The following is a 51309-nucleotide window of genomic DNA, read 5'->3' on the forward strand; positions in this document are numbered from 1 at the left end:
GATACTCCTGCACAGCCCGACCGGCATCTGCATCAGCTCGCCACTCTTCTCCCGGCACTGAGCGCTGCTTGTTGGCGTCAGCGGCGATCAGGCTGGCATCGACCGCAAAGCCCTCGCCGCCGACCAGCCCCTCGCGCAGGCAGCGCTCGACCACAGTCTCGAACAGGTGACGCAGGATATCGCTCTGCCGGAAACGGCCGTGCCGGTTGCGCGAGAAGGTCGAATGGTCCGGCACCTTGCCGTCGAGGCCAAGCCGGCAGAACCAACGATAGGCGAGGTTGAGGTGCACCTCCTCGCACAGCCGCCGTTCGGACCGGACGCCCATGCAATAGCCCACGATCAGCATCCGCATCATCAGTTCCGGATCGATCGAGGGCCGGCCGATGGTGCTGTAGAAGGGCCTCAGCTCAGACCTAACGCTCCCGAGGTCGAGGAAGCGATCGATACGCCGCAGCAGGTGATCGCCAGGGACGTGATCGTCGAGCCGGAACTCGTAGAACAGCTGCGCCGGCTGAACCTGCATCCCCATCATCGTCGCGTCCTCCTGCATCTCTGCAGAACGGAATCACGACCACGGCGCTCGATCAACCGCCGACTAAATCAACGATATCCGCCAAAAGCGGACGTCCACTGAACGGACTTTACCAGGCACTCTGGAACGCATGGTTTGCCTCGCCGACACCGCTGCGACTTCTGGGCTGTGCCCGTCAAATTGCTGCCAGGGCGGCCGGGCCGCCCCAAGGGAGCGGGCGCCCACTTCAGGAACATGGTCGGCGTCGCACTGAACGTCACCGCGGGTAGCGGCGCACGTTGCCTCCTCTGCGAGCGCGGTACACAGCTTTCTAGTGCGTGACAAACTTCTCTATCGCGCACAGAATGACGTGCGCATCTATTGGGGGATATGTGCAATGCCGGCTGAGGACGCTGAGTCGGACAAGCAACAGCTAAAGGATGCTGTTCGCTCAATCATTCTTGTGCAAGGCAATGAGTTTATCAAAGAGCTATTGCGCAAGCACAAGCTACAGATCGGCACAAAAAAGGCCGACTTCTCTAAGAACATCCTTGCGGCCATCGACGCCGGAACATTGACGAGGCCGATGATCGAGGACTGGCTATCCGAGGTAGAGGGGTGGGGCAACCAACACATCTATCTGTTCAAGCCACCCATGGTGCCTAAGGCGGAAATCCGGAGGAAGTTCGAGAAATCTGATTTCGCCAAGCTCATCGACACGGCCGTCAGCTACGAGTTCCCCGAAGACCTCGAGCTTAGCGCGGTTTCGCTAACAGCCGACCACCTTTTCATCTCCTGGCACAGGGGCGCGGGCGGGTGGGAACGAACGCCGTCGAAGGACTTCGAACGGATAGAGGATGAGGAGCGCTACAAGTATCAGGCCTATCGAGAGCGGTTCGACCGTTCCGTGGTTCGCTTCGCCTGGCGCTTCACGGACCCGTTCTGCGCGGTGATGATCCAGCTGGCCGTCGAGGGTGACGCCCATACACCCATACATCTGCACGTACGCGACGATCTTAAGCACATCGGGCTCTTCGATGCGAACCCGGAGCGGATCCCGCTCAGTCAAGCGTTCAAGAACATGACCCTACAAAACGATACGCTGGTCCAATCAACCCGAATGATGACGGACGGCGGTCACGTCGACGCCGTTTCCACATTGAGCGAGGGTGGTATCGGTGATGTGGAAGCCCTCCTTGAGGCCCGGCGAGGCGTCAATGATAACAGCTTTGCGGGCGCCGACGGGCAGTTCCACTTCCTCCAAACCAAGCACGGCAAGCTCAGCCGAAACGTAAAGGTACAGGGTTACGGGGTTGAGAGCCGCGTGCGGGTTTGGGTTCAGTGCAAGCGTGAGGACGTCTACATCGTTCTCGGCGTGATCTGGGCCAACCAATGAGCGAGTCAGTGGTACGGAGACAGTTCGGCAACCGGGCGGTGGATGCCCTGCTGGCGCGTATATCGAGTGGATCGTCGCCGGAGATTGACCCGAAGCTATCGGCTCAGCACTTCGGTCTTCAGCCGGAAACAGCGGCGGAGTTCCTGGATGCCGCTTCGGTGGCCGGCTTGGTCGAGCGACGTGATGGTCAAGTCTGTCCGGCTTGCAAAGAAGACTTGGGTGCGCTGGATCCGGACACGGTTCTATGCCCGCTTTGTCAGGAGGCTTTCTCGGACCACGGCGGTATCGTGACCAAGGTCATTTACCGGGTAGGCGGACATCCTCCCCGCGCAATTCCGTGGATGATCGTGATCCATGGATTCAACACTTATGGGGAGTGGCAGCAGGATCTCAGCTGGCGCCTGGGGAACAAGCTCAAGTACAGCGCCCCTGTCCTGATCTACAAGTACGGGCTCATTCGCTTCAGCGTCCTCGTGCGCTGGCGTCATCGGCAGCTGGCAAGGCAATTGGGGGAAGCCATTCGCGCCGCAGTTGCGCACGCGAAGGCCAATCGAATACCCGAGGCACCGGACGTAATTCTCCATAGTTTCGGGAGCCAGTTGTTTGTCCAGCTGCTCGCATTGCCGGAGTTCGACGACCTATCGTTTGGACGCGTGATAGCGGCCGGAACTGTGATCCGGCCCAACTACAATTGGTCCGAACGGATCTCCCAAGGTCGCCTCGAGGGAGTGCTCTGTCACTGCGGCGGCAAGGACCGGGCAGTTCCGTTCGCACAATATTTCATACCAGGAGCAGGGCCCGGCGCACGTTGGGGATTCAGCGACGTCGCTGCAATCAATGTGATGGACGCCGGCTACGAACATGGCGGCTGCTTTGAACTCAAGGAGTTGGAAGCCAATCTTGGGCCTGGAGGATTGTGGGATCGTTTCTTGCGGCGTCACTTCAGTGCACTAAACGGCGATCCCAAACTGTTTCAACCGAAAGTATGGCGTCCCATGTGGGCGCCCATTCGGGGCCTCGTCCGCGTGACCGGCGTGCTCTTGATGGCCGGACTCGCGGCGGTAGCATTGACGTTGGCTTCCTGGGCATGGCTCGCCGTTATCGAGAGGTTCGTATGATTTCGATGCGTTATCACTATCCTTGGTGGCCTTGGGACCTTCACAAGCACATCGCCGACCATGTCGGCGGGAGCGAGTACTACGTGTTCGTCGAGGAGGCAGGGCCGGCAAATCCGGAAGGTCTGATGGGCCCAGACGAAAAGCCGATCGACAAGAATGTCTTTATCGAGGAGCTCAGCCATCGCTCTTGGCGCATTCGCGCAAGCGGTATCGACGCAGCTAAATTCCGTCAGAGCGCGGACACGTTCGAAGAGCTGGACCACGACAACGTCACCGACGGTGAGCGAAGGCGGCGAAGGGATCAGCTGAACGAGGTGTTCGGTGAACAACCACTCCCCATTTTCGACCTCTATTTGGGACCGAAGGATGCGGACTATCAATATCTCAGAGACATCCTTGTCCCCGGGGCATGGTATTGGGTGGTGGTGAGGCAGCGGTCTCCTGGCGAGTTTGCGCTGCCCATCTTTGTCGGTGCTCCAGAGTTGCCGGGCGGCCTGTATATGCCCGGCGCCCTCGAACTAGTGGATGCAGTTCCGCTCCCGATAGAGTACCGGCTCAGGGACATATTCTCGCTGGTACACATCTCTGACGCCGAGTTTGGAGAAGAGACTGGCGGTGAAGGGGAGCCGCTCCCCCCTGAACCCGATGGGCCCGAACTAGGCCGCTGGGAGCAGCCCGCTCGGCAGCTCTACTTGGCGCCGCAAGCACTCAAGAGCGCAGGAAACTGAAATGGCTGTCCGCACAAGAAAGGCGATTGCAAGTCCGGACCTGGCCAGTGTTTCGGGAATTACGCCGTTGTCTGCTGCATCGGGAATCCTCGGCGTCCGCGTTTTCGATGTCGGACAAGGAGACGCGATAGCTATCTTGGCGAAGGTTGGCGACACCGAGCAAGTGGCGCTTCAACTGGACTATGGCGGCCGTGAGCGTAACCCGTTCACTACCAGCGCGGACGTCGATACTCGTATGCCGGTATCGCAGAACAGATTGCTGATGCTCACGCATTGGGATGAGGATCACTGGTCATCGGCACCGAAAGGAAGCCAGGCAAAGGGCGCCAAGTGGGTGGTCCCGCGCCAGGTGACTTCGCCGCGAGCGGTGCGGTTCTCTGCGTCACTCAACGACATCCATTGCATCCCCGAAAAGCATGTCGGTCAAACAATCCGGTTTACCGCGGGAAACGGCGACTACATCGTTGCGGAGAAGATTGGTTCGTTCCCCGGAGCATTTGCCAAGAACGAGGATTGCAACAAAAGCGGCGTCGCACTCGCCATCGTTCACCGTTCGAGCGATGGCGATGAAGCCATTTTGCTTCCTGGCGACGCTCCCTTCGACAAGGTCGCCCCCTTTGTCAGTTTGGAAAAGCAGGGAGTGAAGCTCAGGGCCATTATCGCGTTTCATCATGGCGCTGGCACGCACTGGACAGCGTCCACGGACACGCTCCTGCAGAACTGGTCGAGGGCGCCGATCCTGGATGTGGTCTTCTCCTGCTCGCGGCCCAACAGTTACAGCCATCCAGACGACGGGCGATACAAGGCCCTCTTGCCGGGTGCGAACTTCCACATGACTGCCGATCTGCGAACAAACGCAGCGGTCTCTAGGGACATCCTGTTCTAATCCGCGGGCAGCGCTAGGTACCCACCATGAACTTGTCGCCTTCCACCAAGCTTGCCGTCGCGGTGAAGCCTCTTCTATGGAGCTTGAACGGATACGACGGCCCGAGCAGCCCGCGGGTAGCTGGGGGCTTCGTGAGAAGGCACGGGTTTGGTGGCGAAGAATGGAACGGACGCGGCAACCGCATCTGGAAAGGGCAACGGGTCTTTCACACCGAGACGAAAGACAAGCTTGATCTCTACGCCAGCTACGGACACCTCGGCCTGGTGATGATCGCCATGCGCGACGACGTACAATACATCGTCGGTGTGGCATGCGGCGTGCGTGCCAACAATGACGGTGATCTCGCCTCTATCTTCCGACACGCAGCTTTCAAGAACACAATCGATGAGCTTTGGAACGCGAGCGCGGTTCGAGCTCGCTACGCCTCAATCTCTGCACTGAAAAAGGACTTTCCGGCCGGCTTCGACGCACCTAGGTGGCGCTGCCCGTCGGAGTGTTTTCACTGGTTCGAAGAGCCGATTCCGCTGCCAAAGGACCCACTCGGCTTCGGAAAAAAGGTTCTGGCCAAGATGCACAACAACTATCAGGCCATCCGACCCGAGCATGCGCTCAAGCTGCTGGATGCCCATTTGGCAGCCGACAGCCTAATACGGCAGTGGTTCATTGACGGTGAGTTCGACGAGGCATTTCTGCCGCGTTACGTCAGAAGCAAGCCAGGTCAGTCGTCCTCAGAACGTGCGGACAACTTCGGTTCACCAGCGGCTACGGATCCCTACACGCGCTACCTACAGAAAAAGGAGATCAGGGTAACTCCCGAACACCATTTGCTTGAGAAGGCCTTCCTCGTCTTTTTGGGGACGCTTGGCGCAACGGCCATAGTGCAGAACAAGAACGCGATCGATGTTCGTTTCGACCTTGCAACTCGCGGCAACGTCATCGCCGAACTCAAGCCTGCGGTCGCGGGGCAAACGAAGTACCCCATTCGCTTTGCCGTGGGCCAAGTGCTCGAGTATCGACATTTCCAGAATCCGAACGCACACCCTCTAATCGTCTTGGGAGCTAAACCGAAACCCGATGAGGTCAAGTTCTGCCATTCGCTTGGGATTAGCTTGGCTTGGAAGACAGCTGAGACGTTTGTCGTTCATTGGACAGAGTGATTCATCCGAGCCGCCGCTTCGGTCTATTGGCGGACATCCGGCGCCCCAACCGGCATAATTTGTGCGTGCAGGCACTCATGATCCGCGCTCGTGAGGCCCCTGGAATTGCTCATATCGCACCGTTCTAGTGGGCTGCGGTTACCTGCTAACGAAGACCAGCCAACTCCGACAACTCTACAGGGGGCGCAGTCATAACCGGCTCACTTTGGACGTACTTGACGTTAGGTGGAGACCAACCCCCGACGATTGGCGTAGTCACTACCATGATGATGGCGAGATGCTATGGGCGTCCGCTTCCTGGCTGGATAAGACCCTCGTGCGGCACAGAAAGCGTCTGGTGTATGAGATCAGATTCTCGAAGTACGGCTCGACGCGAAGCTACGATGAGACCACGGGGGTGAAAGCCGTCTACGTGGGGCTGCGAACAGACAACCCAAACCTCAGAGTTTGGCACGCGAAGCGTGCATCAAAGCTCGACTAGGCGCTTGCTGAAGCTCGGCGTCGGCTTGATCATCGAGAGGGGAACCGAAGCCGTTCCCCGCTGCGCGACATCGAGAGGGTCAACAGTGTCGGATGCGTTCATGATGATCTGCAAGACGGAGATGGACCTTCTTGCGCCGCCGACTATCGACACTCCGGCAAACTCACCCCGACGGGTCTTTCAAAGCCGGCTTCTCATCTCAAACGTAGTGGTGACGCGCACTTCGCCGCAGGCCGACAGACGGCCTGGGGGTCGCGAATGGCATGCGTGGCCAACGTCGGCGCAGCGGGCTAGACTCTATCGAAATGGAGCCGATATGAGCGACTGGAAATTCGGCAGCGACTGGATGGCGAAGATGGGAAACATCGGCGAGAAGACGCTGGGGCCCGTGACCATCTATGGCGGCATGGTCATGGAGCAGCTCAAGAAAAACCGCGAGAAGTTCAAGGCCGAGAAGCTCTTCCCCGATATAAGTCAGGCGCATGCGTCGGCGATCAGCGCGCTGGTGAACTTCTTGTCCCGCATTGCCGGTAAGCCCATCCCCGAGAACCGGGACGACATTCAGGGCCAGATGACGTTAATCGCCCACTTCGTACAGGGCATCCAATTCGTCGAGACCGCCATCGTCGAGGGCCTCTATCCGCAGGCAGCGACCTTGCTACGGCAGGAGCATGAGATCGTTGCCGCCGTAGAGGAGTACTCAGCTGGGCGCCGCAAGGAAGCCAAGACACCATTCGCGACGATCGGCGTCCTCAAGAACATGGGGCAGGTCTACGGCGACCTGAGCGGGGCGGCCCACGTATCGCAGGCACAGCTCCTGAAGGACATCGTAGTCATGGAGATCGGCGAAAAACGAGGGCCATCGCTGCTACCCATCTACCACAAGGAGCTTTCGCTGAATCTTTACGCGCTGCACGTCAGCTACATCATCATGATCGCACAGCTGGCCAACGAGGTCCATCGTGGCCTCACAGGCGAGGAGCTTCACGAGGACGAGCTGAAGCTGTTAGTGATTGCGAAGAAGATCCTGATCGACAGCGGGCTGATGAAACTGGAGACGCCCGAAAAGGCCTAAGCCAAGGCGGATGATTGACCTGACCAGATATCGATAACTCGCGGCCCTTAATTTGCCGTCCGCTTCTGGTCCACCATGTCAGATTAAAGGTTCGCCTTCGCAAAAGACCGTTTCAAAAACAAACAGTCGGCTACCCATCCCTATCTCAGACAACCGCACGCTTATCCTGCAATGTCCGCTTCGGGCCAGTAGCGGCCCCTGCCCCGTATCCGTTCCAAGAAGAAGTTTGCGTTGATGCAATGCCAACGGCCGGCAGGTGGCCGCTAGCGAAATGCCGGCTTGTCTGATGACTGATCTGAGTCGTTGAGGCCGCGCCGACGGTAAGACCCTAGTGGACAGTCTACTGCGCTACCGAGCGGGCTGGATGATCAAATGCTGAGGCAAACCTGGACCACGAGATCGCGAACGACACCTCCTGCGCGCTGCCACTAAAGTGCCCAGACCAGAAGCGTGGTATCACACGGAGTTTTCGCGAAGGCGTTGCGTCGAGCGGAATCGACCAGAAAGCGAGGTCCCAGCCGGGACAACAGCAAGCTGGACTAGACCCCAGGTTTGGCCGGCATGAATACTGAGCTATGACTGCGATGTTATGGTGTAACCCATCACGCGTAGCGTAGATTTTCGGCTTGTTGCTAATTTCTAGATGATCTTTCCTGATGGTCAGCAAGAGGCCCGGATTTCCGGGCTTTTTCGCATCTCCGCTCTCGGTTGGGAATTTCCTGATCGTCACGTTGGCAACCGTTGCCAGCGGACCTATTGACTTGCGAGCCCGCTGAGCCCTCGGGCCAGCAACGGAAAATGTGCCCCAAACTCTGAACGGATCCAACTTTCGTCAACGCCACTGGTGACGTCTGATCGTTAATCGGCGCCGGTCCGCGTCGACTGATGACCTGCCGCGTAGGCAGCTTGTAGATTCGGGCACCTTCACCCACGCTGTAGAGTCGGGCATGCACCCGCCGATACCCATAGCGGATGCGGGTCTTGCAGATCTGCTTGATCCTCAACTTCAGGTCGGCCTGCTCGCCGCGCTTGCCCTTGTAGTGGTACGGCGACCTGTCGTCCCGCAGCGCATCGCACGCCTTGCGGATCGCCACATTCCAGGCCTGCCGCACCTCATCAACGAGGGACCGCCTGCGCGCAGGCCTCAGAGCTTGAGAGCACATCCTGCAGCATGGCCTTGTCTAGGCGGAGGTCCGCGACGATGCGCTTGAGCTTGGAGTTCTCCTCCTCGAACTGGCGCCGCCGCTTCACCTCAGACGGCATCAGACCGGCTTAGCGCTTGCGCCAATTGTATAAGGTGGCGTCGGCAATACCGGCCTTGCGGCACACCTCCGCAACCGGCGTGCCATCCTCAGTTTGCTTGAGCACAAAGGCGATCTGACCCTCAGTGAACTCTTCGACCACCTCTGCCGTCGAGGAGCACGACTTTCTCACCGACAGGGAGTGTCAGGATGTCCTTCGCTATCAGGTGATGCCTGCGGGACGTTCTCTGGATCCGTTCGGTGCTCTTTGCTACAAATCCTCACGAGTCGGAGCTAGGTCGCAGACCTAAACTCACTTTGCGTGAAGACCACTAGGCGCCCTGAGCAACTTCGAGACGAAATCGGGGCAAGACCTCTAGGTGGTTTGGCCTAGCACTGTGCGCGAGAGGACTGCTCAATAAGTCGGCCACAAGCATGTTCGCGCAGCCTGGTTGCGTCGAAAACGAGGGCGCAATAAGCATCTATGGCAAAGGGCTTCAGTGCATCGACTATAAAGTCTTGGTTCCAGTACCGCTGCGAGCGAAAAGTACGGTTTGAACTTTCAAGCAACGAAGAACTGAGAGCAGCCGCAGTCGTGAAGGATATCCGTCAAGCGAGTTGGGCTGCGCTCGGTACCGCCTACGAGGCCCGAGTAGTCCGACGTCTTGGCCACGAGCAGGGTGTGCGAACCCCAGTCACGCCGCGCGAGCCCCTGGACGAGAAAGTGACTGCCGCCTTTCTGCGGGGCCTGATTCAAGTACCGTATGTCGCGCAGGCAAACTTGACCCCGCGAAGCGTGCCCCGCTTTTTGGCCGGTACCGGCCTTACCCTGAACCGAAATCTGCCTGACCTTATACGGCGCGCAAAAGACGACGGAGGTGACAGCCACCTCTTCACCGTGATCGACGTCAAGGCCACGCGGCGCGCCACCGCGTTCCACAAGACCCAGGTCGCCTTCTATGTTCGGGTGCTGGAGGAATTGCTGCGGGAACTCGACGCTTCCGCCCCGACCGGGGCAATGCTCGACCCCTTCGGGGAGATTTGGCGAATTCCAGACGACGGCACCGCGGAAGGCGATGCATGGCAGGTAGAGCGGTTCGCCCTCGGGCCATACCTTCGCCTGGTGGACGAGTTCTGCAATGACATTCTCCCCGGCATCGGCGCCAAGAAGCTCGGCCCCGGAATTGATCAGACGTTCTTCCATCTCTATTTCAAATGCGAGCAGTGCGAATACCTGGGACACTGCTCCAAGAGCATTGACCCGTCGCTTCCGCCAGAGCGGCGCGACGTGTCTGCTGTTCCAGGCCTCACTCACGAGGGCAAGCGGTCGCTGCAGCGGCTGAAGATCAGGTCGTTGCGCGATCTTAGCAAGGCATCTGGTCTTTCGGGAGCGCCTGGCCTCGGATGGTCGCTCAGCAGGCGCGCGGCGCTCCTTGCTGCGCGCGCGCAGGCATTGGCGACCGGCTCAGTATTGCGGACCGAGGAGGAACACACGTTCCTGATGCCACCGCGAGCCGATTCAATTCTCATGCTTACGGTTGATCACGATCCGGTTGATGACCGCTTGGCCGCTATCGGGTATCGCCGAGTTCATAACGGAACTGTTCAAACGGAGCGGGTAGAGGTTCCCGCGAGCGGCTCGCTCGCCGATGAGGCCGCTGCCATGATCAGCGTGCTCGGTGCGCTCATCCTCGACCTCACCGAGATCGACCAGGCCAACGCGGCGCTCCCGCCTGGCTCGGCGGACGGAGTGTACGCACACATATTCTTCTACGAGCCAGCCGAAGCCACCAACTTGCAGCACGCGATCGGCCGACATCTAGACAATGAGATCATACGAACGGGCCTGCTCCACCTGGTTCGCCTGTTTCCCCCCGACGACATCGTTCCCGAGCCGGAGTTTCGCGGCGTCCACCACTTGCCGGCCACGACCGTTCGGAGCGTGCTTGAGCAGCTCTATGCACTTCCGGTCGCGGTGGCCTACGACCTCCGCCAAACAAGCCAGGCTTTGGCTCTCGCCGGCGCGCGCGAACCCTACCGGCCGGCGGAAGCCTTTGCCCGTCCGTTCTCTTCCCTTCTATCGATCGATGTCATCCGGCCAATCCGAGAGAAAAGCGAAACGGCTGTCGCCCCGGGGAAGATAGTAGACGATGTGCGGTCCCGCCTCGCAGCGCTGCAGGGGATCGTAGATTGGCTTTTCGAGCAGAACGCAACCGCGACAACAGTGGGAAGCCCGCTTCTTCGCTTGGCGAAGAAGCCCTTCCGATTTCAGGACACATTCAACCCGCTCAATGCGGCCGACTTGGACGTGCTGCTCGCGTGCGAACTTTTGGAAAGTCGCGCGGGCCTTCTCGATGCTCTCATCGGCCTAGCGCAACCGAGCGCCCGCAGGAGGGATAGCGGTAGAAGCCTTACCGGCCTCACTTTCCTGAAAGAATGGAAGTTTGGCGGCTCCCACGTTCTCCTGTTTACGGTTCCAGAGGCGAGCCGCGACAGCGAACTCGGCCCCGGCGACCTTGATCTCATCCTTCATGACGACTCGCCGGACCTGCGCCTCAATCCCGGGTTGTGGTCCCAGATAGAATGCCGCATTAGGCCAAAGAGCGCGGGATTTGAGGATCGCCGCGATCAACTGCAGGTCGAAGTGTCGGATGCGGTCTTCCGGACTGCCATCTTCCAGGACCTCATGCGCACCACGTCTCCCGGCGGATGGTGCGTGGATAGCGCATTTAAGGATATCAACGCCCCGAGAGCGGTAGCCTTCCTGGCCAACCTCGCGCAGGGGACTGCGCCATGACCGTTCGCGCTGACCTCCTGAACTTTCTCCGCGACCCCGCAGCCTTCGCAGCGAGGGCGTCTGATCCTGACGTTTGGCGTGCCGGCCTGGACGGTTTCGCCAAACCGGAGCTCGCGCGAGCTGGCGATCAGCCGCTCGTCGAGGCGCAGGTACTCGCGTGGGAAGGACTTGCGGACGCCCGCGTCGGGCTTCTGCTCGGCCCGCCCGGCACCGGGAAGACGCATCTGCTTTCTTGGCTCATCCTCGGGTACGTCCACGCTCGGCACTCCAAGGGGCTGCCGGCCCGCGTCTTCGTCAGCGGATTCACACGCAACGCCATCGGCAACGTCCTAGACGGCGTCGCGAAGCGCGCAGCCAAGTACTCGCCTGGAGCGTTCGCCACGCATTTCGTCGGCACCGGCCCGGCGGCAGGATTGTCATCTCTCGTCCGGCATCGCCAGTCGGTCTCCGGAACGCAGGCGGCCGCGGCGCTCGCCGACCTCCAACCAAGTTCGGTGGTGATGGGCGGCTCTATCTGGTCGCTGTATCGCATGATGCAGCGCCCGGAAGCACGAGGCGATGGATACACATCGGAACTCTTCGATCTCGTCTGCATCGATGAAGCGTCGCAGATGGTCCTCGGCCAGGGCTTGATGGCGATGGCGGGTATCAAGCAGACCGGGCGGATAGTCGTCGCCGGCGATGATCAGCAGCTTCCCCCCATTCGGGCTGGTCGCGAGATCAAGCTAGGCGACCGGGAACTGGGCGGATCACTGTACTCGTTCCTGAAATCGAGCAGGGTCCCGGAATTTGCGCTGGACACGACATTCCGCCTCAACGGTCCACTCGCCGCGTTCCCCGAGCGGAAATTCTATGCCGGCAAGTACGTGTCGGCGGTACCAAGCGAGCAGCTCAAGCTAATAGAAGGCTGGCGCGACGGGCTCGACAGCTGGGAGCAGGCCGTCCTCGATCCGAACTGGCCCATCGCCATCCTTCTGCATGACGGTCCCCCCGCCGCCACTCGAAATCCGTTTGAAGCAACCTTGGCCGCACGAGTGGCTACGCTTCTCGCCGACCGTTTGATCGGGGCGAAAGCGGGCGGATCATATCAGGCGCAGCTTTGGCAGGAGCACCTCGCGGTAGTGAGCCCGCATCGCGCGCAGAACGCCGCAATCCGCTCGGCGCTGCCCGATCCGCTCGCGGCAGGCTCGTTTGTCGAAACGGTTGACCGGATACAGGGGAAAGAACGCGATACGGTGATCCTCTCCTACTGCGTGGCAGACGCCGAGTTTGCGGTGGCCGAGGCGGACTTCATATTCGCGCCCGAGCGCCTGAACGTGGCGGTCACGCGCGCGAAGACCAAACTCGTCGTTATCGTGAGCCGCCGCCTGCTGGACGCCGTGCCTGGCGACCAGGAAGCAATGGATAAAGCGGAAATACTTCGGGAGTTCATTTTCAGCGCAGCCCCGAGCGGCGACGTCCCGCTACTCGATCCGTCGGGCGTGCCCGTTACGGTCCAGGTGCGACTGCTCGGCTTTGATGGTCCGCCCCAACTCCAGGATTTCGCCACGGCGCAGCGCGACCGACTCGAGCCGCAACCGCTTGTCCTGACTCGGGAACTCCAAGACCTGCTTGATGCGGTAGTGCAGTCGGCAAGCACTTCGCCGTATCGCAAAGCCACACTCAATGCTCTAGCGCAGCGCCTCGCGACCAGGGCGACGCTCCTCCCCGGCCTGGCGCTGCTGCATGCGATGGGCCACGTGGCCCTCACCCAGCCAAAGCCGGATGCTCCGGACTTCTGGCTGGCCCAGCCGCTCGATCCGCAGAGGATCATCTTCGCCGCAAACCTTGATACCGTGCGTGCCCGGCTCGAAGAGGCCATAAACCAGGTGCGGCAGGGACGGCTTCCTCCCTTCTACTGGAAGGTTCGCGACCGCTTTGCCTGGATGGATGCGACCGGCCGCGACGTCTTCCGCCCTGTCATTGAGTCCCTCAGAAACGAAGGCTTGGTGGCAATCAACTCGACCGGGCAGCACCTTACCGTCGAGTGGCTGGCCTCGGACCTCCCCAAGCAAGATCCCGCACCGATCGCGGAGGAACCGGAACTTTCGGACGACGACTTCCGAGTGCTCAATCTGCTCGAGGACATCGAAGCCGCCCGTATAAATTTCGGCGTATTCGAAGGCTGGACGTCGATCGCGACACTCGCCGATCGGAACTCGCTGCGCCGCCAGTCGACCCTTGAGGCCATCACGCGCCTGAGCGCCAACGGCTGGGTGTTCCAGGAGGAAGACGGTCGCGTTCGCAGCCGCATGGCAGAGCTCGCGCGCGAGCTACGCCAAGTCAAACAGCGGTTCCAGCGCGACGACGCGGCCACGCGTCCATACCTTGTTCGCAGCCTGAAGGTTGAGATACGAGATCGAGACAAGCCTGCACGGGACGATGCGATCGAGACTGCTTTCGGCCGCGCAGCGGAAGGCGTAAATGCCGACTATCGTCGCGCCCTAGGCGGCCTGGCTGGCGCGCTCGCGGATCTCTGGGGCTCGGGCGCCAAGCTGGCGTTGTTCCAAAGCCGCAGCTTGGTGGCGCTCACGGAAGCTTGGTCGGCCGGCACCCATGACGCGTATGCCATCGCCGCCGACACCGGCTCCGGCAAGACCGAGGCAGCAGCATTGCCGCTTATTGCCGGGGCGGCGGCCGATGTACTCGCGGGAATTCAAGGCGTCCGGGCTATTCTGACCTATCCGAGAATTCGTCTGGCAGCCAATCAGGCTCAGCGTCTGGCGGGGTATCTCGCCGCGCTGAGCCGGCAAGGCGGGATGCCTACGGTGACGCTGGGCCTGCAGGTCGGCCAGGTTCCCGAGCGCCTCGATCGTTTGGGCGAGCGGGAGACCGAAGCTGGCTGGGCGGCGCTCGGATCGGACAGCTTCGCGTTCCCGCTGTTTGGTTGCCCGGCCTGCGGGTCGAGCCTCTTACTGCGCCAAGGAGCCGGCGTCCGCGGCGCCGACGAACTCGCGTGCACGTCGTGCACGTGGACGTTCACCGGATGGATCGGCTCCAAAGAGCGGATGCGCGAGCAGCCCCCCGCTCTCTTTTTACCGACCACGGATTCGCTTCACCAGTGGCTGCATGATCCGCGCTATGGCCGCCTCTTCGGGGACGACGCTGCGTTCGCCGCACCGCGCGCACTGTTGGCGGACGAGATACATCTCTACTCCCACGTTCACGGCGCGCAGGTGGGATATGCCATGCGCCGAATGTCCGCGCGAGTTGCGCTGAACAATCCCTCCGGACACACGCTCCTGACTGTCGGGATGAGCGCGACGCTCGGCGACCCGGCTGATGCGTGGGGCAGATTGGTCGATCGGGAGAACGTCGTCCTACTCACGCCGCTCCCGGCCGAAAAGGTGCCCAATCCACGGGGGCGCGAGTATTTCTATTTTGTTCAGCCTGAGGTGGAGTCCCGAGGCAAGGACGTGGCCGGCAACTCGACCACCATCCAATCGGTCATGGCGCTCACGCACGGCATGCGCCGACGAACCGGAAGAAGTGGCGGCTTTCGCAGCCTGGTCTTTCTCGACTCGGTAGATAAGCTCCGCCGCCTCCACGCGGCATACGATGACGCCGAAACCGCCAAGAATTTATCGGCCTATCGCACTCGGCTCTATTCGGATGACCCGGTAACGGGCGCACCTCGCGAAGGCTGCTGCGGCAACCCCGTCGGGTGCGACCTATTCAGCGACGGCGAGTGCTGGCTGTTCGCCGCCACCGATCGACGGCAAACTGGCAGCCGGGGTCGTACTGAGATCGGCAGGCCACTGCGCGTGGCGCCTCAGCCGATCTTCTCTGGCACCGCGGGCCGGGTCGAGAGCCTGCTGAAAGACTCGGACGTGATCTTCGCTACGTCGTCGCTTGAGGTCGGATACGACGACCCCGACATTTCTCTGGTGTACCAGCACTACGCGCCCCGCAACTTGGCGAGCTTCATCCAGCGGAAGGGGCGCGGCGGGCGGGGCGCGGACGATCGGCCCATCACCGGCGTTACACTGTCTATATACAACAGCCGCGACAGCTGGTGGTTTCGGCGGCCGGAGGAGATGATCTCGCCGAGTAGCTTCGAGAGCCCGCTCAATCCCGACAATCACTTCGTGCGCCGTGGGCAGCTCGTTGCGACCATTCTCGATGGGCTGTCTCGCCGCCTCGGGCGGGGAGGCGCAGTCGACCTGGAGCGGCCGTCCGCTCCGGCGCTCGCCGACGCAGAGCAGCTCGCCATCGAGATATTCGGCCCTGAGCCCTGGCGGGAGTTCGGTTTTGACAGCCTATCAGAGTTTTTCGCAGCCGCTCTTGGAAGCGGTGGCGGTTCCTCGCCCAAATACTTGTCGGACCTTCGCAAGAGGATCGATTGGGCTCCTGACGTCCTGTTTGAGACAGTGAACCTGCCCACCATTCAGGTGGCGACCGGCACCGAGTCAGCCCGAGCAGAGGACGTGGCCCTTTCCCTTTCCCTCGCCGCCCCGGGTAACGCGAGTCGCAGGTATGATCCGATAGCGGTCTATTGGCGCCCGCCGATTCAGGGAAACGGCCCTTGGCTTTCGAGCGATGACTATCGGCACGGAACCAAGCGGCGGCCGTTCGGCGATGACGCACAAGGCTGGCTTCGCCAGCTTCCCGATCACGTGGCGCTCGCCCTCGCCAACCTATCGCCCGACTACTTTCGTCCAAGCCAAATCACTCTGGAGACCCTGGGACGCAAGCACGGCACGGGCTGGCAATCCGACTGGGCCGTGCCCGCGCCAACGTTTGTGTCCCCGATCCGCGTCCAAGGGAATGATAACGAGCGGGAGCGCGTTCGAGACGACGCTCGTGGCTTCTTGCGCGGGTTTCCCGTGGTAAAAGCAACCCCCGAGCGCGCCCGTCAGGTCGCGTCGCGCGCCACTCCAGCATGGCTCGAGCGCGTCGAGGCATATTTGGGCGACGGCGTCGGCGGCCGGGAGACTGGTCTGGCTCTGGCGCGCGTGTACTGGGGCGCGGACGCCGAACTCAACCTGGAAGGGCCGCCGGCTCAGTCCGTGGCATTCTCGCAGATATTCACGTCCCCCGACGACGACCGCCCGATGCTGCACGGATACCACGTGCAGTCCGAAGGGGTGCGCTTTGTACTGAACGCCGAGCTGATCGGCATGTTCGTCGATGAAGAGGTGCGCCGGCTGACAAGCGATCCAAGCGACCGCCAATGGCACCTGTCGCAGATGATGCGCTTTCTGGTCGTGCAGGGCGCTGAAGCGGTCGGGATAAATACGTTTGACGCTCACCGGGCGGCCGAATTGCTGCTGAGTGCATATGCAGATCCGGAACTGAGTGGCCGAATGGCACACTTGTCGCGCTTCTGGAGCAAGGCCGCTCTGGCGGCTCTGTTTGAGGACACCAGGGCGCGGCTCTTGTCCCGCCATCCGCTCCTCTCACCGTCGAGAGTATCGCGGGTCGCCGACAATCTATCCGGTCAGGCATTTCAGCAGGTCTTTCAAAAGACCATGGCGGCGGTGCGGGCAGCCGACAGCCTCCCACGCTACCTGCAGAGCGTCGTCGTCCACTCGCTAGCCAGCCGCTTGAAGGACCTGTTCGTGCGGTGGGGGCAAGGCGACGAGCGGCAGGTCATCATGCACGTTGAGCTGCCCATCATGTTCTCGCGCGCCGCAGATATGTCTGTCACCATATGCGAAGTTGGTGCGTTCGGGGATGGCACGACGAGGGCCTTTGTCGACAAGTTCGAACGGGCGGAGCCGGACGTGTTCAAAGGATACTTCGGCGATTGCCCGAACGCACGCGAAGACGCCGTAGTCGATCGGCTGCTCGGGCGGGCCGAGCGTCACGATGCCTGGCGTGCTATCGATGCAACTGACGTCAGTGCGCTGAGATCGCTGGCGGGCGATTTGGGCCTGGCACCGGGAGAGAGTATCCCGAGCGCCGCTCTTCGACTGCTATTCGGGCAGGAGACCGTGGGGATCGAGCAGTTCCCGCTGTACGATCTCGCCATATCGCTTCGAGGGTTGAACCAGGGCCTTGCCGGTCGCTTTGGCCGCGATCCTACTGCATGGGAGTTGACCAGCGCCGCGGTGGCGGAAGCTATCGAGCAGCCCGATACCATCGCAGGCCGCCTGTTGCATGCGTACGCGGACATTGAAGCTTCAGTGCAAGAGGAATCGCTCAGCGCGGACGGGAGGCTCGCTGAGCAGGTCTTCCGCTTGCACCCCCGGCTATGCGTCGACGGCTGCGCCGCGTGCGTCCATCAGGAGAGCGACATGATGTCGGACGGCATGCTGACCGCGTCTACGAGCCGTCGGTTACTTGATCGCTTCCTAGGAGCGGTCAGTGTCACGAAATGACCCTGAAGCTCTCAAGAGCGCCGTTCTCATCCAGCCATTCGAGCACCGCTGGCGTGAGCAGCGCCAGGGTTGCCGTATTGTTCCCGACCGCGATCAAGAACTCGCCTACCGCCGGTATGGCGCCGACTCTCTCGGTCCTCTCACGCTGAAGCCGGGACAACTGCTCCTCCAGGCGCATAACCTCGTCGCGGAGCTCGGGCCACTTCACGATCTGCGTGTTGGTGGCGGCTTCCCCACACTCCCGCATCTCCCGTCCCAGGGAAGCGAGATTTTCGACCTTCTCGAGTAACTCCCCAAACGAGATGAGGGGCCTGTAGTTTTTTGCGACGACGTCGTTCTTCCAATGCCGCGCGACCTGCATACCGACGCTGGGAAGCGTCTTCAAGAAATCCTGGTATGCATCGCTCCCACTACGCAGCTCATCAGAGGTCGTAGCCGAAGAAAGTGCGTGGCCGGCGGCCAAGGCGTCTTCGAGCAGGTCTGACAGATCCTGGCGCGGAAACCCGATCAACCCCGCCAGATCGAGGACCGCCTTCAATCTCTCGATTTCAGCATCGGCATTCCTCACCACAGCGGCGATCTGAGACAGGGACTCCCCCAATCGTCGGCGCTCAAGCGCCGGCGCGAGCGAAGGCAGCATGGCGCGAAGCTCGAGCAGCGTATCAGCCATTGTCCGACTCCGGCGACCTCGGCCGCTGTTGAGCCGCTTCGATCAAGGATGCACCAACCCTGCGTATCCCCTCGAGTGAGGCCGTCCCGCCGCTCCTGACAAGATCTCCCACGCTTAGGAGAAGCACGCCCAACACTTGGTCGCCTTGCGAAGCGAGACTCAACAATTCGTCGAGCTCGCGGGCGGGCGCTCGTGCAAGCCACGTTAACAGAGCCGCTCGTTCGAGCGACGAGACTGCCGGATCATCCATACTCATGAGAAATGCCTCTGCACGGCCGGCTGCATCGACTAGCTGCTTACCCAGCGCCTTGGTGTGAGCTCGCTTCCAATCGCTCACTTTCTCGGGGGCGACCTCGGGAAGGTGCGCGGAGACTTCGGAGATGATGCCATCGACTTGGGTCAGATGCTCAACGATTCCCCTCCCGCCAAGGAACGCAAGCAGCCGACTCCCGCGGCCGATAAGCTGTTCCCTCTCAATCCGGCAGATTCGCGTCAACTCGTAGGCGGCGCCCGGTAACTCGCGAACTATGTCGTACTCATGCACTGATGTCGCAGCGGCGCCCTTCGGCGCCAACTCGAATCTGAAGTCGTCCCGCAATCCGATCATCGCCCTCGAGACGAGGGATAGATCGGCAATTCCTTGGCCGTCCCCTAGGGACAGGTCTAGGGCGCGCCGAAGCTCGGAGCGAAGTCTTGCCTGGTAAGCATCCGTTCCCTTGACCCACTCCTGCCACGGCGCCGACCTAGATGAGCGGTCCCCTTCACCCACGCTCTCGTCTTCGAGAATTGACCGCAGTTGTTCGGACCACGGCGCAGTTGGCGCAACCGCTCCCCGCAGCCAACTTCGCGCCAGCAACACTTGCGCGAGGAGTGGCACCGGCGACCAAAGGCTGCCGTCATCAGTCCGCCCAAGCCGTTGTCCGACATAGTCGGCAACGAGCACACCAAGGCGCCGCATCATCGCAGCAAGCTTCATGCGATAGAAGGCCTGGTCGCCGCTCGTGCGCGCGTCACCTTGCTTGAGATTGATGTACGCCTCGAGGCCCGATCGGATCCACTCTTCCGGGGCGATGGTCAGGTAGTTCAGCTGGCGTCCGGTCGTACCCTCAAGCTTCACCATCTCCTGCGTGACTATTCGCTCGAGGACAGACCGAGGGAACCCCAGTGTAGGAGCGTCCAAGGATTGTATGAGAGAATAGATCGTCTTGTTCCATTCCGCTGCGCTGGTGATCGCATTGCCAGCGCTCCAACTTCGTAGCTCGTCCCGAAGGCGCTCCAACTCGCTCTTCGTCGGAACCTTCTTCGGCGGCGAAGCAGTCTTCTGCTGGCCAGTGGGGGCTGGTACCGGCGGGCGCGCCGGGCGCGCCGCTTCCTCTTGACCGGCGCTCGTGCCAGCCTGCTGTGGCGCTGCAGCTGGCGCAGCCCCCTCGGCGGCCGGCGGCACTTCTGTGTTCTCGGGAGCAGCGATGTGCTCCCCGTCTGCGCGATCGCGGCCGATCCAGGGAAGGTTGAAGGCGCGAAGGAGGCTTTCGCTTACGCCCGCGAGCGCGAGTTCTCCCTTGTTGTCCAGGGTGTCGGCGCGGTCAGGATCGCCCCAGTACGCGAATGTTCTGCGCATTCGGCTTCGCTCTTGCTCCGAACTGGCGGCAAGTTGCGTATTGATGATCGCACCAAGTCGGTTCCCAGAGAGCACTCGGTCTGCCCGTCTGTGCTCTTCGATGGGCAGCGGCTCAATCCCGACGCCTGGATACGATCCGTCGTCCAGTCGATGTGGTTCCGACAGCGACGGAAGCAGAACTGCCTGGAGCATCCCCCTGGGAGTCTTCCAGGTGAGGCCCTTGTCGCTTTCTTTCAGGCCGTCGTAGAGGCGATCGAGCGCGGTACCCGTGAACGGAAACAGGGAAACACCTGCGACTTCGCCGAACGTGCTAACGCATTCGTCGCGCTTGTTGCAGCCCAGGCACAGGTTCGGCCTCGGAATGTCGGGGTCGGCAGCCACTTCCGACGCCCATGCCGCGAGCCGCTCGGGACCGGCCCGCACGGCCGCCAGATAGCGTGCTGCGAAGCCGTGTCGCGCGGAGCGGTCGCGCAGCGTCGCCACGTCCTGCAGTTCTCGGGTTACGCGGCCCAACCGAATTTCATGAGTGATCCTGCCCCGGTAATTTCCCTGCAGCTTGTCGTAGTACGTAGGGGTCAAGCCGACGACCGAAATGAGGGGGCAGACCTCGACCGTTCCTTCGTCGCCTCTGGCGCCCGCATTGAAGACCAACACGTCTATGAGGCTGTCATCTAGCCCTTCCCAACTGGTAATGTCCTCAAGAAGTAGCACCAGGCGCTGCCCGCGCGTCGCCAGCCTCTCGCGGACCTTTCTGAAGAGCGCTTTGAGGCCCACGGCGGAGACACCGAGCAAGTTCTGTATGGCGTGATTGCGCCGCTTGTTGAGTGCTTTGATCAGTTCGAGGCTAGTTCTCAGCTGTGCCGACGCTTGCTGCGCAATCTCCTCGGCCGTGTACTCCTCAGCAGCCCACTGCTCGATGGTTTCGGCCTCTTTGATCAGCCGCTCGACGAGCAGTTCGGTCGCGGGCCGCACGCCACTTCCGTGGATGCCGTAGCAATGCTTCGCTAGATCTAGGATGTCGAAGAGGTCGAAATCGGCGCTGGCCGAGTTCCGGTTTCCCCCCGCCCCTTCGAGCAGTCTCAGGATGCGCAGCGGTGCGGTCCATTTCTGACGCACGTCGCCATGCCGAAAGAGCGCTGCCGGTAGATGCTTTTCGCACCAAGCCTCGTCATCGAGGGGCGGGTCGAAGTGATGGGGTTCAAGGCTCTCTGCGAGCGTGCCGAGAAAAACGTTTGCCCGCCCGAGCTCGGACGCCCGCTGCGCCTGTCCGAGGTTTGCGAAAAGTGCCTCAAATTCGGCGGGGAGTCGCTGCTTCAACTGACGCAGCGCTCCTTCAAGGCTGCCATCGGAACGGCGCAATAGAATCTTAACGTCGTTGCTGTGCGGCCACTTTATCGAGAGCCAGCGTATGAGGTGGGACTTGCCCGAGCCGGGCTCGCCCTGCACCACACAGAAGGCGTGCGTGCGGTCTGGCGAGGACATCGCATCAAGCACAGTCTGCTCGTCCGGCGACGATATTTCGGCCCGGCCCGTCCCGGCCACTTCAAACCCCGTCATTGCCGTGTGAGTGGCGAGAAAAACCGCGTCGTCGCCCTCGAGCGCCTCGGTGGCTATGACGTAAGATGCATTGGCGGCCGTCCAACATGCATATGCGTGTGTCACGAACGACGCTCCCCGGAGATCACTACCCGGTCGAATCCGGCCACAGGATGAGTGGGATCGGAAGCGAGGCTTACGACGTCGCGCGAGTCCCCCAACTGCTGAAGCTCGATTCTGCCTTCGTCGTGCAATTCCCGCAGCGCAGCGCTGAGTAGGGGCGACAAGAGCCGGTCCGTTGGCGGCCACTCAAGTCGGCGACAGGCCTGGAGAAAGAGGGTCCCGCGATCGAGATACGGCATTCGCTGGGCAAGGTTCTCGAGGAACGCGTCGGCCGCTAGCGTAGTGCCGCGGACATCCGCCCGCGCCAACTCGCGGGCCAACCGTCCGGTCGGTGACATCTGGGCAAACCATGGCGACGGCATCGGGACCGCCAAGCCTAGAAATACCAGCCATCGACGCCAGGCCACCACCTTCGAGCTGTTCATCTTTTTTCCGCCATCGTCATCGTCGCCCACGAGCCCGGCAGCCGCCGCGTCCGCGAAGCCGTCGGCGGTAAGTTCGTAAATCCAGTTTGCGGAGCCCGCTTGGGCGCTTCTGCCGATCAGCCACGCATACGCTTCGAGAACGACAGCGTCCTTGCTGTCGGAGGGCAGCGAGACCAGTTTGTCGTGCATCCAGTCGGCGACCGAAGCGGCATTCGCAAGCGTTGCGGGGTCGACCTCGGTGTGCGTTGCTAATCGATCACCGCTAACCGCACCCAGGCTCGAGGCAGCACCAATCACCTGTCGGACGTTCTCAATCTTAACGAGGCCCGCATCGGGCTTGAGCGATCCAGGGTTTAGTAGCGCCTCAAGCTCCTCGCGTGATTGCTCGCCGAGGAAGGCGAGGCCGGCCAGCGCGGACCAGACCCTCTCTGGCGATCCCTGGGTATTTGACAACAGGCTCACGGAAGGTCCTCCATGGCAATTTCGTCGAGCATCTCTTCGGCGAGGGGGGCGCGGGGAGAGACCGTCTGGTCGAGCCGCCTGCCGTTGACCTCGCGATCCGGTTCGGCAATCACCAGGACCGAGAGCTCCGGCCAGGCTCGTGACAACTCCTCGACGCGCGCCAGCAGTAGGCGAGCCGACCCGTCCTCTGCGGGTAGCAACACCGCGGTGGCGATGCGCGCAAGACCGGTGACGCTCCCCGACCACTCGGGGTACGACAGGACAAACCCGAACTTGGCATCAGTCGCGGCAAGTAGCCGCGCAACTCGTGTCGTGTGCCGCTCTGCGACGATCATCTGCTCCACGCCAACATTGGCGAGCCGAACGGCCAGGATTGGGAGGCCCGCCTCGAAGTATGGATCAGCAGGCGCAACCAGCGTTACGCCCGGCGGAAGCGACGTCCGCCGCTCGGAAGCCAACGCCGGCGTGGCCCCAAGCAGTCTCAAGCCCCTCGCATGAGAGCACGGCCGGAGCGCTCAGCAAGCGGCTGCGACACGAGGGGCATCGACCGCAAGGCTCAGACGACGCCCCGGCACCCTCGATCATCTCGAACGCTGCCCTCATCAGGCAGCTTTTCTCCGGGTGGCGCATGAGCCCCACGAACTTGTCGAGCTCGGCTTGCGCCTCGGCTTGCTCCGCGTTGCGTATTGAGAAGATGTGATCCCACACATTAGTCGAAGCGCCGTCGAATAGGCGGGCGTCGGTCACGTCAACGATCCAGTCCTCGCCCGGATCATCCGCTATCGGGCCAGTGGAAACGACTTCCAGAACGCCGGCACGCTGAAGGAGCGTGAGTAGAGCGCGGTTCCACGACCGGTTGTAGTCGCTCGATCTGTTCGGAAGTCCTTCACGAACGGCGTCGAGGTCGAGCGTCAGCCAGCGCCGATCTCCATGCCAGGTATCGCTCGTCTTTTTCCTGAGTAGGGCCGCCCAGCGCAATTCGGCTAGATCCCTGCCGATCCAGCCACTGGTCGCTAGCCCGTACGCCGTCGTTACGTCGCCCGGCCTGGTGTCTCGATATGGGGGATCGGTGAACAGGCACGCCGCCAGTGCCTGATGACCGTCGCGCCCGCCGCGGCCAATCTCCTGGTACCACCGCGCAGGGCTTTCCGGCAGGCAGGCGTGAACGACCGCGCGGACGTCAGATTTGTCGATGCCCATGCCGAATGCACTCGTCGCAACGACGAGGTCCAGTTTGTTTTCGGCCCATTCCCCGACAATCGACTTGCGAACTCGCGGGTCGGAGATCGCCCCGGTAAACAGGGCGATGCGCCTGTATCCGCGCTCCGACCTCAGGCGGTCGTACAACTCGGAAGCCTCTTCTACCAGCGTCGTGTAAATGACCGCCGGTCGGGGCGCCCGGTCTATGAGGAGATCGAGCGCGCGCTGACGATTCGCTCCTTCTTCGAAGGACTTTACGACCACGTCGAACTCACAGCGGGGCACGTGGGCGTCTATTTCGAGCCACTTGCCCGGGTCTGTTCGATACGATCGGCGCAGTTCTTGTCTGGAAGCCGCAGGCAGGGTGGCCGACAGCAGCAGCGCTCGGATGTCGGGTTTGCGGTCGCGGAGCGCAGTTAGCACGGACGACAGGCGCTGAAAGTCCGGCCTGAAGTTGCGCCCCCATTGCTCCACAATGTGAGCCTCGTCGATTACGAACGCTGCAAGGCTCGCCGCAAGCTGCCCCGCCTTGTCCGATGGAGGGGCAGCCGCCTCGAAGAGCGCGCTGGCAACAGCGGTCGAGAATGCCTGCTCGGGCGACAGAAGCAGTACCGGCACTTCCCCGCGCCTGAAGGAGAAGAGCGCGTCCTCCCGCGCCCTGCCGGTCACATCGCCTGTCAACGCAATGCTGCCCTCTAGGCCAGGAATTCCGGCGAGCGTCCGCTGGTGATCAAGCGCCAGCGCAATGGTCGGAGTTACAACGATAACGCACGCGCCGGGGTTTTCTCGACGAGCCTCGAGGGCTGCGACCTGGAACAGAAGGCTCTTTCCCGATCCGGTGGGCATGCTGACCAAGAGGCTTCCTCCCGCAGGCATGGTGAGCAGCGCCCGCATGGCGGACTTCTGCGCCGCGCTTTTGTAGCGCGCGTGACTGGTCAGGCGGAAAAGAGCAGCATCGGGCGATCCGGGCCGAAAAAGTTGGCGCTGGGCACTGTCCAATCGCAGCGCTGTCCGCAACTCAGGGAGGTGGCGGTAATCAAGGTCAATCTCCTGCAGCCGGAGGGCATCGCCGTCGCGGGCTAGGCCGAATCGGCCGAGGAGTCCCTCCTCTTCGGCGGAAAGCGCAATGTGGGCCGCGGAAAGGGAAAGTCGCCCGTCGGCAAAGGTCACAAGAGACCGGATCAGCACCAGCCGATCAGCGGCGGAGTCGGCCTGTCCCAGCGCTCGCAGGCTTCTCTCTTGGCCAAGCGATCGCCATCGCGCCGCAACCTCCGCTGGGTCGAGGCTGTCGTCCTGTGCCAGCATGATTTCCCGCGCTTCGGCCATCCGTTTTACCGGTCGAGTCTGGCGTCTCGAATGGAATGGGCGAAAACACGAGCACAGCCGTGCGGCTCAGGCCGACGCGTGCTTTTCGCGCCTGCCGGCGCGCAACGCACCGCATGATCGCAGCAATCAGAATCCAATGAACAAATCAAAATCATGCTCACCCCCTGCGTGAGGTGATACGATCAAGCATCCTTTGGCAACAGGATTGTCTTGTTCCCTATCTGGCGGGGCCTTTTCGCGCCAGCCTACAGCTCCCATCAGCAAGCATAGGCGCTTCCCACTTCCCGCGCCGGACTATCATTCGGAGTGGGGCCGTTGCACATGCACGCGATCCACCCCCGGCTAGGCCGGCATCATGCCCATCCTTCGATCACGCGATCTGATCCAGGTCAGCACCGGCAAAGCGATAAGAACCATCCAAAGCTTGCCCAGCACCTGTCCAGCGAGAAGATCCAGACTGCCAAATGCCAGCGTGAGAAAGACGATGCTATCGATGATCAGCCCAACGACGCTGCTCGCAGTCGCGGCCAGCACAAGTCCACGCCGCTGAAGCGGGGTGTAAACCACCAGGTCCGCCGTTTCTGACAAGGCGAAGGCGACCGTCGAAGCAAGCACCAAAGCAGGGGCCGCGAGAAATGCTGAGAGAAAAGCGCCGACAGCTATGGCCGCAAACGACCAGATAAGACCAAGCCTCCGCTGTACGAGATCGCGCAGAACCAACGCGGCGCCGATGGCGAGAACGCCGCTGGGCGCGAGAATGCCGGGCGCTACGGGGATGAGGCAAGGTCCATCGGGAACACAAACCGTGCCGACGTTTCCGATAAGCCAGTTGGCCAGCGGAATCGTGCAAGCGAACGCGACAAGGAATATTGCGCCCTCGATCTTTCTCCGCGTATTCAAGTCAGTCATCGGTCGTCTCCTGAACCACTAGGCGGTATTGTTCATATCCACGGGACCGCAACTCACACGCGGGACATGAGCCGCAACCGTAACCCCATTCATGGTTGTGTTCGATGTCACCGTTGTAGCAAGTCAGCGTCTCGTTCCGAATTAGGTCGACCAGCGCTCCGCCACCCAGTTCCTCCGCGAGAAGCCAGGTCTGTGCTTTGTTCATCCACATAAGCGGTGTCTCTAGGACGAAGCGGGTCTGCATGCCGAGATTTAGGGCAACCTGAAGCGCCTTGATGGTGTCGTCCCGACAGTCGGGATATCCGGAGAAGTCCGTTTCACAAACGCCGGTCACCACATGCTTCAGCCCTCGCCGGTAGGCGACAGCGGCGGCGAACGTAAGGAAGACGATATTTCGACCGGGCACGAACGTATTCGGCAGACCAGACGCCGAAGTCGCTATTTCGACTTCCCGCGTAAGTGCCGTATCGCTGATTTCCCCCAGGACCGAGAGATCGAGCACGCGATCCTCACCAAGCTTCTCAGCCCATGCGGGGAATGCGGTCGTCAGCCCCGCGCGAAACCGATCGCGCGCATCCAGTTCCTCACGGTGCCGCTGACCGTAGTTGAACCCGATGGTCTCCACTCGCGAGAAGCGATCGAGCGCCCAAGCGAGGCATGTGGCCGAGTCCTGACCGCCGGAGAGAAGCACAAGTGCGCTGTCAGACATTGCGGCCTCGATTTTGTGCGACTGCGTTGCTCACGATCATGCCGCCCGTTCTGTCTCTGAGAGACGCCGCTTCAAGACTTGCATGAGGTGGAAAGACAACTGGCGGATGTCTGCTGGCACGTTCTGCAGTCCATTCCACCGCCGCCTCTCGTCCCCGAAGTCCCACTCCCCAGCGGTCCATGCCGTCCGACCCTTGAGCAGTCGAAGCCCACCTGCAAATTCATCTCGCGTTGCCGCGCCCGTCACGCTGTTGAGGTAGTCCATTACGAACCCAAGCGCGACAATTCCGGTACCATGCATTAGGCGAGATGACTTCGGCGTGTGGCCCGCCCAATCGTCCGAGAACGTATGTTGAACTGCGTGGAAGAACTCGCTGATGGTGGTGACGCCGCGATCAAGGAGTAGCGCGTCGTCGCCCTCATAAAGCCGGAGCGCTCCGTCGCTGAGCGAATTCATGATAACCCGCTGCAGCACCGTGTCCCGAATGACTCCCTTGGGATTGGTCTGCTGCTTTATCAGTCCCTTGAGGGCGGAACCCGTCTTGTAGTTGAGGGCTTCGGTGATTAGCGCGGCTTGCGATCGGCTTGACATCCGGGGCGGCAGATCGGCGACCTTTGGAAGTAGCTCGTAGACGAGTGCCTTCGGGAGTGGCCGCGTGTTGTTAACCAGGATGAACTGTTTCTGCAGTTCCTCCTCCGTCTCGCAAATGAACCCAGATACCAGCACTTCAAATTCGCGACCGCGAAGTTCCGAAAGTGCGGTGAACCGTTGTTGGCCATCAACGATCCACCCTGGAGGGCCATCAGAGATGTCCACTACGAGTTGCTGGACGCGGCTCCCCTGCGTTTCGTTGCGTTCGAGTTGCGCATTCCCCAAGAACGCGACCACAATCGCGTTCGGGAGTATCGAATTTGGCTTCTCGAGGTAGTCGCGGATTTCGCGAATGTGGCCCGCTATCTGCGGGCGCTGGAAGCCTTGCAGCATCCCGGCATTGTCGCGTCCCGCCCGTTCGATGCGGGCAATCCGCCCCACATCGGCAGCGCTCGCGATGAAGCTGAACACCGCGACATCCTTGCTTTGTGCCGGCACCAGCGCATCGAACCGGAGCGTGTTTTTCTTCGTCATGGGGGATCCTGCCGGAATTCGCTAAGATGGGTGTGAAACACATGGAGATTGTGGATGCCGCGACGCTTGTTGCGGTTCGACGTCCTGAAGATCACCGCCTCGACGCCGCCCTCCCGGCACACCCGGCAATCACATCGCTCCCAAGGGCGATCTCCGAGAGTCTGGGCATAAATGCGGCGCTGCCTCGCGACGGCATCCGCGCGGCGGCTTTGTGAAGGCTCTTCGTCCCAATTCAGCGCCGCCCAGTAATCCATGACCGCATCGAGCGCGGGATCAAGCTTTCCCTGTCCGGACGCATAAGACCGCACGCCTTCGAGCGCCGCGTCTTCTAGGCGCCGCGCATGCTCCTGGTTGAGGCTGCCTTCAAGTGCTTTGTGCTTAAGCTTGTTGTTCTGCGTCGCTTGCGGGATGCGAATGGCGGTGTAGTACGACAACTCACCGCTCGCGTTCCTCGCCCAGTAATTCTTCCGGGCGTCCTTGAAGGCCCGCAACAGGGGCGAGGTCGTGTCGAAGCTGGTGACATTGAATTCGCGCAGCGATGCCAACTCCTCGATCTTTCCGAAGCCCAAAAGGTGCAGCCGCACCTCGCGCGGGATAGCGTCGCGCAGCGCAGACAGCACGCGCCGAATTTGTGCTATCCTTAGAGGTACGGTGCCTCCAATCGCCAAGTAGTCATACCCCATGGAGACGAGGTTGCGAGCGGCCTGCGCCATGCTCAGATCTGACCAGCCCTGGATCACACCGAGGGGCGTAAACTCGCGCCCGAGGCGCTTCGCGGCGGTAAAAAACTCGGTCGCGTTCTGGAGCGTCACCTCGTAGCGGCCCCGGATATCGTCAGAGACATCGGCGATCGTTCGAAGGACGCCCATGTCGTCAAAGTCGAAGATCAGGTGGTCAGGCGAGCATCCGTGGGTAAAGCCGCCGTCCCCGTAGAACTCGACCGTGTCGTCGGCGCGGTATGGCGGCTCAGGAAGATTGCGGTACGAGAAGGCGCCGCAGTCTCCCATCATCATGCTGCCAGGAAACTTGTCCAGCGGATATCGCAGAAACCGGCGCGCGCCCTCGCGGCGAAAGCGCATGAGTTGGGCCTCTGAGTACTTGCCAGGATGCCGCACGTCGCCGACAATGCCTCTAGACACGAGGATCCCGTCATACGGCGCCGCCTCCAGGAACTCGTGCGGGTACTCGTCGTCTCGATGGACAGTGCGACCAAGCCGATGTCGGTCGCCCAGAAAGTCGTATTCAGGGTCGATCGTGTCGACACTGTCGGAGAACAAGAACCGCATCAGGCGACTCTCACGAAGGCATGCGTATGGTCTAGCCGCGCGAGGTGGCTAGACAGCATCTTAATGTCCCGGCCCGTGTTCTGAACCTCATTCCAATCGCGCTGCAACTCCGCCCAGCGTCCGCCGGTCCACCGGCAGAAGGGTGCGATGCGTGAAAGCGCTTCCACGCAATGGTGCTTCACGTCCGTGCCCGGGGCAGCCCGGGACATGATGCGATCCATCAGAACACTCATGGCCTCGATCCCGGCCGAATGCATGAGTCGGCTCTCAGTTGAAGGCTTACCCCAGGCGTCTGGAAAGACCTCCCGGACCGCGCCCCAATATGCAACGAGAAGGCGATACATCGCGTCCACGTCAGCCGGGGTCTGCGGCGTTGCTTTGTGGGGGGCCAGTGACCCGAGAGGCCCGTTGATGCTGTTACGGATGCCCTTCACAAGCGCGGAATCTGTAACGACGGCTGCAGCAAACTCTCCGGACGGCCGCTTTATCAGGCGGTAGAATGGGGACTCTGCAGAGTTCTGGAGGCGGTTGACGAGTTCGCTTGGTATCTTTCGGGCGGACAGGTCGCGCGGGAAACTGGCGTCGACCTCCGGCAGCAACTCATCAATCAGGCGAGGGTCAAGAGGCTTTGCCTTGTTGACCAAAATGAACTGCTCGCGATGAACGGCAAGTTCTTCCGAGACGAAAGCGACCACCGGGACGGGGAATTCCTTGTTCTGCGCCTGCGCAAGGGCGATGGATCGTTGTTGCCCGTCGACGATCCAAGCGGCTTTCGGCCCCTCAGTTGGAACTGGAATCCTGAGGGTCCCCGCTTCGCCCGATCGCGCGTCGCCGCTAGGCCTTTCGCCGCGTGTCTGGGTGAAGCGCGCTCGGGAAGAAATGGCGAGGATTATCGCGTTCGGAAACAGCACGGGTCCGCCGTCGAGGAACTCAGTGATCGCCTGCACGTGGCTCTTGATCCCTTTGCGCTGAAATCCCTGGAGCGCGCCGCCCTCGGGATCGCGATGCACTCGGCTGATCTCAGCGAACTTCAAGAGGTCGGCCCCGGCGACGAAGAAGGCGAAGACTGCCTTCCCTGCCTGACGCGTCCTGACTGCGCGGACTGCCAGCGTTGGCTCAGTTGTCTTACGCGGACGCGTCATGTCAAAGCCCCCTCGCCGACTGCGGCACCGTAGAGACGCTTAAAGCGGGACTGCTCGCAGGCGACACCATCCTGATCGCGAAGCCTCCGAAGAACACTGCCGATGCCGGATTGAAATCTCAGGTGCTCCCGAATGAGCCGGATTATTTCCTCGTCCGTCTGCCTCACCCTTTGAGCCCGTTGCGGGGCAGTGACTGCTACAAGAGCATGGCGAACGGCCTCGGCATCAGCTTCGCTGTTCTGGCTACCTACACTCGGGGCGACGGCCCGCACGAAGTGATAAAGGGCGCGTTGCGAAAAGTCGGCGCGCGTGCCGGGAGTGATCGCGTCGAGGCGCGCATCATATGGCATCAGCGCGCAGTGGACCTCGGTCGGAAGGAGCGCCGAAAGCGAGGCACCAAAAATACGCAGCCGCGCGAGAAAGCTGGGATCAAGATCCCGCAAGCTGCTGCCAATCATATCCGCATATGGTCGCGTGAGCGCGATCAGCACACGCCCTCTGCCTCTTGCGAACGTGTCGCTCCACTGAACTGAGTGCGGCCCCTTCAGCAGCGCCGAGAACCAAAGGGCAGCATCAAAGTCGCCTTGCACACGTGCCCCAACAGATTCAGCGTGACCAGGAGAAACCGTGAGCCCGTAGACCGGCACCCGATGATCGGCGGCGACCAAACCCAGTCCGGCCGACAGAACGTAGAGTCTAGCGCCCGCGCTTGTAGCGGCACTTCTAGCCAGCCCAAACCCGCGCCCGGCGTAAAGTTGGCTGACAGGCAGTCGCGAGGGCAACTTCGAAAGCTTTTCAAGCCACGCTGCTTCAACGGCCGCCTGCGGCGCTCTCGAAAGCGAAAGCGGAGTTGAGGATCTTGCGGGCTGCGTAGACTTGCGACTGGTGCAAGTAGTGACGATAGACGTTATCGAACCACAGGTGCTCGACGCCCCTGCGCACTGCGCTAATAACTGCATCCCTAGCTGGTCTCCCTCAAGCGTCGCTATTTTGGGTTGCCCCATATCTAGTGGCCCAACCTCTCCGTTCATACGACACAAGCCGCAAACAACATCCCACAACCTCAGCTACAGCGATTCCGGTCCCTTTGCAAAATGATTGCCCCAATAACTGCAGGCAGTCGAACACGGCGCTTGAGGTTGACGTCAGTTATCGGCCCGCACAGGCTTTCGTAGGGCTGGACTCGACCGGGTGCCAAAGGCCCAGCTTACATGGCTTTCGGCACTCCGTGCCTGAACTCTTGCGTCTGAAGGGTTTGGTCAGTCTTGATCCCAAACCCTGTTGAGCACCTGCGCGGCGATAGCGGCCTTGTCCTGCGGCAGGAAGCGGCCGTAGTGCTGCTGCACCATGTCGGGCGTGTCCTGGATGGCATAGCTCGCCTGCTCGTATGAGCCGGTCTTCTTGAGGATGTGGGTGGCCAGCACGTCGCGAACGTTGTGCGGTCCGTGCGGCAACAGGCCCTTGATGGCGCCGCGCTCGGTATACGGGTTGTAGATCCCATAGCGCTGGATGATCAGCCGCCAGGCGTCGTAGAAGGTCGTCTGGTCGTAGCGGGCATTGGTGCTCGACTGCTTGACCGTCTTCACGAAGAAGGTCCCCGGATCATCGGCGCTGGCCAGTAGCCGCGCGCGATGCCGATCGACATAGGCGTCGATCATCTCATAGAGGCCCGCCATGTCGGGCAGCACCAGCCGGAACGGCTTCTGGCCGAAGAAGGACGAGTTGGCATTCTTGAAGGCCACGGACGGGATCAGGATCTCCCAGCCTTGGTCTCGGACGCTCCAGCGAAGCTCGCCGCACTTCATGTCCTCGAGGTTGCGCTCAGACGTCGGCATCCTGCCCGGTGGACAGATCCGCAGCTCGCGCAGGTTCTTCTGCCGCAGGCCGGTGTGCAGCCCGATACGGAGCATGAGAAAGGAGCGCACGGCTTCGGCCGCCGGCCGCGGATAGAGCCGCTCGTCCGGCATGAAGCGCAGGATCTCCTCAGTGATCTTTCGGTACTCGCCGACCGGGCTGTCGGCTTCGAGGATGGGCAGGATCGGCTCGAACGGATCCCGGTGGACCTTCGCCACGCGCTCAATCTCCTTGAGACGCTGTCGGGCGTGCCGGTACATCTCATCGCAGGCGCCGTTCCAATCGGCCCGCACCCGCTCAATATCGGCTTCTGTGATCAGGCCATCGATCGGACGGAGGCGATCGGCCAATGCCGGCGTCTGCCTGATCCAGCCGGTGTCCGCCTTCACCACCGATGTCAGAAGGGCCAGCATGCCGACTTCCCACTTGGTGAAGAAGCCACGGCGCTGCTCGCGCCATTGCAGATACCAGTCCCAGACCGGCGGGAACACAAGCATGGCGAAGCAGAGCGACTCCAGCGGGGCGCCGAAGCCACGGACAGGACCATCCGCCGGCGCGGTCAGCGCGCCAAACATCAAACCGAGATGCTCGACCTTCTGCGATGCCGTCTCCTCGCCCCAGACGCCGTTGCGCTGGAAACCGAAGGCGGTCAGGGTCGCGGTCTTGAACTTGAGCAGGCCAGCCATCTCGCGCTCGAGCTCTGCAGGCGCATCCACCACCGACGACACGACCTCCTGATCGACATCGGCAGCTGCCGGCTGCTTCTTCGGGAATCCCTTGCCCTGGAACGCGCGGAAGCGGACGGCATAGCGGTTCTTGATCGCCGCCGCCTGGAAGGCCCTGTAGTCGGTCGATCCGGAGATGATCACCCGGTTCACCCAGTCGAGGATCTCGTCCTGCTCCGCCGGCGAGCGAGCGTTGAAATCATCCGGGAGGTGCCACGCCAGCCGCCGCCGCTCGGCCGGCGTGAAGTCCTCGAGGACGTGACCGGTCCGGGCCCGCCCGAGGTACGGCAGCTTGGCCTTGAAGTAGCCGGCCGGCAGGCGATATCGGCGCTCGATGCGCGCCAATACCTCGAGGCTCTGGATGGACCTTGGCGTGAGCTCGCCGGTCGCCCATTTCATCAGCGTTCGATGATTGGTGGCCTTGTCCTCCTTGGCCACGGCGTAGAACAGGTGACGGACGCTATCGCCGTGGCGTCGAATGTGCAGGTTCAGGGCGTCGGCGAAGCCATCCACGTCCTCCCATTCGATCCAGAGAGGTTCCGGGAACTCCACGATGGGCCGCCGCGTGTACTGGCGCTTCGGACGGGAAGGCGCGGCCGGCACCGCATCAGGCTTCCGCTCGACCTTGCCTGAAAGCACGCGATCTGCACGATCGGTAACATCAAGGTTGCGCTTCGGCCGCGCATCGGCCCTGACCGGAGGCGGCCTGACGGTCGTCTGCATCTTGATGGCAGAACGCTTCGGTGCCCTGGTCACGGATCGGCCGATGGCATCGAGCAGAGGGGTGATGTGCCGCCCTGCCCCGACCAGCATCTCCGCCGGCACGTTGGTCAGCATGCCCATGGCCGTCCAGTCGTACTTGCCGGCGTAGCGGGGAACGCCAACGCCGGTGTCGACCGATGCGATCAGGAACTTCCTCAGGGCTTCGGTGTGCACCGGCAGCAGGTAAGGAGCAACGCGCTTCCGGCAGAAGTCGGAGATCATACGTTCGGTGATGGGAGCGTTCGTCGGCACTGTGGTCTCCGGCTGCGGGGCCGGCAGACATAGTGGTTTGGTAGCAACGATTTACCCGGACATCTGTCCGGGTAAATCGGGCAACGCACAGAGTGGTTCGAACTACGGCTTCGGAGTAACCACACAAGCGAGTGGCCAGACCGAGGAAGCGCCATTTGACGCGCACCTGAACTCCCCGATGTTCCACTTCTGTAGATCCGGAGAGCATGCGGCCCAGATCGATTGGCGCTTCCCGTCGCTCCAAAGATTCGGACGCGCCTTCTTGGTCTTGGCGCCTCGACCGTGCAGTTCGTGAAAGATCGGTCGTACTGCACTAGAGATTTGGGGAGCGGCCGCCTTTCGCCAGCGGTTGTCCCAGCAGATCATCGTTGTGGTGTGTGTGCCATCCTTCAGGACGTAGTGATAATGAATGCCCTGTTCCAAGTGCCTATCCAACTTGTCCACCTCGTCTGCAACCGCGATCAGGGCGAGAACACGATGGGAGACTGAAAGTGGGACGGGCACTTCGCGGACTGGAACCAAGTATCCACGCAGGATGTCCCGCGGCGCCAGCACCTCGAATTGGCTGGCGATGGATACCTCTTCTACTGCTGGCACCTCAGGAGGGAAATCGACTTCGTCCAATTGCCGATCTAGATCATCCAACGTCTCTTGGAGCTGCTGCCGTAAGGATCGGGCTGTTGGCACTTCGATATGGGCTCGGTCGGGCCAATGCTGTTCTGCCATTCCGGCCCAGGCCGCTCCGAAGCTGGCCAACCGGCTCTGGCGAGCCAGTCGACCAATTTGCTCCAGCTCCGATTTCAGTTTGCCCACGAGATCAGCAGTGGTCATGTTCCCCTCAACCATCGCCCCGTCCGCCCTTGCCCAGAAGCTGCGACTGGTGCGCACCGCTACGGGTCGACTATTTCCTCAGCATTGGCAACCACCTGCACCGATCGCGATCGATAGTTGCTGGTACCGCGTCCCTCGCAGCGCGGATGCGGTACTTCCATCTTTGCGAAGGTGACCTAGACAAAGGCCCAATCCAGCGCCAGAACCTGACTGGCCGTCAGCCCGTAGAATATCGCCTTGTGATCGCTTCCGTCGAACCGGAGTTCCGTTTTGCCAGCTTCCTCGAAGAGGTTCGAGGAGACGTCTGAGATGGACTGAAACCCATCAACGCCGTTGAGGACAAAATGATCATCGGCGCCAGCAGCATTGATCGTGTCCTGCCCCCCATCGCTGAAGATCACAAAGGTATCGGAACCCTCATCCATCCAGATGGTGTCGTTACCGGCACCGCCCTCAATGTAGTTCTGGCCTGAACCGCCACGCACAGTGCCGCCGATCTTGACGCTGGAGAAGGACCCGTACGGGTACGTGTCGTAGCCAAGGTAGAACTCATCATTACCATCGCCGCCGTACATCGAACCGTGACCGTGGAACGTGTCGTTGTCGTCCCCACCCCAGCCAGACTGGGTTCTGGAATACAAGGTGATCGTGTCGTTGCCTGCTTCACCCTCCACGTCTCCGGATCGAACGGAAATGGCGTCATCCCCGCCTCCGGCCTTGACCACTCCGGTCGTGGAGCCGTTCATGTCGAACGTGTCGGCGAAGCCGCTGCCGATCAGCTTGAACGATCCAAATATCTGGTCGCCTTCCGCATGACCTCCGGTAGCGACAAGAGCTCCATTGCTCAGGATAAGACTGACGCCTGCGTCGGATTCTGAATAGCTCAGAGTGGACGAGGGATAGCCACCGGTGACGAAGGTGATGGTGTCACCTCCGGTGCCGCCATGCACGACAATGTCCTTGGCGTAGACGTTGATGGTGTCATCGTCACCGTCGCCATAGATTGTGCTGCCCTCGCCTGCGGTGATCGTATCCTGACCGGCGCCGCCATAGACCAGCGAGGTCTTCCCGACAGAGATCGTGTCGTTGTCCTCTTCGCCAAAGACGATCGTCGAGGATTGAGTGCTGCTGATGAGGTCATCACCCTCGCCCCCATGAACTACCCCGTTCCTGAACGTGATGGTGTCCGCGCCTCCACGACCATAGATGACATCATAACCAGATCCGCCGCCGCCATTGATGTCGTCGGCATCATTGGTCCCCTTGATGGTGTCACCGAGGGATGTACCGACTACCCTGTCGAATTCGCCGGTGACGGTGTCGGACTGGTCACCAAAGACAAAGGTCCCGTCGATGAGGTCAATGACGGCCGCCCTGCTGGATGATGCGTAGTTCAACTCACCACCACCCGAGCCGAAGTGAATTGTGTCGTTGCCGTCGCCGGGTGACATGAATTCGGCATAACCATCTGCGCCGATGAGCGTGTCGCCGTTCTTCCATCCTATCAGAAAGTCGTCGCCGCCATTGCTGTGCAAGGTGCCATATGCGCCCGCAACCGAGAGCGTGTCTTGGTCGGTCGAACCGATGATCTCGGACTTCCCGGCCACTGACAGGTAGTCGCCGTAACCCATGCCACCTATGCCCAATGTGGAGGTCCCCGTCACGGCAGCCGTGTTGCTGCTTCCCGAAGCTCGAGACAGGTGGATGGGAGCAGTTGACGCTGAGTAGTCAACAGTCAGGTCGCCCGTGGTCACGACTGTGTCGGCGCCCAACGAGCCGATGAGGGTGTTCGATCCTCCGCCGGCATGCCAGTACTCGTCGACGACGTCTGTACCGTGGAAGGTGTCGTTCCCGACACCGGAATGGACGCGCTCGAAACCGGTGGCGATGATGTTGGTACCGCCGATCAATGCCTCAAGGCCGTAGACGATCGGTCCGGACACCCCTGTCAGATAGAGTCTGTCGTACCCCTCTCCCGCATCGATGGTGATCAGCTGCGTGCCGAGATGCGATTGATAGAGGTAGACCTCATCATTGCCACCCGTGAGATTCCACTCGTCGATGCCGAGCAGGCTCACAGCGGTGGCCCCAACGTGGATAGCCTTCGAACGCCCCGCTTCGCCCGTTAGCGACAGGATGGCGCGCTCGGAGCCATCGTAGGTTACGATGTCGGTCGAGCCGGCGGTGAAATCAAATGTGGTGGCACCTGCCATCGCGATATCGGCCGCAGTCCCAATCCTGATCTCATTGGATTCGCTGCTGGCCCTGATGATCTCGACCCCCTGGACGAATGCGTCGCCGGCGGCCATTTCGATGCCGATCCCGTGACCGGTAGGCGCGGCGAACCCGTTGGCGACGATCTGGTTCCGGATCGCAGTAGCTCCTTGGGCGTCGAGACGGTAGGTTCCACGACGTCGCCTGTACCTGTGTGGGCGCCGCCATTGACGTAGTCGACATCGCCTTCTTCGGCATCGCCGAGGTGGAAGGTGTCGTTGTCGGCCTCGCCGAACATCGCGTCGGAGCCGGTGCCGCTGTGGAAGGTGTCGTTGCCGATGCCTCCATGAGCCCGGTCGTTTCCAGAGCCGTCGTGGATCTTGTCGGCACCCGCAGAGGCATAGATCACGTCATTGCCAGCACCGCCCCAGATGTTGTCGAAGAAGGTCCCATCTGAGCCCATCGACAGAATGATATCGTTCTCATCAGAACCATAGACGTCATCGACGTACTCGGATCCCAAGAAGATGGTCCCGCCCGGTTGCAGGTAGGCGGTACCGCCATAACCTGACCATGCAACGGCCAGGTTAGCGACCGGAATTTGGCTCAGATCGAAGAACACTCCTGCTGGTACTACGGCGGCAAACTCGATGAAGTCGTTGATGGTGCCAATCGCATCCAGCGTTCCGGAAAGATCGATGTTCGCAGCGCCATTCACATGCTTGATCAAGCCGACGCTCATCCCTGCATCACCGTCACCCGCAACATGAACGGCATGCACGACGGACAACTTGCCAAGCGCGCCAAAATACCTGCTTGCGGGAATGGACTGGTTTATCTCAGCCAGCCGCATGGCACCGAGTTGATCCATGTCGGCAAAGAGACCATCGAGTGCGGCGGTACCTGAATCGTCCAAGGTGTACGCCAAGTTCTGGCGGAGAGCCTCTGAGTCGACGAAACCCAGCCTAACCGCGAGAGCGCCATCAAAGAGGTGGTGGTAGACTGCGTCACCGCCGACCTCGCGTTCTGCGCTATGCTGAAGCCCTCCATGCAGGGCGATCGCCATCAACGCCTGACTGTGCAGATCCTCAACGTCAGAAACGGTCCCGCCCCGAATTTCGTTCTGTACGATGGTCTGAGCATCTAGCCCGCTCGTCACGGTCAGCCCGCCTGCGTAGCTGAAGCTAGTACCCTCCCTAAGAGGCTCAAGTGCCTCGTTCTCCATGGAGGCAGAAACAATGCTGCTGAATGAGGGAGCCGCGATGCCGTTGGGATAGGCCAGTTGCTGCCAATACTCGTACTGAGCCGCGTCGTCCCCCGTGACATCGAGGTAAAGTTTCAGGGACGCTTGAACGAACGGCATAGCGTCAAACACATAGGCACTCTCGCCGCTGACCGATGCAACTAGCCCCGCCAGGGCGCCACCCAACGAGTGACCTGTGAAACACCATGTCAGGCCGGATTGTCCTGACATCGCCGCCGTGACGTCGTTGAGGAAGGCGAACGCCAGATCCACCTGCGATTGGACCCAATCGTACTGGCCAACCGCGATCGGATAGCTGGTGACTCCGTCCCAAAGCAGGTCGGTCGTACCTCGGTAAGCAACGACGATTTCGTTGGTGTCCGGAAGATGGTACGCTACGGCCGCGAACTCGCCATCCTCACGATCGAGAATTACGGTCGCTCCGAACGGCACCTCAAGGCCATCTGGGGGATTTGCACGGTTGTAGGCATCCAGTGCAAACAGGGCAGCGCTTGTAATGTTCATGGCTTGACCACGAAGTCCTTCTGATAATGCTTGGCTGGAATGAAGTTGCCACCTTCTGGAATTGTCGGAGGCAGCACTGACGGTTCTGTTACCGGAAGCTCTTCGATCCACGGAAAGCGGGCAGCCAAGTCGTAGGAAGGCTGCAGGGTGGTCGGCGTAATGGTGAACTCAACTGCGAACTCAGGATAAGCATCGGCAGGACTTGCCCGGCGCAATCGCTCGAACCCACCGTGGTCGCCAACCTTCACGACCATCGGCGTCCGCGTCTTCAAAGTGCAAGTGGAGCTGAGGAAGCCGGCTCGATCGTAGTCTGAAAGGCTATCTAGCCCCAGACACTCTCGGAGGGGATCAAACGTCCCGGCTGAACTCCCGCTATAGCTTCGCTTCAGCGCGAAATAGTCATCGTCACCTATCTCGAAATGCAGAGCCTCGCCGAACACGCGAGCGACCAGCTGATGGCGTGCGCTGTCACGATACACCACCGTTTCCCAGACTTCGGACACTCTGATCGCCGGCTGCTCACCGGTGGTCGGCGTGATCACCGCTTCGACAGCATACTTCTGCTCGAAGACCTGAGCTGACGCAGAGCTGAGTGCCAATAGCGATGCGAGAACCGCCGATCCGACAAAACGACAAAAGTTCCTAGCTGTCACAACCTTACCCTCGAATCGAATACACGAAAACAATATCGTGCATGCGAAATCCGAGGGCAAGTTTCTTGTATGCGTTACAGTTAATTAGATACACGAAACGGCGCTGACGCTCCCATCTGAAACATCATTACGGATGCACGAAATCGCGTTGACGACTCCCCCCACCCCCGTGCACACCTTTGCCATGGGAAGACCGAAGCAGTTCGACGAGCGAATCCAGCTGACGCTGGTGGAGGGCACCACCGGCCGAATCGATGCTTTGCTGGAGGACGGCGAGTACCGCCTCGACTTCATCCGAACGGCCATTGAGGTCGAGATCGCCAAACGGTCGCAGGAGAAGCCAGCGACGAAGCGCGGCAAGCCTTCGCTGGCCGGTATGTTTTCAGGCCCCAACTCGAAGAAGCGCTGACCCGGTCGCACTCCTCCGGGGATCCGCAACAGCACTCGCTCCTTCGCCCCTTGAAGGACAGTTATGCTCTTCACCGAGGAATCGGTGATTGCGATGCGACTGCCTGAATGGACATGGCACTGGGCGTGGGCGGCTTTCCTCAGATGGAGCCTGAACCCGACGCTGGCCAGCAACCTCACCGCCCGGCAGCGGTGGCAGGTTGTGCTATGGTCGCTCGGCCCCGGCACCAAGCGCCACTACCTGTCCCCACTGACGGAATGGCTTCATCGCCACCTGCCGACAGCTATCCTGCTCGCCCGCCTGCAGCGCCAGGGCGCCGGATGGTATCGCGTGCCGACCATGCCAGCAGCGATCCACCTCTGGCGGCGCTTGGGCGTCCACGTCCTCGAGGGCGACTTCGTGAGGATCGAGAGCGGCTCGGTGACGATGAAGGGCTATGTCGATGAGGATCGTCAGGTCTGCGAGTTCTGGCCGATTGAGGAATAGCAGCGGGGGCGCGGCATTGCTTCACCGCACTCCAGAGCCTATCTCGCCAGCATGACGACGAAGGACCAAGCGCCAACCGACCTGATCCGCAGCTGGCAGTTGCCCTACGCGGCGCGGCTTGGTTCGTCGGTGCGGTCCAAGGGCGTCTACCTCGAGGCCCGGGCACGTCTGCCGAAGTCCGCACGCAAAGCGCTGTCCGTCTCTGCCGGCGATCTCACCTTGAGGATGGCCGAGGGCTCGGCCACGGAATTTGAGGACGCGGCACGGATCGTCGAGAAAACTCTGACCGGCATCGAGGACCTGCCCGTCATCCCGCGCGAGATCGAGGATATCCTGTCGATCTCGACCACGGAGCGGCATCGCTGGCTCAAGGATGGCCGGCTGCCCAGCGCTGGCACGCGGACAGTGAAGCTCCCCGGGCGTGCAAAGAAGATCACCTTCCATGTGTTCGATCCGAGAATGGTCGAGGACCTGCTTGACCGCGCCGTGGTAGATGCCTGGCGCGAGGAAGACGCCGAAAGGGCCGCCGAGAACCGGCGCAAGGCAGCATGGAAGGCCCAGCTGACGCGATCAACCAAGAAGACAGCCGCTGTAGCGAACTCGACGGAGGCGCTTGAGGACGACGATCGCTTCAAGCTGCGCGGCTGGGCCGAGTTCGAGCGCGAGGGGCCGCGATAACCCTTAGCAGATACACACCCATCCTCTGCTCGCCGCAAGCGGAAGCCGAGATTGTGCGCTCCCTCGACTTAAGCGCCGACGTACACCTCAACAAACGTGTTCACAATCACCTTCGCAAGTTGCGCGGCAACTATAGCGACAAACGTTATCACCAGCCACTTCCAGATATCCATGGTACCTATGGTGGCCTCCAAACTCTGAATTACCGAGTTTCCATTGATGAACAACAGAGCGCCAAAGCCGAGGCCCATTACAGATCCCATCATTTCCATCCGATTGGCTTTGTAATTCTTAGGATCACGGGGTGGGTTCAGATGGAAAGCATCCATTATTGTTAGGCACAAATTAGAAGCAATAATGAAGACGAAGAACATGTCCATAGTGGCCCCGCTTCGAAGAGTTGAATCGTATACATGAAATTATCAGTCTCAGAGCGCCTCTGCAAGTGAGTGTTGGATGGCTGGAGGGATCGCGAACACAAACCGACAGTTCGGACCACTTCCCCGCTCCGCCTCCACTCAAATGGTGCTGGCTAGGTCATACCGGGTGACGTTTCTCAGCGCGCCGGCGGCCTGAGGCGGAACAGCCGCTAAGGGCGAGGATCGCTGTCCCGTTTCAGGATTATTCCGACGCCGGCATCGGTTTCGAAGAATGCGGCGCCTGCTGCCTCCAACGCGACCTGGATGCGCTCGATCGTAGAGTCGTGAGGATCGGTGACACCGGTCTCCAGTCGAGAGATGGCCAGCCGCTTCAGACCAGCCAACGCAGCCAGTTCGTCCTGACTGATGTTGAGCATCGCGCGGGCGCCGCGCACCTGTGACGGCGTGATCGCCATGGTCCCTCCGGGGCCGAATCCGTTCGGCAATCCTATGTTAACCACGATTCACCTCCCGGATGCGATATGCATCTTTTCGTCTTGAAGGACTGAATTCTCCGGACTATCTGGCTGGTCATGGATGCAGACACGCATCCTTGCATACGTCACCGGCAACGGTGGTCGTTTCCCGCGCCGCGACGGTCTCGTCTGCACAGCGCGTCGGCTTAGTCATCGCAATCCTCGCAATTCCGCGAAACCACCCGGAAAGAGCATTTCCGGGACCAGGAGAAGTCATGCCCGTCGCTACCGCGCACCGCGCCACCCCGAACACCGCCATCCAGACCGCCAAGCCCGTCGTTGACTTCCGTCGCGCCCGCCAGATCAAGCGCAACGTCAAGCTTCACCAGCAGATCAAGGATCTGATCACCGCCAATCCGAGCTGCCGCTACATCGGCGGCAACCACGCCGTCGAGCACATCGCGGCCCGGCTCGGCTTCGAGCCTCATGACCTCGCGATTGCCGATGTCCGCATCGGCCGGCGCATCGTCACGCTGATCGTGCTCCCTCACCGGATCTGGGACCGAGCCTTCCCGGCCGCCAAGGCCATCGATCTGCGCCATCAGGCCCGCTCTGAGGGTTATGCCGCCATTCTCGTGCCGCAGGCGGTGGTCGAGCGCGAACCCCGGTTGGGCAACAGCCAACTCCTCGCCCGCACGGTGAACGTCAAGGTCGACGCGACCTCTCGCATGACCATCTTGGCCCATCTGATCGAGAACGGTCCCAGTTGCCTGAGCGAGCTGGCCGGGCTGATCGAGCACCACGATCCTTTCGGCGCCGTCTTGCACCTCGTCACCACCGGGGCGATCGCGCTCAACATCGAGGCCTGCATCACGCCCTACTCGATGGTCGATATCGCCGATCCGACCAGCTCGACGCGGCACTGAGGGCATCCACCATGACCATTCTCTTCCCGGGTGGGGGCGACAGCGCCTCCACCATCGCGAACCTGCGCGCCCTCGCGGACGACCTCGAGCGCATGACGATGTTCCAGCCCAATGGCGAGCTCGAGGAGGCCCCAAGCCTGAACGGGTGGTCCCCGGTCATGCGTCCGGTCGGTGGCCTCTCCGGCTATGTCGAGGGGCACCCACTCCTCGGCTGCCGTCATGTGGTCACCAGCGAGGTCTTTGCCATCGATGCCGAGCGCGGGTGGGCTCGGACCTTCTCCCGCTTCTATCGCCTCGGCGATGCCGCCGCCCCCACCAAGGATCTCAGCCAATGAGCGACGACTATCAGGACACGATCGACATGATCCTCGAGGCCGCGACGTTCGGCGAACTCAATACTGCGATGAAGGACCTGCACATGAAGACCCGCCCCCTGTCGGCAGCCGTACTGGTGGATCTGGTGGTTGCGCGCGCCATCGGCGAAGAACTGCGTGATCAGCTGCGCCGTGGCGGCACCAAGGCTCTCGTGGTCGAGGTTCCGGACGGCGGCTGGGCCGAACCGATCGGCGACGCGATCAAGTCCCTGATCGGGGATCTGGCCTACGTCATCGCCAGATCGTCCATCCCCCGCGGCAATGACCTCAATGACGGGATGCTGCCGAAGAAGCTGCGGGAAGGCCGGGTTGCGGTCGGCGTTGCTGCGCAGCCTGATCGCACCTTGCCGCCGCTGCTGCTCAGCCTTGCCGAGGTCAGGGTCGCCGTCGTTGCGCCCGACGCTGAGATGATCATTGAGGTCATCCGCAAGTCCCAGGGTGGCCGCATCCCGAAGGAGGCTTCGACGCTAATGCCGGAGATGTTGAGCTTCGACGAGATCACCGCGTTGATCGATCGCAACGGCAATGCAGTCGAGACGGTCAGGCGAATCCGCGCGGCCATCGAGCGCAAGACCGGCACCAATGGCAGCCGGAATGACAGCAGGCCCCTGCCCCGACTCGAGGACGCGATCGAGTATGGCGATGCTCGCACCTGGGCGCTCAGCCTGCGTGACGACATCGCCGACATGAGGAAGGGTTTGATCGGTTGGGAGGACATCGACCGCGGCTGCGTGCTGCATGGGCCGCCGGGCACGGGAAAGACGCTGCTTGCTCGGATGCTGGGCGAGGCCTGCGGCGTGCCGGTCGTTGTCAGCTCGATCGCCGAGCTCTTCGCAAACTCCAGCGGATATCTCAACGACGTCATCAAGGCTCTTCGAAAGACCTTCGACGAAGCCAGGGCCAAGGCACCATCGATTCTGTTCTTGGACGAGATCAATGCCCTGCCGAACATCGACACAGTCGGCGATCGCAACAAGGACTACTGGGCCCCGGTCATCTTCGACTTCTATACGCTGCTCGACGGCGCCATGTCCGTTCGTGACGGCGTCATCGTCATCGGTGCCACCAATCGCATCGAGGACATCCACCCGGCTTTGTTGAGGCCCGGCCGGCTGGAGCGTGCGATCCATGTCGGTGCCCCCGATGCCGCCGGCGTCGAGCGGATCATGCGTCACCATCTTGGTGGGGATCTCGCCGACGGCGACCTCGAGAATCTGGCCATCCAGAATGTTGCCCGCGGGGCGACCGGTGCCGTCGTCATGGAACAGGTCCGTGCCGCGCGGCGGCTTGCCCGCCGTGCCGGCCGACCAATGGTCTTGGCGGATCTCGAGGCACAGATCGTCGAGGAGGAGACCCGAACGCCCGAAGAATTGCGCCGGTCGGCCATCCATGAATCCGGGCACGTCATCGCCGGGCTGGCGGTCGGCAGCACCCTCGACATCGTCAGCATCGCCATGAGCGGTGGCAATGGCGGCTGTGCACGACTTTCGATGCCTACTGGTACCCTCGTGACCCGACATCAGCTCGAAGGCGTGGTCATGTCCTTGCTGGGCGGACGCGCCGCCGAGCAGTTGCTCATGGGCGAGCCCTCTCAGGGCGCCGGCGGCGCGACGGATTCCGACCTGGCTCGGTCCACCGGGATGGTCGCCTCCATGGAAGCATCTTTGGGCTTGGGGCATAGCCTATTGTTCCGCGCCCTGCCCGAGGACGCGTGGCAATTGCTGCGCGAGCCGGACTTCCGCCGTCGCGTCGAGAAGCTGCTGGACGAGCTCTACCAGCGCACCATCGACATCCTCCATGCGCGCCGGCCGGCACTGGAAGCGGTCGTCGAGGCACTGCTCAAGCGTCGGTTCCTGACCGGCGAGGAGGTCGAATCGATCATCGAAAGCAGCGAGTCGGTCGTCGAAAATCGCGAATCGATGCCCGCTCAAGGGGGCCAAAGGCAGCCCGTGGCGACGGGCTAGAGACGCTCTCGGACCGTTCGACGGTCGGAAACCGGGGATTTGTGTGTCAGGGCTGCCACAAGATAAACTTTGCCTCAAAGGCAATCCAACGGCTTCGCAGCAGAATGGTAAACAACGCCGCGAAAACGGCAAAAACAACAACAACTCGTCAATATTGTTAACGTCGGAGGCTCCGGGAGATCCGGAAGTTTGAGGCGTCGGCACTCCGACATGCACCTCGCCAGGACCATTGAAAAGCGTGATGGCAAAATCGCTCGAAATTGGCGATTTTGGGTGGTTTCGAGTGATTTTGGTGAGTTTCGAGCGGCCTTAACCACTGAGGCTGCTCAGAAAAATCGACGACGCCCTCTTGCACGGTCCGGGCGTCACGAGCCAAGTCTTCATCGTTGCCAGCCGGCAGCAAAAGAAAAGCGCCCCGCTCTTTCGAGCCGAGCGCCATCCTGAAACCGGTCCTCGTCCCTCCTGCAAGATGAGCGAGGACCACACACAACGACGAACGTCATGTTCGCCCAGAACCTACGAGGTGACCTGCTTCGGGTCAAGCTCGTGAAACTGGGCCGGCATGACGAAGGAGAAGTCATGCCTGAGAACAAGAATGCCAAGCACGCCCTGACCTACAACAGTCTCTACGACTTCGAGAAGGGCTACGCCGATGCGCTGCTGAGGTACTTCAGCAACCGCGACGATGCCGCGGCGTGGTCCGGCATCGGTGTCGAGAACCTGGCCCCGGAAACGTTGGAGAACATCCGGCGGGATTGCAGGTCCTTCGTGATCAACACGATCGAGAGCGCCGTCGACGAGAACGGATCGATGGAAGTCGGCGAGGGTCTCTATGACTACGACCTCGGGCGTCACCTCTTCCTTGAGCGGATGGAAACCGGTGTGGGTTTCGGCGATCTGGCCAGCGTAGACGATGAGCTTCGCGCCCAACTGATCGACGCCGCGGGTGATCTCAAGCCCTTTGATCTCGAGATCGACGACGACCGCCTAGTCCGCATCGTCTCGTCGCCGCTCACCTACAGCAAGCTTACCCAGCTGCAGCAGGGGTTCGCCGACGCCCTCGTCGAGTTCGAGAGCCAGAACCAGGAGGATCTCGACTGGCAGGAGGATGACGAAGAGGACGAGGATGAGGTCAGCGGTGAGTGGGACGGCGTCACCGTCCACCACTTCTCCCTCGAAGCCCTGAAGACCATCGTCGAGGACTGCGAGCGGTTTGTCTCCGACATCGTCGGCGACGAACGCGCCAAGTGGGACGACCTCTTCGCCGAGATCAGCGAACACGACCTCGGCTGGTACCTCTACCTCGAGCGGCAGGGTGCTGGCGTCGGCCTCCGCGACCTGCTGCCCGAGGGCGATCTTCTCGACCGCGTCCTGAAGTCTGCCGACGAACTTGGCGAGCTGAGCGTCGAGGTCGGCGACGACGGCCAGATCCACATCCAACGGCAGCGGGGCTGGGCGGCAACGCCCACCAGCTGATCGACCCGTAAGGAGACAGCTATCATGCTCGAACGCTTCAGGCGGTCGCTTCGTCCGCACGCCCCGTGGTCGCCCCCTGCCCGGGACCATTCCTCAATCTCGGTCCGGGTTCCCGCCCGTCACCGTGGCTCGCGTCCCGTGTCCATGGCCACCCGAGGGCACAATTCCAGCATCTCCCGTCGATCCCAACGACATGCTGGCCAAGGAGCTGGAATCCGGCATTGAGCACAACGCCTACCTGGTGCTCACCGCCGATCCTCGCGTCACCGGCATCACCTGCCAGGCGCCGCCGGTGGAATGGGTCGATCGGGACGGGGTCGTGCATGAGCACACCTTCGACTTCCTCGTCGACATGACCACGGGCATGCGCACGGCGGTGATGGTGAAGAGTGCCAGCAAGGTCCGCAGGGCGATGCTGGAGACTTTTGCCGCCGAGCTGGCCGCGCAGATTCCCGACGACTTCGCCGATGCGGTCCTTCTCGTCACCAACGAGGACCTGCCGGAATGGTTGGTCAGCAATGCCCGGCTGATCCGCTCCGCGCGGATGGACAAGCCGTCCTCCTACGACTCGGCCATCGCTGAGCGGGCGGCCGGCTTGTTCGAGCCGATCACCATCGAGGAACTGTGCCGGCCGTTTGCGCCACTCGGCCTCAGGTCGGTGGCCCGGCTCCTCTACGCCGGTCTGCTGCGTCAGGTCTCGCCTGGCCTGATCGAGCCCGAGACCCTGGTGGTCGCGGCGACGCCTCGGAGCAACTGATCGTGAAAACCAATCCGCTGGCGGCCGATCGCCTCGGCCCCAATGCGCTCGTCCGGATGGAGGGCAAGACCTATCTGGTCGATCGCCCGACCAGTCGCGGCTGGGAGCTGGTGGAAACCGGCTCCCGCCGCCGGCGGGATATCACCCATGCCCAGCTCCAGCGCGGCGAGGACGACCGCACGATCGTGGTCACGCGGAGCAAGGGCGAGGACCCGAGCCTGCAGTCGCTGTCGCTGAAGTCCCGGCGCGACATCTTCATCAAGACCTGGTGGCTCAACAAGATCATCGACGCTCTGCGGACGAAGACGCTCGACAGCACGGGCGACGTCGCGCTGCGAAAGTTCTTCGACAGGCATCTTTCCGACATGCGGGAAGCGCTGACCGCATGGGAGAAGGACTCCGGCTACGACCACTCGATCGACCGGGAGAAGAAGCCCCGCAAGCCCAATGTGGGTTCGGAGAGCCAGACCGTCGAGCCTGTGCTGCACCCCCGCACCATTCGTTACCTGTTGCCCAAATATCTGACCAAGAACCGCCATCCGCTTGCAATGCGAAAGCGTACCGAGAATAGCCGGGCCGGCGGCCGCCGGATCGATGAGCGCGTTCGCAAGATCGTCGAGGAAGAGATCGCCAAGTACGCCGGCGAGGCAAACACCACGATCGAAGGGCTGCGCGAGCTGGTGAAGGCGCGGATCGTCCTGCGAAACGAGGGCATGGCCAAGAACCTTCGCCTGAAGGTTCCGTGCTGGGGAACGCTGGATCGGATCAAGGAGGATATCCCGGCGGGTCGCAACATCGGTGGCCGAAAGGACGCCAGGGCCATCAACGAGATGCTCGGCCCCTATGGCGAGGGCCCTCAATACACCCGCGTCGGCGAGCGGTGCGAGATCGACTGCTGGAACATTCCACTTTTCCTGCTGCTCGAGCAGGCCGGCGTCACGGGCGAGATCCCTGACGAGGTCTCAGACGAGCTTCGCAAGAGAGGCAAGCGCATCCACGTCGCGGTCGTGGTGGAGAAGGCGACCGGCTACATCCTGAGCATGAAGTTCGGCCTGGGGGAAACGGCCGAACTGACCACTGCGGCGCTGAAGATGGCGCTGACCGACAAGACGGACATTTCGAACTGGGCCGGCTGCGAGCAGCGCTGGAACCTCTTCACCGGTATCGAGGAATGCACGACCGATGCCGGTCCCGGATTCATCGGCGACCGCTTCCTGTCGGCAGTGATCCCGGCCACCAGCAGCCATGTCTTCGCCGCCAGTGGTTTGCCGCACTTGCGCGGGCTGGTCGAGTCGATCTTCTCGACCCTTCACAAGGGCTTCATCTCCAAGTTCGTCGCCCGCGCCTTCGAGAACATCGTCGCCAAGGGCAAGTACGAGGCCGAGTACCGCGCCGTGCATCAGCTCGAGGAGTTCTTCGGGCTGATGACCCGCTACGTTGTCGATGTCTACCACAACAAGCCGCGCCAGAACGGCCTGCGTCAGAGCCCTCACAACGAGTTCGTGGCCAAGGCCTCGTCGATGGAGACCAAGGAGCCGCCGACGCCCGAAGAGGTTCGCGTGTGGTTCGGATTCGAGACGACGCGCAAGCTCGGCCCGATGGGCATTCGCTTCATGCACATCCACTACGACAGCAACTGGTTGGTGAAGTATCGGACCCATATGGGTCTCGAAGAGGTGCTGATCCGCGTCGACGAAGATGACCTCGGCGCCATCTCGGTCTTGCTCGACGGCGAGTGGATCACCGTTCCGGCCCTCGACACGGATTTCGTCGGCGTGAGCCTCGACCAGTGGATCGAGCTGCTCGAAGACCTTCGGATGCGGTTCGGGGAGCAGGCCGAGATCGACTTCGAGCGCTATGTGGCGCCGGCTCTGCTCGACATCGAGAAGGCCAACCGCAAGGCCGAAAAGGCGCTGGAGCTCAACGACGTCTTCTGGAGCGAGGAGCGCTTCGAGGACTTCGAGGACCAGAACCAGATCAACTTCGTCAACCGCACTCGTCCCGAGGCCGGCGTTCCGGCGCCGTCGTTCGGCGAAGGCACGATCGGCCGTCGCTTCGAGCGCCCTGCCCAGCCCCGGCTTCCTGAACCGCCAACTGCCACTACCTCTCCGCCGCCGGCTGAACCGACGCAGCCGGATCATGACCAGCCGACCGACCAGCAGCCTCGGCGTCGGCTCACCTATCGCGAGGACTAGAGATGACCCAACCCAGCAAGATGCCCGATGCCGAACTCACGGCGCTCCGCAACGAGCTCATGGCCAAGCCCTTCCTCACCGACGACCTGACGGCGGTCGAGGACGCCATCGCCCGGCGCCACCAGGCGCTGCTGCACGTCAAGGATACCAGGAAGCCCAGGTCCGGCGAGAACCGTGCTCCGGTCAAGGCCTTGGTGGTCGTCGGCGCATTCCGCTATGGCAAGTCGCGCGCGGTCGAGAACGGCATCTCCCGACTCAAGCAGCTGGAGACCCCGAGCGGACCGTTGCTCCCTCGGCCCCTGAGCATCAACGCCCCCGAGCACTTCACCATCGAGGCCTTCGGTCGCTCGGTGCTGGGGCGACTGAAGCTGACGCCTGCGCGTGCCCTTGGCCCGTCCATGACCATCGAGCGCCTGCACAGCCGCATCGTCCGCAACAAGCCGACCCTTCTGCACATCGATGAGGCGCAGCGCATGCTGACCCCGGAGAGGGTCGCCCAGCACCGTCGGGAGGAGGAACAGGTGAAGATTTTTGGGCAGCTCAGGGCCCTGATCGACCTCGACGAGTGGCCGTTGCCTGTCGTCCTGAGCGGCACGCCCGAACTGGCGAGGGCCCTGGAGCGCGACAACCTTGGCTTCTTCCGCGAAGTGGCCGAGATCATCGCCATCGCCCCGATGCGGGTCGGCAACCAGACCGATCAGGAAAACCTGGAGGATGCGCTGGCGGCGGCCGCCGAGAAGGTTGGCATGACCGTCGATATCGCCGTCGACAAGTTCTACGACCGCCTGATCCACGCAGCCAATCGAGCCCGCGGGCTGGCCTTCGACATCTGCCACGAGGCCATCCTGCTGGCGGCCTCGGCCGGGCGGAAGTCGGTGACCGTCGAGGATTTCATCGCCTTCTACGCCCGGAAGGCCGGCGCCCTGCGCGCCGCCAATCCGTTCGCTGCGGCGGACTGGCACCGCATCGATCCGAAAGTGCTGCTGGCCGCCATGAGCGGCGAGAAGGTCCCGCGCATCTGGGAGGTGAAGTGATGATCGTCGAACTCGATCCCCTCGAGGAAACCCTGCCGCAGCTTCCCTTCGAGCCGGCACCCAGCCTCGCCTCGCGCCTTGCGGCCTTCCACCGGGCCGGCAATGCCCGCCAGTTCTGCTGGGACCAGTACCTTCGGTTCGAGCGGATCGCCCATGGCGACCGCGATGAGCTGACGAGGTTCAGCGCCTTCGTCGGTGCCGATCTCGAAGAGCTCGCCCGCTGGACGCCGTCGATGGTCAGCAAGAACCGCTTCACCCTCAACGGTGAGATGATCAGCAGCTTCCGGTCGCGCCGCATCCGCGTGCGGCTATGCCCAGCCTGCGCGGAGGAAGACATGGCGGCAGCGCCCGACCTGCCCCCGGACGCCGCGGTGGGCATTCGCGCCTTCGCGCTTGTGGAATCCATTCGCACCTGCCCGGTCCACGGTCTTGGTCTAGTGCAGGTCGCCGATCGAACCACCTTCGGCGATCATGGCGACGACTATGCCATCGCGGTCGATGAAGCCCTTGAGGACATCGATGATCTCAGGTCCCGATCCGTCCAGCGACCGATCACGCGCTTCGAGGCCTATCTGCTGGGACGCCTAGGTGTCGTTGCTATGAAGGTTGTTCATTCGGAGAGGGACTGAGAAGCTGGGGTTGCGAAGCCAACCAACCTTCAGCGGAGCTCCCCGAATGAACGTCCACAAGAATGCGCGTCTGACGCCGCGCGGTCGAGTCCAGATGATTGAGCGGATCGAGGCGGGCTTGCCGGTGCAACGGGCAGCAGCGGCAGCGGGGGTATCGGAACGCACCGCGCATCGGTGGCTGGGGCGCTGGCGTGGTGGCGACCG

General features: G+C 61.8%; 39 protein-coding genes and 1 pseudogene (1 of these 40 cut by a window edge). 20 read left to right on the top strand and 20 right to left on the bottom strand.

Going from position 1 to position 51309, the window contains the following annotated elements:
* Nucleotides 1–532, bottom strand: partial view of an IS1182 family transposase gene (locus tag PRN20_RS13825; RefSeq protein WP_273957996.1) — the 5' end (the start) only. The gene continues 833 nt to the left of window position 1, outside the view; only the first 532 of its 1365 coding nucleotides appear in the window; the start codon lies at nucleotides 530–532; its stop codon lies beyond the left edge, outside the window.
* Nucleotides 533–908: 376 nt separating this feature from the next.
* Here PRN20_RS13825 and PRN20_RS13830 point away from each other — a divergent pair, with 376 nt between their 5' ends.
* From PRN20_RS13830 to PRN20_RS13855, 6 genes are all read left to right on the top strand, one after another.
* Nucleotides 909–1907 (top strand): hypothetical protein, encoded by a 999-nt coding sequence (locus PRN20_RS13830; protein WP_273957997.1) that lies wholly within the window; start codon nucleotides 909–911, stop codon nucleotides 1905–1907.
* Nucleotides 1904–3025: a hypothetical protein gene (locus PRN20_RS13835; protein ID WP_273957998.1), complete on the top strand. Its 1122-nt coding sequence runs from the start codon at nucleotides 1904–1906 to the stop codon at nucleotides 3023–3025. Before PRN20_RS13830 ends, PRN20_RS13835 begins: the two co-directional genes overlap by 4 nt.
* Entirely contained in the window at nucleotides 3022–3753 is a 732-nt protein-coding gene (locus tag PRN20_RS13840; RefSeq protein ID WP_273957999.1) for a hypothetical protein, read from the top strand. The genes PRN20_RS13835 and PRN20_RS13840 overlap by 4 nt, the downstream gene beginning before the upstream one ends.
* A gap of 1 nt (nucleotide 3754) precedes the next feature.
* Nucleotides 3755–4639: a hypothetical protein gene (locus tag PRN20_RS13845; RefSeq protein WP_273958001.1), complete on the top strand. Its 885-nt coding sequence runs from the start codon at nucleotides 3755–3757 to the stop codon at nucleotides 4637–4639.
* A gap of 26 nt (nucleotides 4640–4665) precedes the next feature.
* Nucleotides 4666–5796, top strand: coding sequence for a hypothetical protein (locus PRN20_RS13850; protein ID WP_273958002.1), 1131 nt, complete (start codon nucleotides 4666–4668; stop codon nucleotides 5794–5796).
* 485 nt (nucleotides 5797–6281) lie between these two features.
* Nucleotides 6282–7352, top strand: coding sequence for a hypothetical protein (locus PRN20_RS13855; protein ID WP_273958003.1), 1071 nt, complete (start codon nucleotides 6282–6284; stop codon nucleotides 7350–7352).
* 905 nt (nucleotides 7353–8257) lie between these two features.
* Here the strand turns inward: PRN20_RS13855 and PRN20_RS13860 are convergent.
* Nucleotides 8258–8756 (bottom strand): annotated as a pseudogene (locus tag PRN20_RS13860) (transposase); the annotation flags it as partial.
* A 321-nt stretch (nucleotides 8757–9077) separates the two neighbouring features.
* On the opposite strand from PRN20_RS13860, the gene PRN20_RS13865 reads away from it, so the two are divergent.
* Together PRN20_RS13865 and PRN20_RS13870 are read left to right on the top strand one after the other, a co-directional pair.
* Nucleotides 9078–11390: a hypothetical protein gene (locus PRN20_RS13865; protein WP_273958004.1), complete on the top strand. Its 2313-nt coding sequence runs from the start codon at nucleotides 9078–9080 to the stop codon at nucleotides 11388–11390.
* Nucleotides 11387–17752, top strand: coding sequence for an AAA domain-containing protein (locus tag PRN20_RS13870; protein WP_273958006.1), 6366 nt, complete (start codon nucleotides 11387–11389; stop codon nucleotides 17750–17752). Before PRN20_RS13865 ends, PRN20_RS13870 begins: the two co-directional genes overlap by 4 nt.
* Here the strand turns inward: PRN20_RS13870 and PRN20_RS13875 are convergent.
* The 16 genes from PRN20_RS13875 to PRN20_RS13950 all read right to left on the bottom strand — a co-directional run bounded on the left by PRN20_RS13875 (nucleotide 17742) and on the right by PRN20_RS13950 (nucleotide 39342).
* Entirely contained in the window at nucleotides 17742–18422 is a 681-nt protein-coding gene (locus PRN20_RS13875) for a hypothetical protein (protein WP_273958007.1), read from the bottom strand. The two genes, PRN20_RS13870 and PRN20_RS13875, sit on opposite strands and share 11 nt — an antisense overlap.
* Nucleotides 18415–21702 (bottom strand): hypothetical protein, encoded by a 3288-nt coding sequence (locus PRN20_RS13880; protein ID WP_273958009.1) that lies wholly within the window; start codon nucleotides 21700–21702, stop codon nucleotides 18415–18417. Before PRN20_RS13880 ends, PRN20_RS13875 begins: the two co-directional genes overlap by 8 nt.
* Nucleotides 21699–22586 (bottom strand): hypothetical protein, encoded by an 888-nt coding sequence (locus PRN20_RS13885; protein ID WP_273958010.1) that lies wholly within the window; start codon nucleotides 22584–22586, stop codon nucleotides 21699–21701. Before PRN20_RS13885 ends, PRN20_RS13880 begins: the two co-directional genes overlap by 4 nt.
* Nucleotides 22583–22921 (bottom strand): hypothetical protein, encoded by a 339-nt coding sequence (locus PRN20_RS13890; RefSeq protein WP_273958011.1) that lies wholly within the window; start codon nucleotides 22919–22921, stop codon nucleotides 22583–22585. Before PRN20_RS13890 ends, PRN20_RS13885 begins: the two co-directional genes overlap by 4 nt.
* Before the next feature lie 64 nt (nucleotides 22922–22985).
* Nucleotides 22986–25112, bottom strand: a complete 2127-nt coding sequence (locus PRN20_RS13895) for a DEAD/DEAH box helicase (RefSeq protein WP_273958013.1) — start codon at nucleotides 25110–25112, stop codon at nucleotides 22986–22988.
* Between the two features lie 342 nt (nucleotides 25113–25454).
* The gene (locus PRN20_RS13900) at nucleotides 25455–26021 is read right to left on the bottom strand and encodes a VUT family protein (RefSeq protein WP_273958014.1); all 567 of its coding nucleotides are present in this window, start codon (nucleotides 26019–26021) and stop codon (nucleotides 25455–25457) included.
* Nucleotides 26014–26730 carry a 7-cyano-7-deazaguanine synthase QueC gene (gene queC / locus PRN20_RS13905; RefSeq protein ID WP_273958016.1) on the bottom strand — a complete coding sequence of 239 codons (717 nt, stop codon included), beginning with the start codon at nucleotides 26728–26730 and terminating at the stop codon, nucleotides 26014–26016. Before queC ends, PRN20_RS13900 begins: the two co-directional genes overlap by 8 nt.
* 36 nt (nucleotides 26731–26766) lie before the next feature.
* Nucleotides 26767–27855: a DGQHR domain-containing protein DpdB gene (gene dbpB, locus PRN20_RS13910; protein WP_273958018.1), complete on the bottom strand. Its 1089-nt coding sequence runs from the start codon at nucleotides 27853–27855 to the stop codon at nucleotides 26767–26769.
* Nucleotides 27852–29141, bottom strand: a complete 1290-nt coding sequence (gene dpdA, locus PRN20_RS13915; RefSeq protein WP_273958019.1) for a tRNA-guanine transglycosylase DpdA — start codon at nucleotides 29139–29141, stop codon at nucleotides 27852–27854. The genes dbpB (PRN20_RS13910) and dpdA overlap by 4 nt, the downstream gene beginning before the upstream one ends.
* Entirely contained in the window at nucleotides 29141–30283 is a 1143-nt protein-coding gene (gene dbpB, locus PRN20_RS13920) for a DGQHR domain-containing protein DpdB (protein WP_273958020.1), read from the bottom strand. Before dbpB (PRN20_RS13920) ends, dpdA begins: the two co-directional genes overlap by 1 nt.
* Complete coding sequence (locus PRN20_RS13925) at nucleotides 30280–30951, bottom strand: hypothetical protein (RefSeq protein ID WP_273958021.1); 672 nt, start codon at nucleotides 30949–30951, stop codon at nucleotides 30280–30282. Before PRN20_RS13925 ends, dbpB (PRN20_RS13920) begins: the two co-directional genes overlap by 4 nt.
* 591 nt (nucleotides 30952–31542) lie before the next feature.
* Nucleotides 31543–33846 (bottom strand): hypothetical protein, encoded by a 2304-nt coding sequence (locus PRN20_RS13930; RefSeq protein ID WP_273958096.1) that lies wholly within the window; start codon nucleotides 33844–33846, stop codon nucleotides 31543–31545.
* Nucleotides 33847–33978: 132 nt separating this feature from the next.
* Nucleotides 33979–34707: a hypothetical protein gene (locus tag PRN20_RS13935; RefSeq protein ID WP_273958022.1), complete on the bottom strand. Its 729-nt coding sequence runs from the start codon at nucleotides 34705–34707 to the stop codon at nucleotides 33979–33981.
* A gap of 176 nt (nucleotides 34708–34883) precedes the next feature.
* Nucleotides 34884–36920, bottom strand: a complete 2037-nt coding sequence (locus tag PRN20_RS22810; RefSeq protein WP_337956251.1) for a calcium-binding protein — start codon at nucleotides 36918–36920, stop codon at nucleotides 34884–34886.
* Nucleotides 36869–38689: an Mbeg1-like protein gene (locus tag PRN20_RS13945; RefSeq protein WP_273958023.1), complete on the bottom strand. Its 1821-nt coding sequence runs from the start codon at nucleotides 38687–38689 to the stop codon at nucleotides 36869–36871. The genes PRN20_RS22810 and PRN20_RS13945 overlap by 52 nt, the downstream gene beginning before the upstream one ends.
* Nucleotides 38686–39342 (bottom strand): hypothetical protein, encoded by a 657-nt coding sequence (locus PRN20_RS13950; RefSeq protein ID WP_273958024.1) that lies wholly within the window; start codon nucleotides 39340–39342, stop codon nucleotides 38686–38688. The genes PRN20_RS13945 and PRN20_RS13950 overlap by 4 nt, the downstream gene beginning before the upstream one ends.
* 133 nt (nucleotides 39343–39475) lie before the next feature.
* On the opposite strand from PRN20_RS13950, the gene PRN20_RS13955 reads away from it, so the two are divergent.
* The 3 genes from PRN20_RS13955 to PRN20_RS13965 all read left to right on the top strand — a co-directional run bounded on the left by PRN20_RS13955 (nucleotide 39476) and on the right by PRN20_RS13965 (nucleotide 40915).
* Entirely contained in the window at nucleotides 39476–39751 is a 276-nt protein-coding gene (locus tag PRN20_RS13955) for a hypothetical protein (protein WP_273958025.1), read from the top strand.
* 63 nt (nucleotides 39752–39814) lie between these two features.
* Nucleotides 39815–40237, top strand: a complete 423-nt coding sequence (locus PRN20_RS13960; protein ID WP_273958027.1) for a hypothetical protein — start codon at nucleotides 39815–39817, stop codon at nucleotides 40235–40237.
* Nucleotides 40238–40288: 51 nt separating this feature from the next.
* On the top strand, nucleotides 40289–40915 hold the full coding sequence (locus PRN20_RS13965) for a hypothetical protein (RefSeq protein WP_273958028.1): 627 nt from the start codon (nucleotides 40289–40291) through the stop codon (nucleotides 40913–40915).
* 68 nt (nucleotides 40916–40983) lie between these two features.
* Here the strand turns inward: PRN20_RS13965 and PRN20_RS13970 are convergent, their stop codons facing one another.
* Together PRN20_RS13970 and PRN20_RS13975 are read right to left on the bottom strand one after the other, a co-directional pair.
* The gene (locus PRN20_RS13970; RefSeq protein WP_273958029.1) at nucleotides 40984–41295 is read right to left on the bottom strand and encodes a hypothetical protein; all 312 of its coding nucleotides are present in this window, start codon (nucleotides 41293–41295) and stop codon (nucleotides 40984–40986) included.
* A 209-nt stretch (nucleotides 41296–41504) separates the two neighbouring features.
* Nucleotides 41505–41750, bottom strand: coding sequence for a helix-turn-helix domain-containing protein (locus tag PRN20_RS13975; RefSeq protein ID WP_273958030.1), 246 nt, complete (start codon nucleotides 41748–41750; stop codon nucleotides 41505–41507).
* Between the two features lie 275 nt (nucleotides 41751–42025).
* On the opposite strand from PRN20_RS13975, the gene PRN20_RS13980 reads away from it, so the two are divergent.
* The 9 genes from PRN20_RS13980 to PRN20_RS14020 all read left to right on the top strand — a co-directional run.
* The gene (locus PRN20_RS13980; RefSeq protein WP_273958031.1) at nucleotides 42026–42676 is read left to right on the top strand and encodes a hypothetical protein; all 651 of its coding nucleotides are present in this window, start codon (nucleotides 42026–42028) and stop codon (nucleotides 42674–42676) included.
* Between the two features lie 11 nt (nucleotides 42677–42687).
* Entirely contained in the window at nucleotides 42688–43011 is a 324-nt protein-coding gene (locus tag PRN20_RS13985; RefSeq protein ID WP_273958032.1) for a DUF6634 family protein, read from the top strand.
* Nucleotides 43008–45014, top strand: a complete 2007-nt coding sequence (locus PRN20_RS13990; RefSeq protein WP_273958033.1) for an AAA family ATPase — start codon at nucleotides 43008–43010, stop codon at nucleotides 45012–45014. Before PRN20_RS13985 ends, PRN20_RS13990 begins: the two co-directional genes overlap by 4 nt.
* Before the next feature lie 579 nt (nucleotides 45015–45593).
* Nucleotides 45594–46490: a hypothetical protein gene (locus PRN20_RS13995; RefSeq protein WP_273958034.1), complete on the top strand. Its 897-nt coding sequence runs from the start codon at nucleotides 45594–45596 to the stop codon at nucleotides 46488–46490.
* 193 nt (nucleotides 46491–46683) lie between these two features.
* Nucleotides 46684–47247, top strand: a complete 564-nt coding sequence (locus PRN20_RS14000; protein WP_273958036.1) for a hypothetical protein — start codon at nucleotides 46684–46686, stop codon at nucleotides 47245–47247.
* A gap of 2 nt (nucleotides 47248–47249) precedes the next feature.
* Nucleotides 47250–49442: a Mu transposase C-terminal domain-containing protein gene (locus PRN20_RS14005; protein WP_273958038.1), complete on the top strand. Its 2193-nt coding sequence runs from the start codon at nucleotides 47250–47252 to the stop codon at nucleotides 49440–49442.
* 2 nt (nucleotides 49443–49444) lie between these two features.
* Nucleotides 49445–50476, top strand: coding sequence for an ATP-binding protein (locus PRN20_RS14010; RefSeq protein WP_273958040.1), 1032 nt, complete (start codon nucleotides 49445–49447; stop codon nucleotides 50474–50476).
* Complete coding sequence (locus PRN20_RS14015) at nucleotides 50476–51105, top strand: TniQ family protein (RefSeq protein WP_273958042.1); 630 nt, start codon at nucleotides 50476–50478, stop codon at nucleotides 51103–51105. The genes PRN20_RS14010 and PRN20_RS14015 overlap by 1 nt, the downstream gene beginning before the upstream one ends.
* Nucleotides 51106–51151: 46 nt before the next feature.
* Nucleotides 51152–51309, top strand: a 158-nt coding sequence (locus PRN20_RS14020; protein ID WP_273958098.1) for a leucine zipper domain-containing protein, incomplete at its 3' end; no start/stop codon positions are given.

The organism is Devosia sp. ZB163, from assembly GCF_028613635.1.
Classification (GTDB): domain Bacteria; phylum Pseudomonadota; class Alphaproteobacteria; order Rhizobiales; family Devosiaceae; genus Devosia_A.

Excerpts from the sequence above, each read along its gene's own strand:
- PRN20_RS13985 (WP_273958032.1), top strand. The coding sequence starts at position 42,688 with ATGACCATTCTCTTCCCGGGTGGGGGCGACAGCGCCTCCACCATCGCG.
- queC (WP_273958016.1), bottom strand. The coding sequence starts at position 26,730 with ATGTCTGACAGCGCACTTGTGCTTCTCTCCGGCGGTCAGGACTCGGCC.
- PRN20_RS13975 (WP_273958030.1), bottom strand. The coding sequence starts at position 41,750 with ATGGCGATCACGCCGTCACAGGTGCGCGGCGCCCGCGCGATGCTCAAC.
- PRN20_RS13840 (WP_273957999.1), top strand. The coding sequence starts at position 3,022 with ATGATTTCGATGCGTTATCACTATCCTTGGTGGCCTTGGGACCTTCAC.
- PRN20_RS13945 (WP_273958023.1), bottom strand. The coding sequence starts at position 38,689 with ATGAACATTACAAGCGCTGCCCTGTTTGCACTGGATGCCTACAACCGT.
- PRN20_RS13895 (WP_273958013.1), bottom strand. The coding sequence starts at position 25,112 with ATGGCCGAAGCGCGGGAAATCATGCTGGCACAGGACGACAGCCTCGAC.
- PRN20_RS14010 (WP_273958040.1), top strand. The coding sequence starts at position 49,445 with ATGACCCAACCCAGCAAGATGCCCGATGCCGAACTCACGGCGCTCCGC.
- PRN20_RS13980 (WP_273958031.1), top strand. The coding sequence starts at position 42,026 with ATGCCCGTCGCTACCGCGCACCGCGCCACCCCGAACACCGCCATCCAG.
- PRN20_RS22810 (WP_337956251.1), bottom strand. The coding sequence starts at position 36,920 with ATGGCAGGTGCCACCACATTTGATTTCACCGCCGGCTCGACCGACATC.
- PRN20_RS13850 (WP_273958002.1), top strand. The coding sequence starts at position 4,666 with ATGAACTTGTCGCCTTCCACCAAGCTTGCCGTCGCGGTGAAGCCTCTT.
- dbpB (WP_273958020.1), bottom strand. The coding sequence starts at position 30,283 with ATGACGCGTCCGCGTAAGACAACTGAGCCAACGCTGGCAGTCCGCGCA.
- PRN20_RS14000 (WP_273958036.1), top strand. The coding sequence starts at position 46,684 with ATGCTGGCCAAGGAGCTGGAATCCGGCATTGAGCACAACGCCTACCTG.
- PRN20_RS13930 (WP_273958096.1), bottom strand. The coding sequence starts at position 33,846 with ATGATCTCCGACTTCTGCCGGAAGCGCGTTGCTCCTTACCTGCTGCCG.
- PRN20_RS13845 (WP_273958001.1), top strand. The coding sequence starts at position 3,755 with ATGGCTGTCCGCACAAGAAAGGCGATTGCAAGTCCGGACCTGGCCAGT.
- PRN20_RS13995 (WP_273958034.1), top strand. The coding sequence starts at position 45,594 with ATGCCTGAGAACAAGAATGCCAAGCACGCCCTGACCTACAACAGTCTC.
- dbpB (WP_273958018.1), bottom strand. The coding sequence starts at position 27,855 with ATGACGAAGAAAAACACGCTCCGGTTCGATGCGCTGGTGCCGGCACAA.
- PRN20_RS13830 (WP_273957997.1), top strand. The coding sequence starts at position 909 with ATGCCGGCTGAGGACGCTGAGTCGGACAAGCAACAGCTAAAGGATGCT.
- dpdA (WP_273958019.1), bottom strand. The coding sequence starts at position 29,141 with ATGCGGTTCTTGTTCTCCGACAGTGTCGACACGATCGACCCTGAATAC.
- PRN20_RS13890 (WP_273958011.1), bottom strand. The coding sequence starts at position 22,921 with ATGATCGTCGCAGAGCGGCACACGACACGAGTTGCGCGGCTACTTGCC.
- PRN20_RS13990 (WP_273958033.1), top strand. The coding sequence starts at position 43,008 with ATGAGCGACGACTATCAGGACACGATCGACATGATCCTCGAGGCCGCG.
- PRN20_RS13955 (WP_273958025.1), top strand. The coding sequence starts at position 39,476 with ATGCACGAAATCGCGTTGACGACTCCCCCCACCCCCGTGCACACCTTT.
- PRN20_RS13900 (WP_273958014.1), bottom strand. The coding sequence starts at position 26,021 with ATGACTGACTTGAATACGCGGAGAAAGATCGAGGGCGCAATATTCCTT.
- PRN20_RS13965 (WP_273958028.1), top strand. The coding sequence starts at position 40,289 with ATGACGACGAAGGACCAAGCGCCAACCGACCTGATCCGCAGCTGGCAG.
- PRN20_RS13960 (WP_273958027.1), top strand. The coding sequence starts at position 39,815 with ATGCTCTTCACCGAGGAATCGGTGATTGCGATGCGACTGCCTGAATGG.
- PRN20_RS14015 (WP_273958042.1), top strand. The coding sequence starts at position 50,476 with ATGATCGTCGAACTCGATCCCCTCGAGGAAACCCTGCCGCAGCTTCCC.
- PRN20_RS13935 (WP_273958022.1), bottom strand. The coding sequence starts at position 34,707 with ATGACCACTGCTGATCTCGTGGGCAAACTGAAATCGGAGCTGGAGCAA.
- PRN20_RS13875 (WP_273958007.1), bottom strand. The coding sequence starts at position 18,422 with ATGGCTGATACGCTGCTCGAGCTTCGCGCCATGCTGCCTTCGCTCGCG.
- PRN20_RS13970 (WP_273958029.1), bottom strand. The coding sequence starts at position 41,295 with ATGGACATGTTCTTCGTCTTCATTATTGCTTCTAATTTGTGCCTAACA.
- PRN20_RS13870 (WP_273958006.1), top strand. The coding sequence starts at position 11,387 with ATGACCGTTCGCGCTGACCTCCTGAACTTTCTCCGCGACCCCGCAGCC.
- PRN20_RS13835 (WP_273957998.1), top strand. The coding sequence starts at position 1,904 with ATGAGCGAGTCAGTGGTACGGAGACAGTTCGGCAACCGGGCGGTGGAT.
- PRN20_RS13865 (WP_273958004.1), top strand. The coding sequence starts at position 9,078 with ATGGCAAAGGGCTTCAGTGCATCGACTATAAAGTCTTGGTTCCAGTAC.